Origin of the sequence: Pseudomonas putida, from assembly GCF_028682455.1 — a bacterium.
In the GTDB taxonomy this organism is placed as follows: domain Bacteria; phylum Pseudomonadota; class Gammaproteobacteria; order Pseudomonadales; family Pseudomonadaceae; genus Aquipseudomonas; species Aquipseudomonas putida_AA.
Genome location: NZ_JANHLD010000002.1, coordinates 1,310,247 through 1,364,289, shown reverse-complemented (window position 1 = coordinate 1,364,289; position 54,043 = coordinate 1,310,247). Strand labels below are relative to the sequence as shown.

The 54,043-nt window shown below is 57.4% G+C and carries 63 protein-coding genes and 2 pseudogenes (2 of these 65 only partly in view); 16 read left to right on the top strand and 49 right to left on the bottom strand.

What is annotated here, in order from left to right; all coding sequences use genetic code 11:
• A protein-coding gene (locus tag NPS58_RS16830; RefSeq protein WP_274116481.1) for a site-specific integrase crosses the window boundary here: on the bottom strand, nt 1-880 show its 5' portion. Its footprint begins 566 nt before the window's first position; 880 of the gene's 1,446 nt are visible here — the first part of the coding sequence; the start codon lies at nt 878-880; the stop codon falls past the left edge of the window.
• A 598-nt stretch (nt 881-1,478) separates the two neighbouring features.
• On the bottom strand, nt 1,479-2,162 hold the full coding sequence (locus NPS58_RS16825) for a TetR/AcrR family transcriptional regulator (protein WP_274116480.1): 684 nt from the start codon (nt 2,160-2,162) through the stop codon (nt 1,479-1,481).
• Between the two features lie 536 nt (nt 2,163-2,698).
• Here NPS58_RS16825 and NPS58_RS16820 point away from each other — a divergent pair.
• The 3 genes from NPS58_RS16820 (at nt 2,699) to NPS58_RS16810 (ending at nt 6,295) form a co-directional block, all read left to right on the top strand.
• Nucleotides 2,699-3,739: an ABC-three component system protein gene (locus NPS58_RS16820; RefSeq protein WP_274116479.1), complete on the top strand. Its 1,041-nt coding sequence runs from the start codon at nt 2,699-2,701 to the stop codon at nt 3,737-3,739.
• Between the two features lie 61 nt (nt 3,740-3,800).
• Nucleotides 3,801-4,313 (top strand): three component ABC system middle component, encoded by a 513-nt coding sequence (locus NPS58_RS16815; protein WP_274116478.1) that lies wholly within the window; start codon nt 3,801-3,803, stop codon nt 4,311-4,313.
• A complete protein-coding gene (locus NPS58_RS16810) occupies nt 4,313-6,295 on the top strand; it encodes a DUF3732 domain-containing protein (RefSeq protein WP_274116477.1) in 1,983 nt (660 codons plus the stop codon). The genes NPS58_RS16815 and NPS58_RS16810 overlap by 1 nt, the downstream gene beginning before the upstream one ends.
• Nucleotides 6,296-6,673: 378 nt before the next feature.
• Here NPS58_RS16810 and NPS58_RS16805 read toward each other — a convergent pair whose 3' ends face one another.
• The 4 genes from NPS58_RS16805 to NPS58_RS16790 form a co-directional block, all read right to left on the bottom strand.
• Nucleotides 6,674-7,624 carry a hypothetical protein gene (locus NPS58_RS16805; RefSeq protein ID WP_274116476.1) on the bottom strand — a complete coding sequence of 317 codons (951 nt, stop codon included), beginning with the start codon at nt 7,622-7,624 and terminating at the stop codon, nt 6,674-6,676.
• A 354-nt stretch (nt 7,625-7,978) separates the two neighbouring features.
• Nucleotides 7,979-8,839, bottom strand: a complete 861-nt coding sequence (locus tag NPS58_RS16800) for a hypothetical protein (RefSeq protein WP_274116475.1) — start codon at nt 8,837-8,839, stop codon at nt 7,979-7,981.
• Between the two features lie 47 nt (nt 8,840-8,886).
• The gene (locus tag NPS58_RS16795) at nt 8,887-9,525 is read right to left on the bottom strand and encodes a hypothetical protein (protein ID WP_274116474.1); all 639 of its coding nucleotides are present in this window, start codon (nt 9,523-9,525) and stop codon (nt 8,887-8,889) included.
• A 475-nt stretch (nt 9,526-10,000) separates the two neighbouring features.
• Nucleotides 10,001-10,330: a hypothetical protein gene (locus NPS58_RS16790; RefSeq protein ID WP_274116473.1), complete on the bottom strand. Its 330-nt coding sequence runs from the start codon at nt 10,328-10,330 to the stop codon at nt 10,001-10,003.
• Between the two features lie 501 nt (nt 10,331-10,831).
• Here NPS58_RS16790 and NPS58_RS16785 point away from each other — a divergent pair.
• From NPS58_RS16785 to NPS58_RS16775, 3 genes are all read left to right on the top strand, one after another.
• A complete protein-coding gene (locus tag NPS58_RS16785) occupies nt 10,832-11,095 on the top strand; it encodes a pentapeptide repeat-containing protein (RefSeq protein ID WP_274116472.1) in 264 nt (87 codons plus the stop codon).
• A gap of 435 nt (nt 11,096-11,530) precedes the next feature.
• Nucleotides 11,531-12,106, top strand: coding sequence for a hypothetical protein (locus NPS58_RS16780; RefSeq protein WP_274116471.1), 576 nt, complete (start codon nt 11,531-11,533; stop codon nt 12,104-12,106).
• A 100-nt stretch (nt 12,107-12,206) separates the two neighbouring features.
• On the top strand, nt 12,207-12,869 hold the full coding sequence (locus NPS58_RS16775) for a hypothetical protein (protein WP_274116470.1): 663 nt from the start codon (nt 12,207-12,209) through the stop codon (nt 12,867-12,869).
• Nucleotides 12,870-13,554: 685 nt separating this feature from the next.
• On the opposite strand, the gene NPS58_RS16770 is transcribed toward NPS58_RS16775, so the two are convergent.
• From NPS58_RS16770 to NPS58_RS16730, 9 genes are all read right to left on the bottom strand, one after another.
• Nucleotides 13,555-14,724, bottom strand: a complete 1,170-nt coding sequence (locus NPS58_RS16770) for a site-specific integrase (RefSeq protein ID WP_274116469.1) — start codon at nt 14,722-14,724, stop codon at nt 13,555-13,557.
• Nucleotides 14,725-14,844: 120 nt separating this feature from the next.
• The gene (locus NPS58_RS16765; protein WP_274116468.1) at nt 14,845-15,084 is read right to left on the bottom strand and encodes a hypothetical protein; all 240 of its coding nucleotides are present in this window, start codon (nt 15,082-15,084) and stop codon (nt 14,845-14,847) included.
• 63 nt (nt 15,085-15,147) lie between these two features.
• Nucleotides 15,148-15,534, bottom strand: coding sequence for a hypothetical protein (locus NPS58_RS16760; RefSeq protein WP_274116467.1), 387 nt, complete (start codon nt 15,532-15,534; stop codon nt 15,148-15,150).
• A 49-nt stretch (nt 15,535-15,583) separates the two neighbouring features.
• Complete coding sequence (locus tag NPS58_RS16755; RefSeq protein ID WP_274116554.1) at nt 15,584-18,313, bottom strand: toprim domain-containing protein; 2,730 nt, start codon at nt 18,311-18,313, stop codon at nt 15,584-15,586.
• Nucleotides 18,314-18,324: 11 nt separating this feature from the next.
• Nucleotides 18,325-18,567, bottom strand: coding sequence for a hypothetical protein (locus NPS58_RS16750; RefSeq protein WP_274116466.1), 243 nt, complete (start codon nt 18,565-18,567; stop codon nt 18,325-18,327).
• Between the two features lie 72 nt (nt 18,568-18,639).
• On the bottom strand, nt 18,640-19,014 hold the full coding sequence (locus NPS58_RS16745) for a hypothetical protein (RefSeq protein WP_274116465.1): 375 nt from the start codon (nt 19,012-19,014) through the stop codon (nt 18,640-18,642).
• A complete protein-coding gene (locus tag NPS58_RS16740) occupies nt 19,011-19,313 on the bottom strand; it encodes an ogr/Delta-like zinc finger family protein (protein WP_197895516.1) in 303 nt (100 codons plus the stop codon). The genes NPS58_RS16745 and NPS58_RS16740 overlap by 4 nt, the downstream gene beginning before the upstream one ends.
• Nucleotides 19,310-19,792 (bottom strand): YmfL family putative regulatory protein, encoded by a 483-nt coding sequence (locus NPS58_RS16735; protein WP_274116464.1) that lies wholly within the window; start codon nt 19,790-19,792, stop codon nt 19,310-19,312. The genes NPS58_RS16740 and NPS58_RS16735 overlap by 4 nt, the downstream gene beginning before the upstream one ends.
• 29 nt (nt 19,793-19,821) lie before the next feature.
• Nucleotides 19,822-20,034, bottom strand: coding sequence for a DNA-binding protein (locus tag NPS58_RS16730; RefSeq protein WP_274116463.1), 213 nt, complete (start codon nt 20,032-20,034; stop codon nt 19,822-19,824).
• Between the two features lie 84 nt (nt 20,035-20,118).
• On the opposite strand from NPS58_RS16730, the gene NPS58_RS16725 reads away from it, so the two are divergent.
• Together NPS58_RS16725 and NPS58_RS16720 are read left to right on the top strand one after the other, a co-directional pair.
• Nucleotides 20,119-20,442 (top strand): helix-turn-helix domain-containing protein, encoded by a 324-nt coding sequence (locus NPS58_RS16725; protein ID WP_274116462.1) that lies wholly within the window; start codon nt 20,119-20,121, stop codon nt 20,440-20,442.
• Between the two features lie 80 nt (nt 20,443-20,522).
• Nucleotides 20,523-20,987 carry a hypothetical protein gene (locus NPS58_RS16720; protein ID WP_274116461.1) on the top strand — a complete coding sequence of 155 codons (465 nt, stop codon included), beginning with the start codon at nt 20,523-20,525 and terminating at the stop codon, nt 20,985-20,987.
• A gap of 280 nt (nt 20,988-21,267) precedes the next feature.
• Here NPS58_RS16720 and NPS58_RS16715 read toward each other — a convergent pair whose 3' ends face one another.
• From NPS58_RS16715 to NPS58_RS16685, 7 genes are read right to left on the bottom strand one after another with little or no spacing between them, the layout of a single operon-like run.
• On the bottom strand, nt 21,268-22,533 hold the full coding sequence (locus NPS58_RS16715; RefSeq protein ID WP_274116460.1) for a phage late control D family protein: 1,266 nt from the start codon (nt 22,531-22,533) through the stop codon (nt 21,268-21,270).
• Nucleotides 22,530-22,970: a phage tail protein gene (locus NPS58_RS16710; protein WP_274116459.1), complete on the bottom strand. Its 441-nt coding sequence runs from the start codon at nt 22,968-22,970 to the stop codon at nt 22,530-22,532. Before NPS58_RS16710 ends, NPS58_RS16715 begins: the two co-directional genes overlap by 4 nt.
• A 7-nt stretch (nt 22,971-22,977) precedes the next feature.
• Nucleotides 22,978-26,016, bottom strand: a complete 3,039-nt coding sequence (locus tag NPS58_RS16705; protein WP_274116458.1) for a phage tail tape measure protein — start codon at nt 26,014-26,016, stop codon at nt 22,978-22,980.
• The gene (locus NPS58_RS16700; protein ID WP_274116457.1) at nt 26,006-26,125 is read right to left on the bottom strand and encodes a GpE family phage tail protein; all 120 of its coding nucleotides are present in this window, start codon (nt 26,123-26,125) and stop codon (nt 26,006-26,008) included. Before NPS58_RS16700 ends, NPS58_RS16705 begins: the two co-directional genes overlap by 11 nt.
• 8 nt (nt 26,126-26,133) lie before the next feature.
• Complete coding sequence (locus NPS58_RS16695; protein ID WP_274116456.1) at nt 26,134-26,469, bottom strand: phage tail assembly protein; 336 nt, start codon at nt 26,467-26,469, stop codon at nt 26,134-26,136.
• Nucleotides 26,470-26,489: 20 nt separating this feature from the next.
• Complete coding sequence (locus NPS58_RS16690) at nt 26,490-27,005, bottom strand: phage major tail tube protein (protein ID WP_274116455.1); 516 nt, start codon at nt 27,003-27,005, stop codon at nt 26,490-26,492.
• A 14-nt stretch (nt 27,006-27,019) separates the two neighbouring features.
• A complete protein-coding gene (locus NPS58_RS16685) occupies nt 27,020-28,192 on the bottom strand; it encodes a phage tail sheath protein (protein WP_274116454.1) in 1,173 nt (390 codons plus the stop codon).
• A 157-nt stretch (nt 28,193-28,349) separates the two neighbouring features.
• Here NPS58_RS16685 and NPS58_RS16680 point away from each other — a divergent pair, with 157 nt between their 5' ends.
• A complete protein-coding gene (locus tag NPS58_RS16680) occupies nt 28,350-29,141 on the top strand; it encodes a DUF6602 domain-containing protein (RefSeq protein WP_274116453.1) in 792 nt (263 codons plus the stop codon).
• 55 nt (nt 29,142-29,196) lie between these two features.
• On the opposite strand, the gene NPS58_RS16675 is transcribed toward NPS58_RS16680, so the two are convergent.
• From NPS58_RS16675 to NPS58_RS16585, 19 genes are all read right to left on the bottom strand, one after another.
• A complete protein-coding gene (locus NPS58_RS16675) occupies nt 29,197-29,667 on the bottom strand; it encodes a hypothetical protein (RefSeq protein ID WP_274116452.1) in 471 nt (156 codons plus the stop codon).
• 12 nt (nt 29,668-29,679) lie between these two features.
• Entirely contained in the window at nt 29,680-30,438 is a 759-nt protein-coding gene (locus NPS58_RS16670; protein WP_274116451.1) for a hypothetical protein, read from the bottom strand.
• A 6-nt stretch (nt 30,439-30,444) separates the two neighbouring features.
• Nucleotides 30,445-31,131: a phage tail protein gene (locus NPS58_RS16665; RefSeq protein ID WP_274116450.1), complete on the bottom strand. Its 687-nt coding sequence runs from the start codon at nt 31,129-31,131 to the stop codon at nt 30,445-30,447.
• The gene (locus tag NPS58_RS16660; RefSeq protein ID WP_274116449.1) at nt 31,128-31,850 is read right to left on the bottom strand and encodes a phage tail protein I; all 723 of its coding nucleotides are present in this window, start codon (nt 31,848-31,850) and stop codon (nt 31,128-31,130) included. Before NPS58_RS16660 ends, NPS58_RS16665 begins: the two co-directional genes overlap by 4 nt.
• The gene (locus NPS58_RS16655) at nt 31,847-32,860 is read right to left on the bottom strand and encodes a baseplate assembly protein (protein WP_425313075.1); all 1,014 of its coding nucleotides are present in this window, start codon (nt 32,858-32,860) and stop codon (nt 31,847-31,849) included. The genes NPS58_RS16660 and NPS58_RS16655 overlap by 4 nt, the downstream gene beginning before the upstream one ends.
• Complete coding sequence (locus NPS58_RS16650; protein ID WP_274116448.1) at nt 32,857-33,201, bottom strand: GPW/gp25 family protein; 345 nt, start codon at nt 33,199-33,201, stop codon at nt 32,857-32,859. Before NPS58_RS16650 ends, NPS58_RS16655 begins: the two co-directional genes overlap by 4 nt.
• Entirely contained in the window at nt 33,198-33,773 is a 576-nt protein-coding gene (locus NPS58_RS16645) for a phage baseplate assembly protein V (protein WP_274116447.1), read from the bottom strand. Before NPS58_RS16645 ends, NPS58_RS16650 begins: the two co-directional genes overlap by 4 nt.
• A gap of 60 nt (nt 33,774-33,833) precedes the next feature.
• The gene (locus NPS58_RS16640; RefSeq protein ID WP_274116446.1) at nt 33,834-34,289 is read right to left on the bottom strand and encodes a phage virion morphogenesis protein; all 456 of its coding nucleotides are present in this window, start codon (nt 34,287-34,289) and stop codon (nt 33,834-33,836) included.
• Complete coding sequence (locus NPS58_RS16635; RefSeq protein WP_274116445.1) at nt 34,282-34,815, bottom strand: phage tail protein; 534 nt, start codon at nt 34,813-34,815, stop codon at nt 34,282-34,284. The genes NPS58_RS16640 and NPS58_RS16635 overlap by 8 nt, the downstream gene beginning before the upstream one ends.
• On the bottom strand, nt 34,799-35,065 hold the full coding sequence (lysC, locus tag NPS58_RS16630) for an Rz1-like lysis system protein LysC (protein ID WP_337994264.1): 267 nt from the start codon (nt 35,063-35,065) through the stop codon (nt 34,799-34,801). The genes NPS58_RS16635 and lysC overlap by 17 nt, the downstream gene beginning before the upstream one ends.
• Nucleotides 35,066-35,359: 294 nt before the next feature.
• The gene (locus NPS58_RS16625) at nt 35,360-35,572 is read right to left on the bottom strand and encodes a hypothetical protein (protein WP_274116444.1); all 213 of its coding nucleotides are present in this window, start codon (nt 35,570-35,572) and stop codon (nt 35,360-35,362) included.
• Nucleotides 35,569-36,408 (bottom strand): N-acetylmuramidase family protein, encoded by an 840-nt coding sequence (locus NPS58_RS16620; protein WP_274116443.1) that lies wholly within the window; start codon nt 36,406-36,408, stop codon nt 35,569-35,571. Before NPS58_RS16620 ends, NPS58_RS16625 begins: the two co-directional genes overlap by 4 nt.
• On the bottom strand, nt 36,405-36,719 hold the full coding sequence (locus NPS58_RS16615; protein ID WP_054888430.1) for a phage holin, lambda family: 315 nt from the start codon (nt 36,717-36,719) through the stop codon (nt 36,405-36,407). The genes NPS58_RS16620 and NPS58_RS16615 overlap by 4 nt, the downstream gene beginning before the upstream one ends.
• Before the next feature lie 36 nt (nt 36,720-36,755).
• Complete coding sequence (locus tag NPS58_RS16610; RefSeq protein WP_054888431.1) at nt 36,756-36,968, bottom strand: tail protein X; 213 nt, start codon at nt 36,966-36,968, stop codon at nt 36,756-36,758.
• Nucleotides 36,968-37,177 (bottom strand): DUF7415 domain-containing protein, encoded by a 210-nt coding sequence (locus tag NPS58_RS16605; RefSeq protein WP_274116442.1) that lies wholly within the window; start codon nt 37,175-37,177, stop codon nt 36,968-36,970. The genes NPS58_RS16610 and NPS58_RS16605 overlap by 1 nt, the downstream gene beginning before the upstream one ends.
• Nucleotides 37,177-37,653, bottom strand: coding sequence for a head completion/stabilization protein (locus tag NPS58_RS16600; protein WP_274116441.1), 477 nt, complete (start codon nt 37,651-37,653; stop codon nt 37,177-37,179). The genes NPS58_RS16605 and NPS58_RS16600 overlap by 1 nt, the downstream gene beginning before the upstream one ends.
• A gap of 97 nt (nt 37,654-37,750) precedes the next feature.
• Nucleotides 37,751-38,452 (bottom strand): phage terminase small subunit, encoded by a 702-nt coding sequence (gpM, locus tag NPS58_RS16595; protein ID WP_274116440.1) that lies wholly within the window; start codon nt 38,450-38,452, stop codon nt 37,751-37,753.
• Between the two features lie 3 nt (nt 38,453-38,455).
• Nucleotides 38,456-39,526 carry a phage major capsid protein, P2 family gene (locus tag NPS58_RS16590; protein ID WP_274116439.1) on the bottom strand — a complete coding sequence of 357 codons (1,071 nt, stop codon included), beginning with the start codon at nt 39,524-39,526 and terminating at the stop codon, nt 38,456-38,458.
• Nucleotides 39,527-39,559: 33 nt separating this feature from the next.
• Entirely contained in the window at nt 39,560-40,408 is an 849-nt protein-coding gene (locus NPS58_RS16585; RefSeq protein WP_274116438.1) for a GPO family capsid scaffolding protein, read from the bottom strand.
• 151 nt (nt 40,409-40,559) lie between these two features.
• Here NPS58_RS16585 and NPS58_RS16580 point away from each other — a divergent pair, with 151 nt between their 5' ends.
• Nucleotides 40,560-42,311 (top strand): terminase ATPase subunit family protein, encoded by a 1,752-nt coding sequence (locus NPS58_RS16580; protein ID WP_274116437.1) that lies wholly within the window; start codon nt 40,560-40,562, stop codon nt 42,309-42,311.
• Nucleotides 42,311-43,354: a phage portal protein gene (locus tag NPS58_RS16575; RefSeq protein ID WP_274116436.1), complete on the top strand. Its 1,044-nt coding sequence runs from the start codon at nt 42,311-42,313 to the stop codon at nt 43,352-43,354. The genes NPS58_RS16580 and NPS58_RS16575 overlap by 1 nt, the downstream gene beginning before the upstream one ends.
• A 76-nt stretch (nt 43,355-43,430) precedes the next feature.
• Here NPS58_RS16575 and NPS58_RS16570 read toward each other — a convergent pair whose 3' ends face one another.
• The 5 genes and pseudogenes from NPS58_RS16570 to NPS58_RS16550 form a co-directional block, all read right to left on the bottom strand.
• Nucleotides 43,431-43,781 (bottom strand): hypothetical protein, encoded by a 351-nt coding sequence (locus tag NPS58_RS16570; RefSeq protein WP_274116435.1) that lies wholly within the window; start codon nt 43,779-43,781, stop codon nt 43,431-43,433.
• Between the two features lie 191 nt (nt 43,782-43,972).
• The gene (locus tag NPS58_RS16565) at nt 43,973-44,230 is read right to left on the bottom strand and encodes a hypothetical protein (protein WP_274116434.1); all 258 of its coding nucleotides are present in this window, start codon (nt 44,228-44,230) and stop codon (nt 43,973-43,975) included.
• Between the two features lie 221 nt (nt 44,231-44,451).
• Entirely contained in the window at nt 44,452-45,252 is an 801-nt protein-coding gene (locus NPS58_RS16560; RefSeq protein ID WP_274116433.1) for a hypothetical protein, read from the bottom strand.
• A 7-nt stretch (nt 45,253-45,259) separates the two neighbouring features.
• Nucleotides 45,260-45,418: a hypothetical protein gene (locus tag NPS58_RS16555; RefSeq protein ID WP_274116432.1), complete on the bottom strand. Its 159-nt coding sequence runs from the start codon at nt 45,416-45,418 to the stop codon at nt 45,260-45,262.
• Nucleotides 45,419-46,311: 893 nt separating this feature from the next.
• Nucleotides 46,312-47,103, bottom strand: a pseudogene (locus NPS58_RS16550) (tyrosine-type recombinase/integrase); the annotation flags it as partial.
• A 502-nt stretch (nt 47,104-47,605) separates the two neighbouring features.
• Between NPS58_RS16550 and NPS58_RS16545 the strand changes: the two are divergent.
• The gene (locus NPS58_RS16545; RefSeq protein WP_274116431.1) at nt 47,606-47,902 is read left to right on the top strand and encodes a hypothetical protein; all 297 of its coding nucleotides are present in this window, start codon (nt 47,606-47,608) and stop codon (nt 47,900-47,902) included.
• Nucleotides 47,903-48,030: 128 nt separating this feature from the next.
• Here NPS58_RS16545 and NPS58_RS29650 read toward each other — a convergent pair.
• Together NPS58_RS29650 and NPS58_RS16540 are read right to left on the bottom strand one after the other, a co-directional pair.
• A pseudogene (locus NPS58_RS29650) lies at nt 48,031-48,243 on the bottom strand (hypothetical protein); the annotation flags it as partial.
• 224 nt (nt 48,244-48,467) lie between these two features.
• The gene (locus tag NPS58_RS16540) at nt 48,468-48,773 is read right to left on the bottom strand and encodes a hypothetical protein (protein WP_274116430.1); all 306 of its coding nucleotides are present in this window, start codon (nt 48,771-48,773) and stop codon (nt 48,468-48,470) included.
• 451 nt (nt 48,774-49,224) lie between these two features.
• Between NPS58_RS16540 and NPS58_RS16535 the strand changes: the two genes are divergently transcribed.
• The 4 genes from NPS58_RS16535 (at nt 49,225) to NPS58_RS16520 (ending at nt 53,553) form a co-directional block, all read left to right on the top strand.
• Nucleotides 49,225-49,431 carry a hypothetical protein gene (locus tag NPS58_RS16535; protein ID WP_274116429.1) on the top strand — a complete coding sequence of 69 codons (207 nt, stop codon included), beginning with the start codon at nt 49,225-49,227 and terminating at the stop codon, nt 49,429-49,431.
• Between the two features lie 131 nt (nt 49,432-49,562).
• Nucleotides 49,563-50,066 (top strand): sigma-70 family RNA polymerase sigma factor, encoded by a 504-nt coding sequence (locus NPS58_RS16530; protein WP_274116428.1) that lies wholly within the window; start codon nt 49,563-49,565, stop codon nt 50,064-50,066.
• A gap of 5 nt (nt 50,067-50,071) precedes the next feature.
• Nucleotides 50,072-51,010, top strand: a complete 939-nt coding sequence (locus NPS58_RS16525) for a FecR domain-containing protein (RefSeq protein ID WP_274116427.1) — start codon at nt 50,072-50,074, stop codon at nt 51,008-51,010.
• Nucleotides 51,011-51,123: 113 nt separating this feature from the next.
• Nucleotides 51,124-53,553, top strand: a complete 2,430-nt coding sequence (locus tag NPS58_RS16520; RefSeq protein ID WP_274116426.1) for a TonB-dependent siderophore receptor — start codon at nt 51,124-51,126, stop codon at nt 53,551-53,553.
• Nucleotides 53,554-53,771: 218 nt separating this feature from the next.
• On the opposite strand, the gene NPS58_RS16515 is transcribed toward NPS58_RS16520, so the two are convergent.
• Nucleotides 53,772-54,043 carry the final stretch of a bifunctional GNAT family N-acetyltransferase/nucleoside diphosphate kinase regulator gene (locus tag NPS58_RS16515; protein ID WP_274116425.1) on the bottom strand. It continues 691 nt past the right edge of the window, so only the last 272 of its 963 coding nucleotides appear in the window; the start codon falls outside the window, past its right edge — the gene reads right to left on this strand; it ends in the stop codon at nt 53,772-53,774.

Genomic DNA, 54,043 nt, shown 5'->3' with positions numbered 1-54,043 from the left:
ATTTGATAAGCACATTTCGTCGGGTGTCGGGGTCAATGATCATTACACGATTAAATGCGGGGTCAATGTCTACCCTCACATCTTCATTGAGCATCGTCAGCGCTTCAGAGATGCGTGCTCCTGTCGCTGCGAGCAAGCTCCAAAGCATTTTGTCCCGAGCGCTAGGGGCCGATTCAATAAGCTCTTTGCACCTATCAATCGGGAAGGTGAGTTCGTCCCCGCCGTACATATCGGTATGGGCTAGCGTTGATGGTTTTGAAATAGCGGATAGACCAACACGTTTTATACGCCGAGCGCCACCTGCTAAACATCCGGCCAGCCAGCTGTTTTTTTTGATTGCAGCCCGAACATTCGTGGGGGTCTCAATTTTGAAGGTCTGGGCTAGGGAGAAGCCTGATAACTGCTTTGACGAGATATACCCCTGTGCTTCCAGTTCCAACATGCCAAGGCGCAATCGTTCACTGGCATCGACAAAGCTGTTGAGCGCAGCGATGGCAACACCTACTGAACTACCGGACAAGTTGCGATTTCCCAAGACTCGTGCTGCTTGCGCGATAATCGGACTTTCGCTAGAAGTACCGAATACTAAATAGCTTTCATAGTTTTCGATTGTCTGGCTGAGAAGTAGAGGCGTTAATTCGCCGTGCAAGTGTGTAACAAGCTGCAGCAGCTCCAAGAAAACTTTGTTGTATCGAGCGTAGGCTTTAACTGTTTTGGATTTTTTCTTTCGGCTGAGTATGTAGCACCAGTTCTCGAAAAAATCATCCATCAGCTTATCGTTTGAGACCAGCGTAAAAATGTTTCTCTCATTCTTTGTGATGGGAATGAGAATGGGCGGGGTGAATGAAGTAGGTTTGCCAAGTGGCGCGATAGAGTTCATCTCAGGATCCGATACTGCTGCGATGAACAAATGGTTACATGTATGGTTAGAAGCATGCAACTGCATGCAACTGCATGCTTTCTTAATCTTTTAAGTTAACTCAAGGGTTGGGTGGATCTGCGTTATATTGTGTTATATAACGATGTTATTGATTTTTTGGTGGTCAGTTTTTTGATATTGGCTTTATTTGTCGGGGTAGGACTCTTGTTGTTGGAGTATCCTAGATTTTCTGTGCTATAAAATTTGGCTCATCGATTTGCCCTTTAGTCATACAGGTTAGAAACGGATTGCCGTTGTCAATCTCATTGAAAAAAAGATATTTTTTTTGAAATTCTTCAGTCAATCGTAATCATTGGGCGAAACGAGAGTGATTAGGAGCAAAAAGGCTCGATGATCAGTAGTGGCGGCGATGCCTTCCCAGCTGTGGTCTTTGGGTTCTCGAGCCGATCTCTGAGGTCGTGAGTCCCATGAGCGAAATGACTTTTTTGTAAGCCTGCCAAGCATGCAGTTGGCGGAGTGAAGTCTATAGGGAGTGAATCGTCGTGGAGCTTTGATGTGCCTGCGGGTGTGGCTATGGCAGGTGTTCCTGCGCGGAGCCTCAGGAAGAGGCGATCCGCTCCAACCATTCTCTCAACAGGTGTGACTCGGCCATGCTCAGTACTGTCACTTCGCTGAGATTGGCTTTCAGTTCTGACGCAAGGTTGGGGGCTTTACGACCTGGATCGGACTTCAGGGTGTCTGGGCCCTGCAATGGGCGCACGGCTCCTTTCTTCAGGAGAGGTTTCACTGCCTGTCTCACGAGCCAGCTTACGTGCGTAGGACGGCTTGTCTGATGCAAACAACTGAATATCATCCCAACGCAAAAGGGGTGGATGAACTCAACGGCCTGTTTTTCGCCGACGTGTAACAAACCCGCTTTGGCTACCTCCCTGATACAGGACTTCAATTCGTCAACCTGAATACCCCACAGACCTGAGACGTTGGCATCGCGTGGCTTGCTGATGTGGAGGTAGAGGCCAGGGTGGGTCAGGCCGAATACGATCAGCCCATCAATTGCATGGTATAGCCCGCTGATCGGGTTTTCTGGTTCATCTGTAGGTACAGGCCTGGTTTGCCAAAGGTAGAGCGCTACTGCGTCAAATAGCTCATCGATTTTCCCCACATGACTGTAGATCTGAGGAGGGAGGATCTTGGCCTGCTCGGCGATGTTTCGGATGGTCGCGGCTTCCATGCCTTCTTCAGCAATCAGCTTAGCTGTTACTTCGATAATCTTTGCAGCCAAGGAGGTACGAGGAATGAAGAAGGACGTCATAGTATGCGAGGCGGGGGAGAGGGCTGTACGGTGTGGTCACCACATTGAAAGGCGGTGATCTTACGTTTAGGAAGGAGGGTGGGCAAATTTAGTTGCCCGCTTGAGTTTGGTCTGCGTAGCCGTCAGATACCAAGCATCAGCCCAAGCGCAAAGGCCCGCATCAACGAAGATGTGCAGGATGACTTACGAGAGTAGGGCGTAAAGATGGACGGCGCTCCGGTTTCAAATGATCTCCGTGCTGCGTTACCATGCTGGCTATTTGCAATCTATGGTCGCATCGCTTTGCTTGACCACCTCGTTTCAAATTCAGAGCGGTGCATTAATTGATAGGGCCGTGAGGTTAACGTCAAGGCAGGGATGAGAGGCAGTCAATGGGCTCGACAACCACTCCGGCAGGCATGCAAAGCCCGCTACTGAAATCCAGCAGGCCAGGCTCGTACCTCGGTTACTCGCTGCAGGCTACGCGGATGTGTCTGCATCTCTGCGAAGCACCTCGTGGGTCATTCGTGGCTCTTGAAGTACTCGATGATGTCGATGTCGTTTACTGCGACGGTACCCGACTGCTTGAGCAATCCAAAAGTGGTCTAGCCACCAACCCCATTGCAAATTTCTCGGTGGATCTGTGGAAGACGTTTTCCAATTGGATTGAGGCTATCGAGGCCGGCGCAGTCGATCCCGCCAAGACGTTGTTTCGGCTTTACGTGCTCCAGGACAAGAAAGGGGAGTACGTCAGCGATCTTCACTATGCTCACACGCCGGTGCAGGTCGCAACGACGGTGCAACGCATTCGGGAAGACTACGAGGCTGAAGGGCATGAGGGATGCAAGCCCTATATAGAAAGGTTCCTTGGGTACGATCAGGAGAAGTTGGCAGCGCTTGTCATGGCCTTCGAGCTCGAAACGGGTAATGACCAGTTGGTTGAGAGGATCAAGGATCATCTTGCCCTAACTGTGCCCAACGAGTTCTTGGAGGAGGCTTGCGACACTGCGGTTGGCTGGGTTAAGAACACCTCAGACGGGTTGATCAGTCAGCGAAAATACCCCGCGATTGCTCGTGATGAATTCAGTGACCGCATGTCGACCTTCAACACCCGGTTTTCCTTTAATCATCTGCTCAAATACACGCTGCCGGCGCCCCCAGCAGATGAGGTCGAAAAAAGCCGCTCCAACGCGCTCACTCTAATTCGCCAGTTGGAGATTATCGAGGCGCAGGAGGAGGGCTTGCAGGCCATGACTGATTTCTTGCAGTCAAAGACCAATAAGGTGAATTGGGGCGCAAAAGGCTTGGTTTATGAGCCTGAGTTCGATGAGTTCAAGCAGAGCCTGCTCACCCAGTGGAAGCTCTTCAACAAAGAGATTCGCCTGCAATCTGTGACGGCCAGTGAGGTCGACAAAGGTCAGCTTCTGCATCTGAAATGCATGGCAGCTAGCGCCAAACTCAACGATGTGGACTCCCCAGGTTTTTTTGTCCGTGGGACATATCACGACTTTTCCAATACCAAGACAATAGGCTGGCATCCCCGCTACCGCGAGCTCCTGGACGAATGAGCGGTGCCGCGTGATCACTACGTCTGACAGGTTTGAAAGCTAAAAACACAGGTTGGCAAGGATGGAAACCGCTGAGCTCGTTAAGCATCAACACCCCGTTGATGAGATCTACCTAGTACAAAACCCAGCGCTTGGAGCAATCCTTATGTGGGAGTTCGTCAAGGGCTATAAGCGTCAGAGTCCAGGTCAACCACCTGCGCTGCCGCTGCTCTTTATCGTCCTGCCTATCCTTTTCAATGAAGGGCTGAGAGCGGCCATCGGTACGACTAATCCGTCATCAGGCCTCAGGCTCTTCATTGGTAAGTTCTCCAAGAAGCAGGAAATGATCCTGACCCTCCAGCGCCGCATGCTAATGCTGCGCCCGACCTCTCTGTCTAGCCTCACGATCGCCATTGATTGCGGCTTGCTTGAGCTCGATCACGTCACGGCTTTGGTCGACTGCACCAGCAAGCGTTACCCCCACAAAACATGCGAGAAGATCAGAGAGCTTGGCAAGCTAGCGGATAAGCTCGGCGGCTGGTGTGGCGCACTCACCCTTCAGGAAGTCCAGGCTGCTCTACGGATAGGTTTTTAATGAAACTTCAGATCAGAAAGCTGATTTTGTGGCCCAAAAATGGTCGGCGTTACCGTGATGTCACGTTCACGCCCGGCGCTGTTAACGTGATCAGCGGCTCGTCCAAGGCAGGCAAGTCAGCCGTCATCCCCATCATCGATTACTGCCTCGCTTCCGAAAAATGTGCAATTCCCGTCGGCACCATCCGCAACACGTGTGCGTGGTTTGGGCTGCTCGTCGACACCGACGAGGGTCTCAAGCTGCTTGCCAGGCCTGAACCGGGAAAGCAGAAGTCGACAGATGACATGTTCCTTCTTGAAGGCGATGAGCTCAGCATCCCCACTCAAATTCCCGGTAAGAACACGAACCGCGACAGTGTAAAGAACATGCTCAACAGGCTGTCGGGCCTGCCTAACATGGGCTTTGATGAGGACATTCGCTACGGCTTCAAAAGCCGTCCCAGCTTTCGGGATCTCATGGCCTTTACATTCCAGCCGCAGAACATCGTGGCCAATCCGGACGTCCTCTTCTACAAGGCCGATACAACGGGGCATCGCGAAAAGCTCAAAGACATTTTCCCCTTTATCCTCGGGGCGGTGACCTCCCAGACCTTGATCACCTCATGGGAGGTTAAGGATCTCGAACGTCAGAAAAAGCAGATTCAGTCAGAGCTCAATACATTGGCAGATGCTTCTGCTCGCCTGCGTTCAGAGGCACGCAGCCGATACTATCAAGCCCGCGAGTATGGGCTGGTACCGGTAGATTCGGTGCTGTCAGATGATTGGCCTGTCGCCGTCCAGCAGCTCAGTGCGATTCTACAAAAGAGCTCCCGTGACGCATCGCCCAACTACGACGCAATCAAGGCATCCATCATCAAGATCGGAGAGCTCAAAAAGCGAGAAGAGGTCATCGCCGGAAACCTCTATGCGGGTCGTCAGAATTTAAAAGAGCTGACGCGCATCCAAGGCGATGCTGATGAGTACCTCAACGCGTTAGAGACGATGAAAGAGCGTCTATCGCTTTCGAGTTGGCTGCGTGGCCTGATCAAAGATGGCCAGGATGCCAATCCCAACGTGCTGAGACCCGTTCAGCTCGTGGCTTCGCAGCAACTTGATGCCCTGTGCACAGCGTTGACCGGCATCGAGGTACAGGCTCAAGAAACCCCCATGATTTCCGCTTCAGTAGAGCATGAGCTCGTTCGCTTGCGAAACGCTGTCCGTGTAGACGCCGAGGAGCTAGATGCGATCAGGGCCGAGATCAAGGCGCTCGAAGCGCTAGACGTTGAAGCGAAAGGGCAAGCCCTGCGTCAGTCGGACATTGATCGGTATCTGGGTAGGCTCCAGGAGGCCGTGCACAACTACCAAAAGGCCCAGCAGGACGATAGCCTAGCTAAGCGTCTGGCCGATGTAGAAGAGAAACTGGCCAAGCTTGCCCCCACAGTCTCTACCGATCAGATTCGTGAGCGTACGCGCAAAATCCTGAATGCGCTGAGTGACCAATGCGCCAAGATCACCCCGAACCTAGACGCCGAATGGAAAAATGCGCGGATCGGATTGTCTATCACCGACCTCACCATCAAGGTACGCCATGACGGTCGAGATGATTACCTTTGGGAGATCGGAAGTGGCGCCAACTGGCTGGCGTATCACGTGGCCATGCTTCTCGCCCTGCAGAAGCTGTTCATGTCCAGGAAAGCGGTCGAGCACCCGGTGCCTCATTTCCTTATCTTCGATCAGCCAAGCCAGGTCTACTTCCCAGTGAAGCGGGCAGCGAAAGACGATGAGGAGCATGAGCTCAACGATGAAGACCGTATTGCGGTGCGCAAGGTCTTCCTGGCCTTGGCGGCTGCGGTGAGTGCTTCGGAGGGACGTCTGCAGATCATCGTTCTTGACCATGCTGATGAGGGTGTCTGGGGGAAAATTCCAGGTGTTGTACTCACCGAGGAGTGGCGAGACAAAAAGCTCGTGCCGCCGTGGTTTGGAGGTAGTGAAGAGCAGGGCTGATGGAGTAGGGGTATACCGCAGGCCTTAATCTCCTATTGGTATTCCCCAGCTTTGCCTTGCGGCATGAGACGTCGGGGTTCGCTGCATGTCGTTCTCAACTCGCCGAGGACAGTATCGCTCATGCGAGACAGGGATTTCTGTGAGGGCGCAGGGAAGGTAGGCGCATGGGGTAAATATGGATCGCTCTCGCACTAGAAGTTGCGCTACTCCATCTATTGTTTCCGAGCGCACAGTGGCCGTAGGGTGGGGAAAAGCGAGGCACCTGTCTCGCGGAGAGACTGAGGCGCTCAGTTTGGCGAGTCACTCCGGACAAAAGCAGCCTTCTGTTGTCAGGCATCCTGTGGCTGCATCGAAAGGCTTGCGCACGTGTCCGGCGTTTCAAGATGGTTTGGTGTCAATCTTCGTAATCTGCGCTTTCAGCACCAAGGTCAAGCTCAATCTGCGTTTCGTTAGGGTCTTGAAATAGCCGTCTTTCATCGGCGCCGGCTCCGTTGCATTTGTTGTTGCTTTCCACACCCCGAGTATCACTACATCGTCATCCTGTTGAAGACCCTTGAACCATTCGGATTTGGGTGACCAAATACTGACCTCCAGCCCAATACCGTTGCTCGGCTCCTGGGGGGCGCCGCGATATTTGTTCATCTGCAGGTTCAGCACGTTCTTGCTAGGGTCATTCTTCAGCGCTGTACGGACGCTTCTGATCCGGCCTTCCAAGGCAATCGGGTGCTGTATAGTGTTATGGGAGATGACTCGAAATGCCTCCATGTGTCGGGGAGGGTCGAAGTAAAACTCGTCCCAAGCGACCTTGATGTTGCCTTCGAATACCAGTTCTAAATGCTGCTCGATATCGCTGTTGCTCTCACACAGAGCACGAAGCATCAGTGCTTTGTTGGCTGAGTTGATGTATGCGGGGAGCTGCCCAGGACTGCTCGTGTAGGTACGCCCGCTCTTCGCTTTCTCGCCGTCTGGCTCCGGGTTTCTCGGTGGCGCGCCGCCTTCAAGCGCCTCCTTGATCATGACCAGCCGCATCCGGTATTTGTCATGCTGGATGCTTTCGATCAGCCCATCCGATTCCTTGGCGAGCTTTTTGATTTCCTCGTCGACCCCAAACTTGCAATGAGCCTCATGCACACCCTTGGGCAGCAACCGGAAATAGCCAGGCACAAGCACGGGCTTGTCGTACATTTCGCGGGTATGTGGATTGTTGAACGTAACGGCAGTGCTACATTTGCAGCACCGAAGAGGCTCTGCTCCCATGCCGCGCTGATAGTCTTCGGCATCCCACTCGCGACCATTTTGGTCGATAGCGAGGTTCATCTTGATACCCATTCATTTTCCTTTTGTGTTGACTCCGGGTGAGCCAGCTATTGGTGGTTCTACCAACGTACCCGGCAGCGTGCAACTCAATGCATGGCAGATTGGTATCAAACGCGTCAAAACCTGTCTACTTTGAGAGTTTGAGGCATGCTGGTCATGCACTTGAAGGGGGCGGACGTGAATGAGCGCGGTTTATCCAATGTCAGTGATTTCATCAGGAGGAGGGTGAAACAGGCCTTCCTATGCGCGCTTCAGCAGAGCGAGTTGGGTAGGCCGCGTTCTCAAGTGGTTGCTCAGGCTGGTGGAAGAACCACTCAGCCCTGCTGAGCAAGAGTATTGCCAACGGGTAAAGGCCCTCCGGATATTTTACGGTTCCAGATCGTGCGCTTGCTGTGAGGCTTTAGCGTGTTGAATCTCCTCAAGAATAGAATCAACAATCATCAATCCAGCCTCTGGCTCTGCTGCAAAGCTATCGACAACCACAGTTACAAAGTGCTTGGAGTCGGTGAGTGACTCCTTTGCTCTTGCAACTTCATGATTATTGATTGTTACTTTAAGGAAGAGGTCGTTTCCGGAGCCGATGTACGCCATGTGAACGGCTTTCTTTTCATACCTGACGGTAACCTCATGGAAGTTTTCAGCTCTGATAGTTTTGCTGATCGTCCAAGTGTCTCGATCTGGCGAGGCAGCTAATTCAGACGAAGTTATCGTGAATGACGGTTTGGCAGCTCTAACTTTCCAGACTCTTTTCAGGTCGCGATGTACACGGCTTAATGCTGTATAAAAAGCTTGATGATTGAATGTCCTAGTGGACATTTCATCATCAAAACCGAGCCAGTTGGGGGAGGCCATGATTCGGATGTTCGGAGTGAGTATGACATCTGCCACGGAGTCTCTTTGACTTTCTAGTTCCCGGTCTAATAAGTCCTTGGTGCGCAGGTGGTCTAGGTCATCCAGAAAAATCTCGAGTTCTGGGGTAATGTCGACAGTCTCCAGGTACATCATCTCGCCAGGCCTCGACCACGCCAAGGATTGTGATGGCGCGTCGGGGCGTGAGAGTAAATCTAGTAATTCAGCATTTTCCATAGGATTTTCCAGAAGATCAGCCGCGATTTCCAGAAGTCCCACGCGGCCAGACTCTGACCTTGGATCCAAAATCCTGCCGTCGTAATCCGCCACAGCTTTCGCTAACTTGGCGAGTGAGATTTGCGGTTTGAATTTGTTCATAAATTCACCATAGCATCTGCGCTTGCTCAGCTGCAAAACAATTTGGTTTAGCGCCTTGGGTTATAAAAGGCTGCATAAGCTTGAGCTTCATGTGCTAAAAAGTGATAGTACCTTTCGGGTTTCGACCGTCGGAAAAACGGTGTCACAGGAGGGTGACCTTTCGGCAGATTTTGCATACCGCAGCGTCGGTAGAACTTATCCAGCTTGGCGCCCCCAGCGTCATCCGCTTTCAACACGAGGCTTCCATCCTCTCCCTCATCCAAAGCTGCTTGAATGCTGCAATCAACTAACGCTCTCGCGACCATCTGTACAGTTGGGATTTTGAAAATCTGGCGATAGACCTCATCAGGTGCGTCAGACAGATACCACGTTATGGCCCTGTGCCTGATCTGGCGATAAATGTTCGAATGCAGCTTAGGCACGGTGGTCAGCATCCCAATGGGAAACTCCTCCGACCCGTCCAGTGATCTGAGAACGATACACATCGCCAAACCTTCCCCATGAGTCTTCCTGCCGCCGGCGTAGGCCGTATTGTGCAGAGCCAGGAGAAGGAAATTTTTGTGCCAATTCCACCCCTTGTCCGCTCTCACGAGCTCCTCAGGAATGCCAGCTGCCCAGTGTTGATAGTGTGCATCGATCAGCGGCTGCACATTGTCGTGCCATTTCGTAACCAGCTCCTGGGTCATAGGTACGACAGCTACTGGCACGACATTGACCTGAGTTGCTGACGCCCGGCTCAGTAATGTCTTGATAGGGTTGTGGAGTAAGGACATTGGCATGCTCGCCCAGTGAAAATACCGTAGTCTCTAATGTTAGTTTGACTACGTCAAAGAAATAGATGTCAAAGTGCCATGGTCAGGCTTTTTCAACTCGGTTGGGTTGAATCGTTTGGTTCATGCTTTTCCAAGGGGCGTTCCGCCTTAGCCTGGCGCCCTTGCGTGGGTGCTGGCGAGGCAGGGGAAACAGAATATTCGACAAGTATGACGACTCACCGCATCGCAGCTCAGAAGCGGGTGCACGTATTGACGCCGTACGAGGGTAAATCCGAATTCATCCCAGCGAGCTTTGCGTCGGTGCTGCGTTCGGACGGCACGATCGGGGGAGCGCCTGATACAAAAGGCGTTCTGGCTCAGACGATACCAGTAGCTTCGGTCATAGCTATTAAGGCTGGGGGTGGGTTGGCTCAGGCTCATCGTCACGTGGTAAAACCCTACCTTGTCGGAAATAGTTATCCCGCTCTGCGAGATGAAAGTTATCGTCCATCTTGGGTTCGAAGCCTGGATTGATGACCTTCTCTTGGATCACCTCGCGGTGAGCCCTCAGTCGAGCAAGAAATTCAGTCGTTTCTTGGCTGTCCGGCTGCTCTAAGAGGTTGAAAGCATAGGCTTCCAACTTTTTCTTGTCCGCCTCGGAGTCAAGATTGAATCTCGACCCAAAAGCTGCAGCCACTCGGATAAACCGTTGAATAAACTCGCTATTTATATCAAGCATTTCATACGCGCCAGCACGTAAGCTATATTAGTTGCCGTAGCATGCGCATTTAGTCTAGCGCAACGCATCGGAGTGCCGTCAGTACCCGATAATGGCCGCTTATTTCCCTTGCGTAACCTGGCTAATTATCCGATCTACTACACACTCCGGTATTTTGAGTAACCGCTCGTGCTATTAAGGTAGCGCTCTATATGAATATTATTTGCGTAGTGGGTCACCGCAGCGGCTGAGTATCTTTGCATTTGCCTTGCTCGGTATGAAGTATTCTTCAGGATATTTTCGTCTGGAAAAGGTGATCCTGCCGTTACTGTACTTGAGCTGGCGCAACCGGCACTCTGCGTAAAATTTCCTGAGGTGCTTGCCACCTTCAGTGGCCGCTCGGAGAAGCATCTCCTCCTATGCTCAAAGCGTAGGCCGGGGATGTCTATCGTACCGGGGGTAGTCCATGGCGTCATCTGGGATGTCTGAGGAACTGTATGCAGTTCTTATCAAGGAGCTGACTTGCGCCATTGCAAATTTATCACTTACTACGTCGATCCAACCATTCTTCCGGGCGTCAACATCTACGGGGCCAATTTTTCTGAGGCCGATCTGGAAGGTGCTGACATGAGGCTCCCGTATCTGCGACGTGCTGATTTCTCCAGGGCGAATTTGGCCGGAGCTAATCTTCACAACACCAACACCTTCGAATGCCGATTTACTGGCGCGAAAGGGTCTTTCGTGACCGCAAACATCGATGCCAAGAGCTGGCAGATGCCAAGCTAGCGCTGTTTTACACGAAAAGCTGCAGGGGGCGCATTTGACTAAAAAGGGATAAACCCGACCCTTTTCAGTGCGCGCGAAGCAACAAGAAAGTCAGCGCTGCTTGGCGATTGTGAAGCACGATGAGTTCCTTGTTACGTACCTAGTACAGGTATGACACGGTTACGCTGCACATGTTGCTATGCCCGGGCGCAGTGTCTAGGGCTTCTTTGCCCAATCTTCACAGGGCCCTGAAGGATGGCCGATTGCGAGGCGGTCGCTGGAGCCATGATCAGATTGGCTATCTGGCGTTAGGTATTGTCCGGGCATGTGAAGTGAGCATGCCGGCTCCGTCCAGCCGCAAGGCGAGAGTGCGGTTCTGCTATGGCTTTGATGGTGCGGTGCCATTATACTGCGCGGTTACAAATCTTAGCACGGAACGCCGTTAGGGAATCGCGAATGGGAGTGGATGCAAACCTCTGCCTCTACAGCAAGCACAAGCAGTACCATGAGTATTCCCAGGCGGCGTTCGCCATGCTAACGGCTTACTGCGAAAAGATGCCTGTCCCCCTGAAGGTGACCGTTCGCGGCATCGGGGGCGCGGAATACCACATCGTGGACACGCAGTGGCGCAAGCATCCTGAATGCCGAGTCGCCTGGGACTGGCGCAGTTTTCTTGAACGCCATCGCAAAAAGCCCAAAAAAATCGAGGCAGCCTTCTACTCGCAAGGTGTGCTGTGCGGTCTCATGTACGCCCGTGTTTCGAGGGGTACGGTCAGCGTCAATGTCCGTTACATCGAAGGGAACCCGTGGCCCGACAGCCCGCTCAAAGGGGTATTCCTTACGGTGGCGCTCATGCAGGCAGAGTTCTTTGCGGTCGTAATCCAAGCCAAGCAAGTCGCTGTATCGCGCCCAGCTGCCGAGCTGATTATGCGGTACAAGGAAATGCGCTTCGAGCTGACGGAAACAGATAAAAGGCTCGCGGCACGAGGCGCAAAGCCGCGTTATCATCAGTTGATTCGGAATGTTGCCTAGCTATGCAGTTGAATGACAAGGATATTTTTCCCGTTTTGACGCGTAGCGGAGCATCAGATATGATTATTTATAGTAAATTGAATTCAGGTCAGGTTCAGTTATGAAAAAGACCACAAGTACAGCGTTAGTAGTTGGTAGCTCTCATGATCTCTTGGGGCTTGGATCAAGCTGCATAGGTGAATACTCGACTACTGCTACTGGAAGTACTTATAAGTATCTGGTCAAAAGCATAACTGAGATGCGGATTTCCATTTCTGAATCATGCCTTGCCAGCGTCAATGAATATAATATTTCGTCTGCGCGAAGTTTGCCTGAGCGGTTAGACGAGGATGAGTGGCGTTCGAGTAGAGATGTGCTGTTTTGGGGGCAGCCTCCACTTACAGCAAATTACTTGTTGGTTTATTTTAAGTGTGCAGGCGAATGGGACTTGGGGCACTGTCAAGATTTGGCCCGCAATAGAGACTGCGAGTTGTACTCGTGTGAAGGTGATTTAGCAATAACCCATTCGGCCTATTCAGATCTGCAGCGCTGGAACGAAAGTGTTCCTCAGTGTCTCTCTTCGGAAAAGAAATCGCGTAAGAACAAGAGTGGCAAGCTTCAGAAAAAGCCGAAGCGCGATATTGCCGACGCAATAGCAGATTTGGAGCTGCACATTCAGAAGAACCAGGATGTTTTCGAGTCGTGGTTTTCTCTAGCGAGGCAAGTAGTCATAGACGACGGCGGTGCTTTGGCAGGCAATAAAAGAAAGCGGCATATGTCCTGACGCGTGTGCGTCGCTCATAAAACCTCTTTGGGCTGTTTGAAATCAAGCCTTGGGATTAGTTCTCAGGGCTTGATGCATTTGGGCTGGCTCAACCCTTGCCCCTTTATTCGCAGGCTTTACCGGCTTTTGTCATGCTTAACCTTTGGTAGCAAATCAGACGTGAGCCGGCCATCTAGGTTGATGAGCGAACATAGCGGTAGGCGACGCTGAAAAGAAAGTGCAAATGACGGATGACCAAAAGGAACTGATTTGAAGGGTTGCAGGGCATTGTCATTGAGCTCTGATCGGTCGAAGTCCAGTTCAGGGCCGTGGCCAAGGAGATGTAGAGCAATCGGGCGTCCACTCTGTGTCGGTAAAGCTGCTGATCCGAACCGTAACCCAATGATTTTCCTAGAATTAGTAAGTGTGCAGTCAGATGCATGCTTCGTGGGCGGAAAGCGGTGCATCGGGAAGCACCGAAATCATTGGGGATTGGGGTTTGTGAGGGTGTTTGATTTCAAGGGTGGATGGGGTGTTTTGGGGAGGGTACCTTGGATAAGGGTTCGAATCTCTACGCTTCCGCCATACAAGTGCTTGATTTCATTGGTGTTCGCCACCGCTTGACCCTCAAATGGGAGCGTTTTGGGAACACTTTGGGAATGACAGGCAGAAGAAAGGGGCCCTTGCGGCCCCTTTTTTTGTCCGTTCAGGTCAGCCTGAGCGCCTGATTCAACAACCCCACCACATCCGGGCCGTCCTCGCTAATCCACTTCGCGTAGTGCTTGAAGATCATCGCTGTCGACGTGTGCCCCATCTGATCTGCGATCCACTCCGGCGTGGCAATGCCGCTGCTCAGCATCTGGCTGGCGAACGTGTGCCGGCAGGTGTTCGGCCCGCGCTGGCGGACACCGGCTTTCTCCAGATGCGTAATCCACCAACCATGCCGCAGAACATCGGAAGAGCGGTACGGCTCACCGGTGGCGCTGTTGTGGAAGACAAAGCGCACGCGCTGCTCTCGCACCGTCCGGTTGTCGCGATCGACGACCTCGATCAGTTCCGACGGCAGGTTCTGGGTGAATCTGGCTTGCGCCTGCAGGGCGCGAAGGGCTGGCGCGAGCAGTTTGACCTTGCGCGTCGAGCGCCGGGTCTTGGTCACTTTGTACTGGCCGGCAACCCGGGCGCGGCGAATCTCCACGGTGCCGGCCACCAAGTCGACGTCCTCCCAGGCAAGCGCCATCGCCTCGCTGACGCGCGGGCCGGTCCAAATCATGAATTCCGTCAGGTTGATTTCCTGTTCTCGTTCAGTGTGCTGTCCAAGGATTGCCGCGATTTCTTCACGGGTGAACGGATCAGGGTCATCGGCGTCTGGCAGTGAAATGGTGATTCCGTCGGTGGGGTCGAAGGCGTAGCGGTTCCGCGTGCGGTACAGCTGGAAGATCTGGCGCAGGTGACTGACGATTTCGCGCACAGTCTTGTTGTGCAGCTTGGGCATCAGCACGGTTTGCACCCAGTGCTGGATATCCAGGTGATCAATCCGATCTGCCTGCTGGTCTCCCCAGCGCGGGCGAATATGCTTCTCTGTGCGGCTTCGGTACATGGCGAAGCCGCTGGCGGCCATCTGGTTGCCCTTGATTTCTAGCCAAAGGTCGATGTAGTGACTGAGGGTGTTGGTCTTGACGCGCGGGGACTCGGGAAAGTGTCGGGCATAGTTGAATGTGCCGGTCTCAATCTCGTAATTGATGATTCCGATCAGGCGCTCGGCGTTAGCAAGGTTTGCGGGCGAGGCGTCACCGGGAATGGTTTCCCGGCACAGCTCGCCTTGGTAACGGAAATACACGCGGACGTGGTTGCCGCGTACTTCGACTCCAGCTGCCATTATTTTCCACTCGAAAACGAAGATACGGCCCAGTTTATGGGCCGTGTAGGGGGCAAGACCTGTTTCTGGGCCTAGAAGTTCGGGGCGTCAGTTCTTGGCGTGAGGTGGTACGGTTTCCTCTTAGCGAGCATAACGACGCACCTGCTGTGCTTTCTTGGCCTGGACGTTGGCCATGTAGGCTTCCCATTCCGCAGATTTGCGCTGCTGGCGGATCTGACTGCATCGCTGGTGCTTCCTGGTCGAGCGGGCGGTATTGCAGATGTCGCAGTGGTTGGGCAAGTCCAGCGCATGGCTAGCCAGCCGTGGGCGTTTTCCTGTGGTAGCCTTCTCGGCGCTGGCTTCGGGGGTTTCTACTTGCATATCGTTTCTCCTTGGGGTTAGTCGGCGCGGGGGAGTTGCAGCTCCCCAGCGCCTCCTTTCTGCTTACTTGAGCCGGGTTTGCTTGCCGTTCGTGATCACGTAGAGGTCCACGTCGCGCATCCGGTAAACCCCTCCAGGTCCGCCGGCCACGACGTAGTCACCATGCGTGGGCTGTCCAACGCTGACCGGGAACAACTGGTCGGTCTGGTGGGCGTACTCGCTGGACTCCTTGATTCGCGCATAGAGCTGCTGCCCCTTCGCGATGCAACCGGCTGGTCCGTGAGCCGCCTCAAAGCCGAGCCACGCTGCGCGTGTTTCAACGTTGCTGAATGCGCCGTCCGTTCCGGTCTTGAGGTCGTAGCCGCGGTCTTCTGCCCAGGTTTGGAAGGCCAGCGCCATGTTCAGCCGGTCCAGCTCGTCCACCACGGGCGCTGATTTCACGGTTTGCATATCGTTTCTCCTTGGGGTTGATTCCGGTGTTGCAGCACTGGGTTTCGGGTTATCCGGCCTTGGCGGCCTTGAATGTCCAGCACTTCACCGTGGTCGGCCGCAGGTTCGCGGCCGTGGTGCGGCTGTTGAATGCAGCCCGCACGGCGCTGTCGACGGCGTGGTTGTTGCTGACAAAGGGGCGAGACTTGCTGTTGCGCAGCAGGTTGCGCAGCGTGGTGGCATCGGCCAGCTTCTGTTTGTGCTCGGCTGCGCGCTCGCAGAATTCGTTGAGGTGGACCGCGATCAGCTCGGCATTCTTGCTGTGGTCCACAATCGGGTCTTCGCTGAGCGACTGCAGGTAATCGAACACTTCCCAGAACTCGGCGACCTCTTTCGGGTCGGCGTTCACCGCGTGCTGCCGACCCACGGCCATGGCACGCAGTTCGCGCTGGGTGGCTTCGTACTGGCGGTCGCTCATGGGCACCACCACGCGCAGGGCGTCGACCAGCGCCATCATCTGGGCGTGGTTCTTGATAATCCGCTCGATGCGGATCTCTCGTTGCTCGCGCAGGGCCTGTTCGTGCAGCTTCACCTGGGTGCGGAAGGTCTCCATGACTTTCTGTTCCGCCTTGGCAGCCATCAGCAGGAAGTGGCTCACTTCGCTGGCCTGCAGGTGGTTAAGGTTGTCGGCGGCCGAGCGGCTCTCGCTGGTCACCTCCGGGCGCACGAAGTGCAGCTTCACGATCCGGGTGAGAATGGCTTCCGATGCGACCACCGGGGCGTTCTGGCTGAACACCAGCGTGGCGCGGAAGGGCGGGGCATTGGTGTCGTTGCCTCCGTTCTTGACCCCGGTTAGACCAAGGCCGCGACCGTTGAACAGCGGCTTGAACTGGTCGAAGTCGAAGGACTTGGCGGCGCCAGTCTCTGCATCGCTGCGGTCGGCCTCCAGCATCACCACCGGCATGCCCGATGTCTGGCTCAGCCAGCGGCGCAGGCCTGCCTTGGTCATCTTGATCGGGTCATCGCCTTCCTCGTCCTGCCGGCCCAGCAGTTTCCACAGGAACATCAACAGCGTGGACTTGCCGGCGCCGGCCTCGCCTGTCACTTCCAAGAACGGGAAGGACTGGAACTCGGCGCGGATCTGTTCGGCAAACAGCGAGCCAAACCAGAAGGCGAGGGCGATGGTTCCTTGGGTGTTGAAGCAGGTCCACAGCCAGTTGAACCAGTTCGGGCGATAGGTTGTGGCGTCTTGGCTGATCTCCAGGCGGATCGACTTCTGCAGCGTCTTCAGGCGCAGCCCTTTGAACTCGAAGTAGTCCTCAGCATTGACCCTCTCCAGCACGCCACCACGCACGGCCAGGTCGCCAAACACGTAGCAACCGTGCTCCTTGCTATAGCCGACATAGTCTATGGTCTTAACGGTTTTCAGGCCGAACAGCTGATGTTGCATGATTCGATCAAGCTGGGAGCCGGTACCGGTGAACACGGCGCCAGCCGCCATGCCCAGTAGGCGCTTCTTGAACTCGCTCGCTGCTGCAACCTGGCCACCGGTGAAGGTGTTCAGCACGCTCGGCTCGTCGTGTGGGAAGTCGACGCGGAAGTAGTACCAAGACTCGTCCGTGACTTCGTTCCGCTGGAAGTACAGTGCCTGTGGGAAACAGTTGGCGATCTCGATCACCGCACCGCACTGACGCAGTGCCTTGTCGCGGCGCTGGCGGTCCGTGAGTACGAGGTCCTCCTGCCGCTCGGACTCATCCAGCTGCTGCTGTGCCTTGTTGAACTTCTCCACATCCATCTTGAACCAGTACAGGCGGTTCTCGAACGAGAAGTGAAATTCCTGGCGCTCGCGCCAGTCGTACATCAGCACGCCCTTTTCTGCCGCGCTGTCGGCCAGCAGCAGGCTGCCGTGATAGCGGGCTTCGCGCAGGTCCTTGTCGATCTGTTCTTGGCGCTTGTCTTCGTCGATGAAGTGCCAGCGCTGGTGCAAATCGTTCCAGTCGACTTTGCGCCCCTGCTGCGGGATTTGCGCTGCCTGGCAGGTGTAGCCGAGGTCACGCGCCATCGCGGCGTGCTTACGGGTGTAGCGGTGTGCCCCAGGCTCGTTATCCAGCGCCCATACCAGGCGGGGCAGCCTTTGACCGGCCTCGTTGCGCTGCTTGGCCAGTTGCTTGAGTGATTCGAACGGGAAGGCACCCGAGCTCATTGCGGAGACGGCGTCGACCTGGTTGTGCACCAGTGCGGTGGCATCGAAGATGCCTTCGACGATCCAGAGTTCGTCAACTGTGGTCAGATCAACACAGGGCGGGCACCACCAGTAACCGCGCGGCGACTGGCCAGGCGCAAAGCGCGCCTTCTTCTTGCCGAAGCGGTGAGGCTGATCAATCAGGCGCTCCCAGTACTCGCCGTGCTCCAGCTTGAAACGCACGGTGGCGCTGCCGATCCCGAGGTTTCGGTCCCAGTAGTTGTCCTGGCTGTACCAGCCCTTGACGATGCCCAAGTCGAAGCCACGAGCGTATTGCATATAGGCATCGGCCGATGCCCGCGGTGCTTCCTGGGAAGTTGGGTAGCGTTTGCTGTAGTCGTCGAAAAGGTCGTCGAACAGTTCTTTGACATGCCACTGATCCCCGCACTTACCACGACCGCACTTGATGAACCATGGCTCATCTTGGCGGGAGTACAGCTCCAGCTTGCCGCAAGTTGGGCATTTGCCCTTGCGCATGTAATTGGTGTTCGCGATCGGCTTGAGGCCGTAGTTATCCTGCAGGCGGCGCAGGACTTCGGCGCGCAGGCTGTGCTCCATCGGCTTCCGGCTCACTGCGCACGCTCCCCGGAGTTTTCGAGTTGCTTTCTCAGCTCGCGGCAGGTGCGGCCAATCCCGACCAGGTGAGGTACATCGCGGAGTACTTTGGGCCCACGCTCGCCGCTGGGCACATGGCGATAGCGGTCGGAGTGCCAGACCTCGGCCATGGTGGTGCTGTATTGGGAGTTCAGCCACTGCAAATACCGCTCTGCCTGCTGCTCTTCCAGCTCCAGCTGGATGATGATTCTGGTCATGTTTGCCACCGAATAAATGCAGTTTCCCCTTACCCACGCAGTACGGGGCATTGGGAAGGGGTTGGTTCTGGGTTACTTCGAGGTGTCGCGGTGTTGCAGCATGCGGCGCGGTAGGTAGCGCGCTGGTACTGGGTATCGGTGCTGGGTGACGGTATCCAGCAGCACCAGCCGCGGGCGGTAGATCCCGCTGGTAGCGCACACCCCTACAAGTTTCAGGCGCTTGGTGGTCTTGCTCTCGAACTCTGCGACAGCCAGCTCAGCGATGCGCTGCACCAGGTGATCGGGCACTTCCAGCGAAATGGTCAGGAAGGCACGGCAGTTGTCGAGTACCTGGTGGTCGCCGGCCAGGTGCAAGCCTTCGCGTCGGAACAAGAAGGCCAAGGTGGCTTGCTGCATGGCGGCGCGGTAATCGGTTTCTGGGTTGGTGGTCAGGGCGATTGCGTTCATGCGGTGGCTTGCTCCATGTCCAGTTGGTCCAGCAGGTCGGGTTGATCATCAACAGCCGCGGACTTCATGGCCTGGCGCCGAAGGGCTACAGGCGCCACGGGCAGGCGAACAGAAGGGTTCGGCATCCCGCTTGGGCTCATTTCGTGGGTCATTTCGAACTGGGCGCGCACGGACCAGCCGCAGGCCTCGTTCACGCATTGCAGGTAGGCAATCCGCAGGAAAATGTGGGTGCCTTCGCTGGTGCGGATACGCATCTTTCCGTTGCAGTGGGGGCAAACGAGTTTGTAGGCGCTGCTCACTGTTGCCCCCTTACATTGGCGGGGCTGTACAGCTGGATAGTGGCTGCCACCTCGGCAGTGCGCGCCGCCATGTAGCAGGTGAGCGCCTGGATGATTCTCATGGCCTCGGACGGATCGATTTCGCCGTCCTCGATCGCGGCATGGATCAACTGGTCGATTAGTCCCAACTTCGCATCGCTCTTCAACGAACGCTGGTACAGCTCGACATTGTCCAAGTCCTCGGTCTTGGACAGCGGCACGAACATGCCGCCGTACAGGCGCGCAATGAACTCGGGCAGGTGGGTGGTGTTGATGTCCTGCTCTAGCAGCTGGATCTGGTCATAGCTCAGGGGGCGGCTGCCGGCGTTCTCGTAGACGCGGTTGTCGAACTGTTTCAGGCCGAGGCCAAGGCGCGTTGCCGCGCACTCGCGGCCGCCTGGGTAAGCGCATACAACGACGCTCACGACCTGGCGCAGGGTTTCTAGAACGGGGGATTTCATGTTCTGGTTTCTTCCTTGGGCCAGGGTGGCTAGTTTTCTGTTTCGCCGGCTTTCATGCCGAGCAACACGGCGGCGCGGTGCGACTCCCCACGCAGGCATTTCTTCTGCCCGTTGAGGACGGCATACACAGTGGAGGGGGTGAGACCATGTTTGATGGCCCATTCCTTGGCTGAGATGCCTTGTCGCGAAATCAGAGCGCGCGCCTCTTGGCACGCTTGCTCGGTGGGGTAGCTGTTGGGCATAGTCTCGATTCGTGTGATTTCGTGTGATGCTGTGGCGATTATTTCCCTCAAATGAGGGAAAGTCAATTGCCTATGGAGACATTTGTGGGAATAGGCGATCGCCTGAAGGAAGAGCGAGAGCGTCTGGGTCTCAACCAGACCGACTTCGCTGCGCTCGCTGGAGCGTCAAAAAATACCCAGTACAACTACGAGAAGGGCGAACGTAGCCCCGACGCAAATTACCTCTCTGCAGCAGCGGCGCAGGGGGTGGACGTGCTGTACGTGGTGACGGGTGAGCGCAAGGCTCAGGCGCCCGGGAGCCTCTCTGCGGATGAGGCTCAACTGGTCGAGCGCTACCGCCTGATGACCCCAGAGGCTCAAGGCACTATCAATTCCGTCAGCGAGGCGCTGGCGACCTTCAACAAGTAATTGAGCAGGATCGGCGGGCGCCGGCCCTAGCCTCTCAGACGTTCGCAGTCCGGCGGCTGCGACGGTATGGAATCCAAGGAATGAATGGTTTCGGACGTGCTGTAGTGCGCGGCGCTGGTGCGCTGCTGATCGCGCTGTCGATAGGGAATGCGTGTGCAAGTGAGTTCAGCGATAAAGCCGAGCGGGCTTTTTCGTCGATCGATTCGCTAAGCGAAGCGGGGTCAACAGGGAAGGTTTCGCTCAAGGTCCCGACCCGAATGCCCGACTACTACGAATCCGGCGATAAAGCGAACAAGGTCTTCGCTATCGACTCGGTTCGGGTCTTCCGCGATGTGCCAAAGCTTGAGCGGCTCGTGGTCACCATTCCGAGGCAAGACAAGGTGCAGACCTTGGACGTGACAAGGGCTCAAGTCGAGCAGTACTACGGCATCAGCCTAACCGAGCTAGCCGCCAACCCCTCTAGCTGGCGCGAGAGCTTCATTCAGCCCCACGACAACAAGCCGTCGCGTGCTGACTTCGTCAATAAGTTTGTTACAGAAAAATAATGCCACTTTGATATCAAGTGGGCTGGTGGCACGCGGCATCATGCAGAAAATAGGTGACTCCCGAGCGTTTAGTACGGTGCCATGGTGGTGCCGAGCGCTTGAAATGGAGTTTCTATGCTGGATCGCAAGTGCCCAAGTTTGAAGGACCTTATTCGTGTGGTGTGGCTGTTCTGTCGTAGGAATGACGCCCAGCGCCGGCAAATCACGATGATTCTTGAAGCCTTCGAAGCGCAGGACCACTCATAGAGCATTGCAGCCCCGGTCATAGAACCGGGGTTTTTCATTGTGCCATGGCTTGCTGCAGTTTCTTCCACTCCCGATCTGCCGCCTTCTGCGCGGCTTCCTTGCTGTCGTACACCCGCTTGATGCGCTTCGGTTTTGTCGAATCGCCTGCAACGACAGCGGTTTCCTTGCCTGTTGCCTTGTCCCTGTAGAACGCCACTACGCCGGTATAGGCGCCGTCCTTCGCTTCTTCATAAAGCGCATCAACCGTATTCTCGGGCAGTTTGCTTTCCAGCTCCAAGCTGGTGGTAAAACCGCCATCGGCGGTGAGGCTGTGCTGCACATTACCTCCATACCAGACAATCGCGTCTATCTCGCCTTTGATCCCCTGCAAGCTGTAGGTCAGTTCTGGAATGAGATCTGCCCGGCCTTTCGCCAAGTTGTAGCTCAACGTCGCGCTGCCGCGCTGCAGGCGGTTCAGCTCCGATCGTGCAGCCCGCATAGCGGAATCTCGGTCACTGTAGGTGTGCCGCAGGTCCTTGACCTTGTCGCCTCCGCCGGCAATGGCTTCCTGTTTCTTGGTGCTGCCGATGTCGTAGTAATAGGCCTTTACCGCGTCATAGCTGTCGCGGTCGGCCTGCAGGAAACGGTGGCCGTCACCGTCAGCCCTGGTCAGGGTGATATGTGGTAACGCGGTGCCGCCAGGCGTCTTTCCGCCACCAGCTGGCATACAGATCAGGCAGCCTGCCTTCACGGTAATGACAGCATCATGCAGCTCGGCCAGGCGGGTGAGCATGTTTGCATCCGATTCGTTGGCCTGGTCCAGGTGCTGAATGGCTCGCTCAGCTAAGGCCGATGCAATTTTGGTCGTGAGTTCGTTGGCGCCGGCAATGTCTGTCAGCACTTTGCCCAGCGTGGCCGCGCTCCAGCTGCGCTCGCGCTTGTTCTTGAGCGAACCGCGCAGATCTGCCGACCGGGCGCGGATGCTGAGCACGTCGGGAGCTCCACTGTGCTCCGTCTCGTCGACGGTGTATGAGCCTTTATTAACCAGGCCAGTGTCACTCCAGCCGAGCCAAAGTTTGATGATGGCACCGCGTGGCGGAATCTCCAGCATGCCGTCGTGATCACTGAGGGTGATGCTCAGCTGATCCGCCTCCAACCCTCGGTTGTCGGTGAGCTGTATGGACATCAGCCTCGGATTGACGACCTTGGCGATGTCCGTGCCGTTAACCGTGAGGCGAAAGACCGGAACTGAGTTGGCTCCATCCCGGCGCAGGCCATCGCTGGTGTCCCTGATATAGGCGACAAGGTTGTCCTGGTTCACACGAGCGCCCTCAAGATGTTGGATGTGGCTGATACCGTGGTTCCCATCAGGTCGACACGTCCTTCATCCACCCGTTTCAGGGAAAGGCTGAACTCGATGCGCCGCGCGGTTCCGTCCTGAAAGAAAAGGGTGCGTGTTTCGCTGATGCTCGTAATGACATACAGGCCGTACACCCGCCCGGTACCTTCCACCAATGCCCAGGATTTACCGGTATTCGCCATGCCGCGAATCTCGTCCAGGCTCACCAGTGAGCCGGCCAGCTCGGGCAGCAGTGTCCCCGGCAAGGTGATCTCATCCTCGCCGCGGCCGAGGAACTGGCTACCGGGGTGGGCGCCGATGCGAGCATTCGTGGCATGCCGCCACTCTGTTTGGCGCTGCAGCTGCTGGTGGGCCAGCGTGTGCAGGCTGAATACGAACATGCCCAAGGCGAGCATCATGAGGCTTTTACTCCAGGTCGGTCAGGCGGCTGCGCTGGCGGGCGAGTTTCTCCCTATCGCGCCGATCTAGTTCAGCACTCACAGCCCGCGCAATGGCTTGTGGATCCATGCCGGGGCTGGTCGGGATGCTGATGTGGTAGACATCGTGGCTGTCGTAGCTGGTGGGGGCAGCGGCGGCAATTGGTGGCCGGCTATCCACGGTCAGGGCGACCGGCGCCTCTGGTACCAGCTGGTTGGTTGCTGGCTTGGCCAGCGGCCGCTGCGGGAGCGGAAGTGTATTGGCCGCGTTTGCCTGTGGAGCCAACTGCAGGCTGATACCCGCGATCGCACCGATCAGCGACTTACCCAATGCAGCCAGCTGCAGAACAAGCGGAGCATTGCCCTCTGCGCTTGGATCAAGGGGGGCTGGCGGTACGGCAGCTGGCCGGGGTGACTCTGGAATGACCGGTAGAGCAGCAAGCGGCCGAGCGGCGTCCGGCACTGCTGGGGGAACAGCGCGTGGCCGGGTGGCTTCGGGCACGACCGGCTGGGCAAAGCGCGGCCGGACAGCTTCAGGGATGACCGGCAAGGCAGCGCGCTGCTGGGAAACATTTGGGGTGGCCTGCAAAGCAACGGGCGGCCTTGGCTCCGCTGAGGCCTCGGCTTCCAGCACAGGTGCAGCAGCCTTCAAACTGAAGGAACCTGCCTGGGTGAGGTCTTGGCCCATCTTCGCTACAGCGGTTAATGGCTGCTTGGCACCGTCGGTGAGTCCTTGAGCAAGGCCTTCAGTCGTATAGCCGCCCAGCTCCGCGAACACACGCGAGGGACTGTGAATGCCCAGTTTTTCCTTGAACCAACCGATGGTCGACTCGCCGAGGCTGCTGATGGTGTCCTTGACCGCACCGAGACCGGCAGTCAGCCCATTGACAAGGCCGTTGACGAGCATCCCGCCGAACTCGGTAAAGCGTGAGGGCAGATCAACGCCCAGATAGCTCAACACCCCTGCGAAGGCCTGGTAGATCAGGCCAATGGGGCTGAAATTGGCCAGCACGGTGAGTATGCCGCTTATGCCGCCGCTGAAGCCCGCCTTGATCTCCGCCCAGGCGCCGGCAAAGTAGGCCTTCACCTGGTCCCAGTTCTGGTACAGCAGGTAGGCCGCACCGGCCAGGGCGGCGACGGTTGCGGCGATCGCCAGGGCAACCGGATTTGCTGCCAAGCCCCAAAGGGCAATGGAAACGCCGCGAATCGCAGTGAGCAGGCCGCCGGACAGGATGCCGATAAGTCGGCCTACAACGGGCAGCACTGCGCCCCCTTTTACCGCAAACATGGCCATGCCATACCTGGCCAGCGCAAATGGCCCCAGAAGGCTCGCCATCGCTACGGTGAGTGCGCCCATGCCGGCAACCAGGACGGCTACCGCCGCGGCCCCTTTGGCAATGCTCGCAGCCAGCTGGGGATTGGCCTCCATCCAAGCCCGCGCAGTGCCGAGCACTTCAGTTACCGTCTGCACCAGGTCGCGAAGCGCGCCGTTCTGGCCGTCCATGAGCGAGCCAATCAGCGCGCTCCAGGTGCCGGTGAGCTTATCCAGGTCACCGCTCAGGTTGTCTCGGAAGGTCTTGCCCATCTTGTCGGCAGCGCCGGCAATGTCGCCGAGGGCACTTGTACCGCCGGCCAGGGCCTTGAGGAATGCTGGGATCTGGTCGACGGCGAGATCTTCGACCGGCGTGCCGAACAGGGCGATAGCCGCATTTGCTCGCTCGGCTGGGTCTTTGATGCGCAGCAGCGCGTTGGCGGTCTTGGTGAGTGCTTGGCGTGCGTCGGTACCGCCCTTGGCTATCGCAGAGGACATCTTGGTCGCGTTCAATCCGATCGAGGCGTACGCCTCTTTGCTGGTCTTGGACATATCCGAACCACGGATTGAGAACTCCTTGATAGCGTCGCCGGTCTTGTCCAGGGCGAACTTGCCCTGTTTGGCCATGTCCACCAGCAGGCTCATAGCTTCGGACCCGCTGAAGCCCATGCCGCGGAAGTGCGTGGAGTACTCGTGCAGGATTTCGGGGATCTCGCCACGCATCTGCGTCGAGACTTTCTGCAGGCCGGCCGCCACCAGGTCGAATGCCTGGTCGCTGCTGCTGGCCAGTCCGTTTTTCATCAGGATGCCGACCATCTGGATGCTTTCGGCAACGTCCAGGTCCATGATTTTGGAGAGGTCCAGAGCCTTTCGAGCTGCGGTGTCCAGTTCCTTGTCGCCCAGGTTGCCCAGGGCGCCAAGCGTACTCTTCGCGGCCGATACGGCCTCGCCGATCTCATTGATGTCGGTGGCCTGCCCATCCGCGCGGATGTTGCGGATGATCTGGCTGTACTGCTGGCCTCGTGCTGCTGCCTCGCCCGACTGCGCGGCAATTCGAGAGCCCTGGTGGCCAACTTCGAGCTGGGGAGCCACGATTGCCGCACCTGCCACGGCCATACCGGCGCCCGCTGCGATCCCTGCAGCGCCGACCCCGGCAACCTTGCCGGCACGGTCCTGTGCCTTGTCTAAGCGTTCCTTGGCCTGCGCTGCCTTACGCTGGGTGGCCGCTAGTTGCTTGAGCCTGGCTTCCTGCTGCTCGATGGTGTGGTTGGTCTGCGCCATTTCCTGGCGCAGTGCTGCGTTGTGCTGGTTGAGCTTGCGTGTGTCGATCCCCGCTTCGCCCAGGCGGCGCTGCAACCCGCGCAGAGCTTCCTGCTCGTCCCTTTGCTTCTGCTTAAGCTCGTTGGTGGCGCGGATGGCGGCTTGAAACTCTGCCGTCATTTTCTTGGTCGGGGCGTCCACAGCGGACATTTCCCGGCCCATCTGCTTCACCTTCGCGCGTGCAGCGTCGAGTGCCTGCGCCGTCTGGCGAGCCTGGGCGTTTTGCTCCCGCCAAGCGCCCACATCCTTTTGTTGGGCGTTCAACTCCTTTAGGCGGTCACGGGTTGCTTTGAGCGCGCGGGCGGTTTCCTGCCCGCCCTTGTTGATCTGGCGCAGCGGGGCAGTGGCTTTGTCCACGGTGTCCAGCAACAACCTCAGCCGTAGATCATTCGCCATTGCTACCGCTCCTTGCGCGCGCTCGCTCGCGCCAATCCATCAGATCTCGGACGCTCAGCAGATCCATGTCAGCCGGCGCCCAGTGGAAAACCACGGCTAGGTCGGCCATGGCGTCTTCTACGCAACCAGGGATGCGTCCGTCTTCGTCTGCTTCTGCAGCAAAAAACCGGTGACCTTACCGCCCAGGGCGACCAGGTCGGCCGGGTCCAGCTGGGCCACTTCCTGGGCATTCAACTGGCAGATGCGAGGCAGCAGCTTGATGAGGCTGCCGACATCCCAGTTGAGCAGCTCGGCCAGGTGCAGGCCGCGCATCTCGCCAGCGTTCGGCTTACGCAGGGTGACGTGCTCGATGACGGTGTTGCCGCGCTTTACGGGGGTGTCGAGCTGTACGGTGTTTTCGTCCAGGTCGATTTGCTTGGCTTCGACTTCGACGTTTGGTGGGATGTTGTCCATGGGTGCTCCGGGGTACTGGGTTAGATGCCGAGGGCGCGACGCTGCTCGGCGAGCATGTCGACGCCGTTGATGACTTCGATGAAGTTGAGGACATCGATCTCGATGATCACTTCGCCGTTGACGGTGAGCTTGTAGTAGGTGAGGGCGGTGGTAACCGAGTGCTCGGTGTCTTCGCCTGCAGTTGCTTCGCCCATGTCGATGGTTTCGTGGCGGCCGCGGACCACTATTTCGACACTGATGTACTCGGCCGTGTCGTCCTGCTGATAGCTGCCGGTGAAGCGCAGCATCACGCCATCAGCCCTCACGGCGCCGAATTGGCGGAGGACGATCAGATCCAGGCCGCCGAGCTTCCACTCCATCTGCAGGCCATCGTCGGAGAGCCCCAGATCGGCTTTGGCGGAGCCGTTCATGCCGCCGCCACGGTACGTCTCCATCTTCCGGGCAAGAGTTGGCGGGGTGACGGACTTGCATACGCCGAGGTAGCTGTTGCCGTCGTTGAAAAGATTCAGGTTCTTGAGCTTGCGAGGCAGTGCCATAGCAGGGTTCTCCGTCAGCCGTTGATGCTGCTGGCGAAGTTCGCCAGGTAGCGGTCAGTGATGCGCTGGCGCAGCGTGAGGTCTTCCAGCGGCGGCACAGGCGTGTAGTCGTAGTCGATGTAGAGCTTGCCGGCCTTGAGCGTGGTAGCGGTGTTTGCCTCCTCGTCGTACCAGGCGCTGCCGCCGATCAGATAGCCCCCGGCGACCATTTCCCGGAACTTGGCGTTAATGCCCTCCAGGATGTCGCGCACTAGGGAGCTGTGCATGGGTTTGTCCATCGCCCACAGATGCGCCTCGGCGATGGTGTCGGCCAGCACCTGGGCGGTGCGCGTGTAGTTCTCGAAGGCGAACAGAGGATCGTCGGTGCAGGTACGGCTGCCCCAGAAGCGGAAGCCGCTCTCGTTGATGAGGGTGGTTACCTCGTTGCTGTTCAGGTAGTTCGCATCGGTGGATGGGCTCTGCAGGTCCCAGAAGACATCGGCAGACAGGCCGGTGACGCCTTCAACCGGGATGTTGGACAGGGTTTTGTGCCAGCCAATCTCTTGGTCCAGCTTGGCGCGCAGGCCCAGGGCACGGGCCACGGCTGGGGCTACAACGGTGGCGTTGTCCGTAGTGCTCCAGGCATTGAAGTCGGGCCAGATGACCATGACTTCACGGGCGCCGAAGTTCTCCCGGTAGGCGGTGGCTTCTTCCTTGGTGCTGCAGCCGTTGGCGCTGACGTACGCGAACGCGCGCAGCTGCTGCGCCAGGGCTACTAGCGCGGTGGCTACCGGCTGGGTGTCGAGGCCTGGCGCGCCAAGGATGCGAGGTTTCACCTGCAACTGGGACTGCGCCGCCAGCATGGCTTTCATGCCGGTGTATTTGCCCTGGGCATTGGTGGTGCCGATGACGTTGCTGTTGGTTTCGGCCTCGCTGGTGCCTTCGGCTATGCGAACTACGATGGTGAGCGCTTTGGTCTGGTCAGCGATCGCCTGGAGGCTCGCGGCCAGAGTGCCCTTGGTACCGGCCTTGCCGACAGCGCTTTGGACGTTGGTGATGAGAACTGGGGTGTTCAGCGGGAAAACGGTGGCGTCGGCGTCTTCTGCGGTGCAGACCATGCCGACTACAGCGGTGGAAACGGTGCGAATTGGGCGGGTGCCCTCGTTGATTTCGAGGACCCGTACTCCGTGATGATATTCGTCAGCCATGATGGCGGCTCCTACGCGGGATCGCGGTTCAGTGAGCCGTTAAGGTGACTCACGCGCGGGTGTGTAGCGATGAGCGAGTCCTGTAGCTTGAGGGCCTACAATTCCTTGGCCCACTGCTACGATGCGGGTCGTTTATCCACGAACGGGACGAATCAATATGCTCAAAGCTCTTATGGACGACAACGAAGCCACGCTGTTGGCGCAATATAGAATTCCCGCCAATGCGGGACATATGCTACACCGAGGTAATCCACGTGAAGATTTCATACAAATTTTTTTAGAGTCACATCTAAGCTCCAATGTGGCTATTGGAACTGGCGAGATAATAGACGCTTATTCAAAGCCAAGGGGGCAAAGGAATCAGTACGATATTGTTATTTATAGGAAGAATTTCCCCAAGCTTGTATTTGGCGGCCGAACACACGGATTTCTGGCGGAGTCAGTAGTTGCTACGATCGAGGTTAAGTCGATTCTGGATCAGGCGGCTATGGATCAAGCAGTTGAAGCTGCGTACAAAGCGAAGCAGTTGGAGCGGAATTTCATCCAATTATACCGTATCGGGTGGACTCCTTTGATGATCGCGAATTACGTAGTTTCTTATACAGGTCCGGCAAAAATGGAAACTGTATATGGTTGGATGGAAAAATCTTACAAGAAGTATGGAATTCCGTTCCCTGTTTTTAACGGTGAAAACCGAAATGTTCCAGGAACAGCGCTTGATGGTATTTTTGTGCTGGGCAAAGGATTTATACGGCTTGAGAATACGCCGGGTGGGCTGAGAATCCCACCGGACTGCATGAACGCTGCGCATTCTATATGCGACGTTGAGTCTGGATCATTGCTTGCACTGTTTGTCTCGCTTCAGGAACAGTGCAGTCATTTGGATGGAGTTATTCCGCATATAACGCCATATCTTGCGAATGTGCCAATGCAAGCGAAATTTATTTAGTTTTAGATGCCCTCTCAGTGCAGTGAGGGCATCATTCTTCAAAGCGACGTTGCCGTTAAGCTTCGGAAAAGTTAACTGCGTCAGTGACAGATAGTTTGATTTTGGATATGGCTTTGTCTGCTTCTATTTCTGCTTGTTCATGAGAGTCTGCCCTAGCTACTGCATGCTTACCCTTTAAGCGAGCGTCGCGAATGGAATAGAGCGCTGCGCTCCACGCATCAGCCTTCGCGATGATGCTATCGGTCGCTGCTTGGGGTTCAAGACCGGCAGCCTCAGCCCACGACTTAACAGACGGCGGCATTTCGCCGGAATAGCTGACAGCTGCGAAATTCTTTGCCTCAGAAGCAGCACATTCGTACTCCAACGCACGCAGGGGATCACCGAGTACGACAACACGCGCAGCATCCGCAGCCTCGTCAATTTGCTGCGCGGCCACCACCAGCGCCGCCGCCAAGGGCAGTTTCGAGTACGCGTAGCCGATATAGCTCATGCCGTTCAGGTCGACATTCAGATTCAGGGTTTTCATCAGGGCGGGTCCTTAAATGGCGCTGAGGTTGGTCAGAACGTAGTTCAGAGTTTTCGGGTCGGTCCCGGCCGGCGTGCCAACGTTCGACAGGTAGTGGCCCAGCATCGCGGTTGGAATGGTCCCGCCCGACACACTCAAGATGGCCGAGGACGCAGAAAGGCCGATCAATGCGCCGTAGAAATCAGACGCCATGGTGATTACGGGTGCCTGCAGTACCAGCGAGACATACGGCGGCAAGTTACTGCCCGAGTTGGTGCGAACAAACGAGTTGGAGCGGGTGACGTTGGGCGCGGGAACCTGCCCAGCTGGTGACGGGAGAACAATTTCACTGCCGCGGATTTCGACCGTATAGCCAACCGAGGACGCACTAAATCCGCCCAAGACCGTAGCAGTCACGCCCTGACCATCTACGGTTTGGTAGTACTTGGGGTACAGCTTGCGCGTGGCGCCGTTGCCGTTGAGCACCAGGTAGCCAACTGTCAGTGCAGTTGTGTCGTTGAAGTTGTAGTCAGAAAGCAAATTGACGAAGCAAATGCCGTTGGCTGGGGTACTGGCCATTGCCTTGCCGACAGTCTTGAACGGCGCGGCAGCAGAGCCGTCGTTCGTATCCAGACCGCTCACCTGGTCGACATACCATGTTCTGTTCATGGCCGGAACCGCTGCAATTGCAGCGGCCACAGATGCGTCGATCCCGGCCTTGCGGGTTTTGAAGTAGTCGATCAGCGAAGTAGCTTGCGTGACCAGGTTGCCAACATCAGATTCGAGACTCATAGGGCTTTAGGCTCCGTAGATATTTTGTACAACTAGGGTTTGCAGGGCGATCACCGCCGCCGCGTTGGATACAGCTACGCCTAGCAAGGCGTCGCGGTCTGTGTCTTGGCGCTTCTCGACAGCGGCCACGCGTAACAGCAAGTTGCTCAGCACTTCACCGGCAATGCGCTGCTTTTCGATTTGCAGGTCCACCTGGTCTTGCTGTTGCAGGTTGCGCAGTTGCTCCGCGATTAACGACGCTGCCTGGGCCGCCAGCGGTGCTGCGAGGCTCAGGCTTAGCCCGGCTTCATTGCTGATGATGGTCACGCTGTTGGCTGGCAACGCGGCGAGGGATAGGTCATAGGCAAGCAGCAGATCGGTACTGGCCGACTTGTAAGCCAAGGCCTCTGTTGGGTGAGACCACACGGCCAGGAGGGTGCCGTCGCTCAGTAGGAAGCCGATTTCCCGAACCCAGAAGGCCCGCTCTCCGTCAGCCACCGCAGTGAGGTGGAGTTGAGTGCTACTGAGGCGCTCACCGCCGGCAATCGGATATTTGGCAGTTTGTGCTACCAGGCTTTTTTGCTCAGCGTTGGGGGTGTATGCAGAAGTTCCCAGCGCAATGTGAGTGATCTGTGCGGCGATACCTGTGTTGTCGGCTCGCAGGATCGCGGCTAGGCCGGCCTTGGTTATTACTGGTTGTAGGGCAACGCTCATAGAACGGCCTCCATGGTGGCTCGCACGATTACTCGGGTTCTGGACGCACTTGCGACCTGGACTCCCGACTCGGCATTGATGGAAACGCCCTGCGCTTCTGCGAAAACTCGCGAAACGCTGAGCGACCTAGTTGCGCTGGCCACCTGCAGAACCTGGTTTGCAGGGTCGACAGGCACGGCCTGAGCGTCTACGTAACGGCGCTGTAGTGTTCTGCCGCGGGTGGAGTTGCCCAGCCTGATTCCGCCATCGAACTGAGCACCAAGGCGAAACTCGTAATGGCTGCGCTCGTTCTTGGTGGCGTCGACCAAGGCGCGGAGACGGGCGCCGAGCAGGGGTGAAATGATCGATCCTTCACCCTCACGGTTCTGGTTAGCCCAAGCGGTCAACTGAAACGTGTACGGCACGCCGTCCGGGATCTGGTGCCAATCCTTGAACTCGGCATTGACCTTCACTGCGGACAGCACTCGGCGAATGGCGCCCACGGTGCCCTTGGTCTTGTGCACGGGAATGGCTTCGCGGATTAGAGCGCGCTGCTGCTCGTCGGTCTCGGCGGCTTCCCATCCTTCAACCTTCATGGCCCAGGCAAGCCAGGGCAGGAAATCGGGTGGGCAGCGGGTTGAGTCGGCAATCCCGCGGATTACGTCAGGATCGATCCCGAAGTCGCAGGCAGCCGCGAGGATCCGCTCCAGGCGGGTCGAATTGATCGGTAGCAGGCTCAAGCGAACACCTCAGTGCTCAGCTTGATAGCCGTGCAGTTGGGGTAGTGCCTCTTGTCGGTCGTGAGGTCGCCAGTGGGCTTGGCCAAGCGGACGCGTTTTACGCCCGCAGTGTGCAGAGCGGCGTACACGCCCGAGATAGACAGCTCACCCTCCAGCTGCCTGGCGTCAGCAATGGCCGCGTCGAGCTTTGCCTTTGCTGTGGCCAGTACGACAGTCGGGTCCGGCCCGGACTCAAGTTCGAGCACGGCCTCAATGGTGTAGTCGGTCGCCTGGCCCAGCTGGCTTCTCGGCCGATCGGTGACCGGGCGCACATCCTCAGCAGAGAGAGCCTTCTGCACCAGGTTCACCAGCTCCGCGCCGGGAGTCTGGCTGTTGACGGCCGGCAGAACCGCGAGCGAGACATCTCCAGGTAGCGGATCGGTGAGCCCGGCGGGGTAATCGCATACCAGGACAATGGCACCGGCCGGTAACTGGGCTTTCAGGGCAGCGCTCACGGCAACAGCCGAGAAGGTCGGGGAGTCGACCGATACACCAGCAATGCTGGCGGAGGCGCTCAGCCCATGGAATTCATATGCTCCGCGGCTACCAGCGACGGACAAGCCTTCCAGCGACAACCGCGTGCGATAGCGCAACGCTTCGTCATCCTCCATCACCGCCGGCACGGGTGGGATGGTGTCAGGCTGGGCTGGGGTGACGGTTAGGCGCTTCACGCCGTAATCAGCTGCCCGGTTGTCCAGATCAGCCACGGTTGCGTAGGCGAGCAGACTGGCCTTGGCCGCGTCGTTTACGCGCTGGCGCAGCACCAGTTCACGGTAAGCGCTTTCCTCCAGGATCTTGGTCATCGGGTCGGACTCAAGCGCCAGGCGTGCAGCAATGGCTGCCTGTTCCTCGGTCGGGTAGTAGCTGAGCAGGGTTGCCTTGCGCTCTTCGAGAATGGCCTCGAAGTCGAGCATTTCGACGATGTCCGGAGCGGGCAGCAAGCTCAAGTCGATCATGCGAGTGGCGGTCATAGCGCGGCTCCCAGCTGAACCTGTGAGCGAATGCTCAGAGGGGCATTTGTGTCGTTGTGCTTCGCTTCGATTTCCAGGGTCGCGGCACCCGACAAGGAGTCGACATCGAGGCGGACCATTGCCAGCGTGATGCGAGGCTCCCATTGCATGATTGCTGCAGCAGATGCGGCGTACAGGCGCAGGCGATTGGCCGGGTTCAATGGCTGATCAATCAGATCAGGGATCAAGCTGCCGTAGTCACGGCGCATAACCCGGCTGCCGATGCGCGTGCTGAGGATGTCGACCAGGGACTGGGCGATGTGGTCTTCATCGGCGATGGTTTCTCCCGTATGGCGGTTCATTTCACTGGCTTCCCAGTTTTGGCCGGGCCGGACATCACACCGTCGTGCAGGTGATTGACCAAACTGACGCCATCGGCGATGACATCCTCAGTGACGGTTACCTTGCCGGTAACGTGCTGGTTGCCGGTCTGGGTGTAGTTTCCTTGGTGGGTGATGTCGCCGACGATGCGGATGCCGCCGTCGCTGATCAGTTCGGTGGTACCACCAGCTGGAAGCACGGCGCGCAAGAAATGGGCGACGCTGTCGTACTCCACGACCGCCCCATCCGCATAGGTCCGGCGGTGAAGACCGGCGCGGTCGCCGTTGGCGGGGATCTGGTCGCTGAATAGGCCGGTGATCGCCACGCCATTGGTCAACTGGCCGCTGGGAGACAGCAGAATGACCTGCTCGCCTTGGGTAGGTGGGTCCCACTCCTGGTCGGCGCCGGCACGCAGCGCGAGCCAGGGCAGCCAGGTCGTCAGCAGTTCGCCAGTGCTCACGCGAACACGGGGCGGCACATGCTGCACCTCGGCAATCGTGCCAAGGCGGACCAGATTTTCGAGTAGGCGGTTGATTTCGGCGGTGCTGTTCATGGCGCGATGGTCGCGCCGCGCACGCGTGAACGCAGCAGGCGACCCTTGTAGCGCCCGGTTTTACAGGCTGAGGTGGGCGAGAGTGGCGAATTTCAGCGCGTCCAGGTCGGTACCGCTAACCCCGAGCAGCTGGCGTTGCTCGTACTGGGCTACAGGTCCGCGGGGGGCGATCCGGTCACGCAAACCATACTGATGGACACGGGCGATGCGCCCGACACGGCCAGCAAAGCCGACACTTACGCCGCGCGCGTCGCCGCTGGCCTTCAGGAAGCTGGACTTGCGCAGCTTCAGAAACATCCGGGCCTTACCTCTCACGCGGCCTTGCTTCTCGCGCAGCTTGTGGGGACGCCTGGGGGCGAACGGGGTCCCGCCAGGGTTGCGCTGGTTGGCGATCCGCTGTTGCTGGTTGCGGCGCAGCTGCTGAGCCAAGGACTTGGCCAATTTCGCTCGGCCTGCGGGCTCCAGCTGCTGCAGCAGAGGTCCGGCAAAGTCTTCGAGGTCGCGCAGGTCAGCCATGAGTCGGGCGCCGTGGGTGAGTTGCGGCCAGGGCCATGGTGTCCGGTGGTGCAGGCGGCTGCCATTGGGCAACCAGTTCATCACCGGCGTACACGGTTATCGGGCCGTGCTCTACGAAAGGCTCGTAGGGCTGGTCCGGTGCGTGGGCTACCTGGAACTTGCCGTCATCCTGTCGCTTGACGACAACCCGCTCAGTCAGGGCCAGGGTGATGCTCATATCGACCTTGGAGTTGTCCAGGATGTCGGCCTCGAACTTGATGCCGTCGGCGGATTTTTCCAGATTGACCATCAGCTCGGCCTGGTGAGTCCTGATCCAGCCGAGAAGGGGCAGCATCACACTATCGGGGTGGCCGGCGAAGTCGGTCAGGATGATCTGCAGTGTGTAAGCGTACTCAAACGAGAGGCTCGCAGCCGCGGTGCAACGCACTTTTCCGGCATCAACGAACATGAGCAGCCGGTCGGGGTTGGGCTTCAGTCCTGGAACGGCAGCGAGCAGGTGCTCGCGAAGGCTATTGGGCTTGTCCATGGTTCACCTGGTGCTGATAAACGAGGTCGACTTGGGCTGCGCACTCGGCCCAGGCCAGCTCAGTTCGTTCTTGGTCAGTCAGTAGCTGGCCGTTGCTGGTCGGGCTTGTCGCCTGCAAGGTGCAAGGCACCACTACCGGACAACCACTCACGGTAAGCGTCGGCGCCGATGATGGCCGGTCTTTCGCGCAGCCGGCGAGCAGCATCAGGCAGAGGGCGATCAGCCCACTCCTGCAGTTCCTTGATTTCATGCTTGAGGTCCTCGATCTGGCGCTCGCGCTGTGCCATGCCTGTGCGCAGCTCGCCCTGGAGCATGAGCAGCTTGGCCTGGCCGTCACGAATGGTCGTCAGGGTGGCTATCAGTTCGTTGGTGTTGGCGAGGTTGCGCTCTGCCATGCCCTGGGCGGTTGCGAGCTGCTCCTCCAGGCGCTTGGCCTTCGCATCACTGGCATCGAGATATTGGTTGACTCCCCAAATCGCCAGGGTGAGGACCAGGGGTATCACAATGGCGCCGGCGAGCAGGAATGGGGCAGGGCGCAGGTCAATCATTTCCGGTACCAGCCGAGCGCGTTCATGTCGGACTCGTTTAGTTGCTGCAGGTCGCCAATGACGACTACGCAGGGCGACGCCTTCATCTGCTGCAACGCCTTGCGCAGATCTTCGATCTGGTCCTGGTCGAAGTAGTCCGGGAGGACCAGGACATCGTTCGGCTGGATCCGGTGCACAGCGAGGCTGTCCAACAGCTCTTTATTGCTCATGCTGCCCCCTGAGCGAGTGCGCGGTCCTGGTGGCGCTCGAAGGAACGCTCAAGCTTCACGTCGTACAGGTTTCGCTGGTAGTTGGGACCGTTGTAGAGCTTGGCAACGGTGGCCCACTTCAAGGCCTTCAGCGCCTTGTGCAGCGCCGGATCGGTCTCTATGAACCGAACGAAGGCCTCCAGGTGCTCGGCTTCGTTGCGATTCATGGCCGACACGAAGTCGCGGACGCTGGTATAGCCGAGCCGTTCCCAGTGGTAGCCCATGACTTGGAAACCGCCCCAGCTGGCTGACTCCAGAGCCGCTATGTCGTTCAGCTGTAGGGCCTGAGCGAGGCGCTGATGCTCAGCGCTCCCGCCGATGTAACCGCCAGCTTTCGGGTTGACCAGGTTGGGCACCTGCTTGGCCAGCTGCTCGGCGCGCTGGTGCAGCTGCTCCTGGTCATCACCGGGTGAGCGAACCAATTGCAAGCGGTCAAACATGACGTGACGCTCGAAGAGGATCACCGGCTTGCCGTTATCCAGGAAGCCGCGGCCATTCGATTCGACCTCATTCAGGGCATACACAGCCGCGATTGGCACGCCGAGACGGGCAGAGGCCTGGACCAGATCGGAATGTCTGAGGAGCTTACTGGTGTCCAGGCCTTGCAAGCTGGTCATGGTCTTCGGACCGGCGGCGCCGTCGGAAACGAGCCCGACTTTCTCCTGGTAGGCCCGGACGGCAGCCTCGGTGGCATCGCCAAAGGCACCGTCAGTTTCCAGCTTGGCGCCCTTGGTATTGAGCAGGCGTTGCAGCTCGCGAACCGCTTGGGAGCGGTCGCCATGTCGAAGAGTGGTCATGCTGTTCCCTCTTTGCGGGTGAAGAACTTCTTCGCGGTTGCACGGGTGAACTCGACGCCCAGTAGGCCAATGACGCCCCCGAAGAACGGGGCTGCGCTGATTGGGATGCCGATCAGCGACAAGCCGTGGCTGGCCGATAGCGCCAATGCGCCACAGAGCGGGGCTTCGACGGCCATGCGGCGGATCCCGCCCCCGCCGTAGATCACCCGCAGGGCGGCAATAACGATGGCCAGGCCGCCGGCATACAGGGCGGGCCAGTTGTGTTCCAGCCAGGCTGCGAGCCAGGTCCAGGTTTCGGGGCGGTCAGGCATGTGTGTCCTTCCATGGTTGGTGGTTGAGGCGCGCAGTCAGTCCCACAGCTGCACCATCTGGCGGTCAGGGGCTGCCGTTTGCTGTTCGGGCATGTTGATGAGGAGGCCGATCGGGAGCACCGGCCCGTGGCCGGCCAGGCCGGGGTTGGCTTCGAGTACGGCCTCGACCACGCCAGCGGTGCGGCCGTAGTGACGCCAACAGACGGCGTCGACGGTTTCGTTTTGCCGTGTACGCAGTTGATCGGCCATTAGTCGCTGCTCTCAGGTGAGCCCAGGGCGTCCACGTCCTCTGGGTAAACCCATGGGCCGTTGTCGCTGACTATCGCACCAGGTGACGCTCCTGTTTCTGGGTTGCGGCAAACAGCCAGGCCCAGCGGATGCATGATTTCCCGGTTGATGCGGGCCAGCAGCCCGCGCTGGGAGATCTCGTTCCAGCCGATGGTTTCCAGTTTGTTCATCACAGCAACTCCACAGTAGTGCGTGAGCTGCCCAGGAAGTCACGGACGGCCCAGCGCTGGTCGCGGCGGTAGTCATCGATCGTCGGCGCCGACTCGTCGGCTTTCTTGCCTCCGCTGGCTGCTGTGTCATAGCCGCGGTACCGCTCGCAGACTTCGGCGCCAGCAGCGCATTCGACGGCACGCACGTAGAGGTGCACACGCTCAACGTTGGTGAGGCGGTCGTCATCTGGAACACCGGCCAGGGCGGTGAAACCCTCGGCTTGCCGGGCTACTCGCCACTTGGCCAGATCCCGATTGATGCTGATGATCGCCGCGACAACGGCAGTTTCGAGGCGGGCAGGGGTGACGCTGGAGTCGATGCGCAGGGTTTCCCGCAGCTTGTCCAGGTCAATAGACGGCCAGAAGGGGTGGCTGTTGATGTGGGTTCCCGGTACCGATTCGCTCGTCACCTGGCCGCCGGCAATGAATCCGCTCATGGTCGCGCTCTGAATAGGTCGGCGGTGGTCGGGACTTCACAGCTGAGCCAATGGCCGCTGATCCGCCCCGAGCCGCCGGGTTGCGTGGGACGCTCGGTTAGCTGGCGGGGCCAGCGAGTTTCTTGAGGAGACGCTCAGCGCTCTCCAGTTCTTTCTTGCCGCCGCAATGGGCGTCCTGCTCGATCGCACGCTTGAGCAGGTCGATGCCGCGTTGCAGTTGTCCTGGTTGGCCGGGGTTCCTTGGATCCAGGCCCTGCAGCGTTGCCCGGGCCAGTGCCAGTTTGAGCTTGGCGCTGACCTCATCTGGCATGTCCTGATCTTTCGTGAGCTCAGCGGTTCGCAACAGGGTCTCGATTGGGAACGGCTTGTCCGCTTTCTGGGCCTTGAGGGCGTTTTCAGCGATCTCTTCGGCGATCAGGCAGCCGCTGGTGCGATCAAAGCGGTTGGCCATCTTCAGGCCATGCTCCAGGACATAGGCCGCTACATCGAGGCCCGCTTCCCAGTCGCCGGCGTCGAAGCGCCACAGCATGATGGTGGTAACCACATCATCTTGAGCACCGCGGCCCGACGCTAACACGCCGTCGATATAGGGCTTGTACTCGCCAATCAGCTGCGCCTTCAGCAGACACTTGCTCTGAATCGATTGGATCTGCCGCAGTCGCAGCTGATCCTGCTGCAGCTTGGCGAGCATCAACTCGTATTGATTGAGCCCTTCCATCAGGGCAGCCGGCGCTGCGCTGGCCGCTTCCTTGGCGGCTCGCTTACGCAGCTGGTTTTGTTGCGAGAGGGTCAGTCCCATGGGTTACGCCTCGGTCGGGGCCGGGTAGGTCAGGGCTTCGATGTTCTCCACCAGGGCAACAGCGCCGAAGTCTTCGATGACGTAGGCGTCGTTGCTGGACTGGTAGTCGGCGATTCGATCGAACTCGGGCTCGTCCTTGAGGTGACGGCGGCGTGCGCCTTCCTGCCAGTAAATGGACAGGTTTTTCAGGAAGGTGACCAGCACGGTACCGGCGGGGAGGAATGGAGCATCGACGACCGGCAAGCCGCCGAGACGGGCGCGGCTGACGATTTCCTGTGCCGCGTTTTCTTCCTGGTTGGAGGCAGAGCCTTTCTCAACGGCCTTGAGGAGCTTGTCGTGCATCAGGTCGCGACTGACCAAGACAACCAGGTCAGGGCGAGAGCGATGCCACGGGTCGAGCATCTGGATCGCGTCAAACACCACACCGTCGAGGGTCTGATAGTCGCCGCTGATCTCGGTATCGACGCCAGCCACCTTGACGACCTTGGTTGCACCCACGCGGATCTTGCCTTCGACCGCGCCTTCGTCCAGGACGCGATCGGTCGCGCCTTCACGGATCTTCTGCAGCCAGCCCTTGTTTACGTCCTGCAGCAGCGGGTTGGCAGCGCGGTCGGTCGCAACAGCAACGGAAGTGCCGTTGAAGCCGATCATGATGCGGTCAAGCGCCTGGCGCTCGACGATGGCATTGGTCAGCAGTACCTGGAACTCAGGGAACTTGGCCCAGGCATCGAGCAATGCGTAAGGGAACGAAGTGTCGAAGTTGGTTTGTACGCAGTTGTAGCTGTCCTTGGACATTTCGGCGACGTTGGCCGGATTGCGGCGGTTACCCGCCCCGGTGTTGGTGCGGCTGGCCACAGGACCATTTACGCCTGCGAGCAGAGCTTCGCCTTGCTGCTCGTCTACGCCGATCACGTTGATCGCTTTCAGGAAGGCCGACGATTCCTGGGTGGCCTTTTCCAGGGCCTGCTGCACGGTGGGGGCAACGTTAAATTTTTCGGTGGCACTGGCCACTCCGTTGACCAGCGCAATCTGCGCGGCCAGGGCGGTAAAGACGATACGAGTTGCGTTACGCATTGTGTGTTCTCCGGGTATTCAGGCTGTGTGAGATCAGAACTGGGTCAGCACTTTGCCGTCGCCACCGGTGGCCGGTGGACGGTGCTTTTGGTTGTGGTCTTCGGTATCGCCGAGGCGTTTGACCAGGTCGTTAAAGTCGGCGGTCAGCTTGGTGACCTTCTCGACCAGGTCAGTGCGAGCGGCCACCTCCTCGGTGAACGCTTCGCCCTGTTCCTTGGCGTGCGTGGCCAGAGCCTCGATGGCCTCAGTCAGCTCGGAGAACTGGGCGTCATCCTTGACAGCTTTTTCCTTGCTCTTGCCGAGGGCTTCCATCACCCGTGAGAACAGGCCGGCGACCTTGCTCTCGCTGTCGGTGATTTCCTCGAATTCAAGCGCTATTTCGATGGCCTCGGAGAACAGGTTGTCCGGGTCATTTTTTCGCGCTTTGAGTGGGTTGGCGTCGGGATGCTGGGCGCTGAAGGTAAGCATCTCAGTGCCCAGGCTTGCCGGGGTGTCAGTTACGGCGATGCCGTCCAGGTAGGCGCGGCCGGTGTCTGCGAACTTCGGGCGGATCTCGATGCTGGTGAAGATTTTCTGACGGGCCTTGTTCAGGGCGATCAGGTCGGCGGTAGGCTCGATCTGGGCGAACAGGGCCAGCTTCTTCTTGCCGGCGATCTCGACTTCCTCGGTTTTCAGTGCCACGACGTCGCCGTAGGCCTTGAACGGGCCGTCTGGCAGCACGCTGCGGAAGTGTTCGAGCCAGACGCGAGCGCCGTAGGTGTTGGGGTTGTAGGTTTCGGCAGCGTCCACCAGCCACTGGCGCTCGATGGTGCGGCCGTCAGTGGTTGCGCCTTCAACGGCGACGCGGAAGAACTTGCTGCGGAATTTCTTGCTTGCTGCCATGCGGGCTGTCCTCAGTGCGGTGGCGTTGTGCCTTGCGATGAGGGCATGGTCCGCAGCGGGCTGCTATACGGCAACGCGCTGCACTTGTAGGCCTGCGGGCTACAGGGGGCGCCTGTGGGTGAATACGCGCGCGAGCGGCAGCATCGGCGCCATGAACACTACCACCCAACCCACGACCGATCCGCGCCGCCAAGCCAAGTTCATGTACTGGACTGGGTGGCGCATCACCGATATCGCCGATTATCTCGACGAGAAGGAGAAGACCGTCCACAGCTGGAAGGCCCGAGATGAATGGGATCGGGCCGACAACGTCGAGCGTATTGGCGGCGCCCTGGAAGCGCGGCTGGTGCAGCTGATCCTGAAAGACGGCAAGACCAGCGGCGACTTCAAAGAAATCGACCTTCTGCATCGGCAGCTGGAGCGGCAGGCACGCATTCAGCGGTATCAGGGGGGCGGTACCGAAACCGACTTAAACCCGAACATCGCCAAGCGCAACGAAGGGCCGAAGAAGCAGGCCAAGCGCAACGAACTGGATGAGGAGCAGATCGAGAAACTGGTCGACGCCTTCCGCGACAGCTGTTTCGACTACCAGCTCGACTGGTACCGTGCTGGCAATCAGCGCACCCGGATGATCCTCAAAAGCCGGCAGATCGGCGCAACGTTCTATTTCGCGCGGGAAGCGCTGATCGACGCCATCACCACAGGTCGTAACCAGATTTTCCTGTCGGCCAGCAAGGCCCAGGCGCACCAGTTCAAAACGTACATGCAAGCCTTCCTCAATGAGGTGCTGGGCATCAAGCTGACCGGCGACCCCATCGTGCTCTGGAACAACGCCGAGCTGCATTTCCTGGGTACGAACTTCCGCACCGCCCAGGGTCGGTCCGGCAATTTCTACTTCGACGAGTTCTTCTGGGTGCACGGCTTCGCCGAGATCAACAAAGTGGCCTCGGGCATGGCGCTGCACAAGAAGTGGCGTAAAACATATTTTTCGACGCCAAGCAGCATGGCGCATCCGGCCTACACCTGGTGGACCGGCGAACGGATCAACAAGGGTAAACCTACCGCGCAGCACATCCAGCTGGATGTGACCCACGAGGCCCTGCAGCAGGGGCGGCTGTGCGAGGACAAGATCTGGCGGCAGATCGTCACGATCATGGACGCCGAAGCCAGGGGCTGCGACCTGTTCGACCTGGATGAGCTGCGACTTGAGTACGATGCCGCAGCGTTTCAGAACCTGCTCATGTGCCAGTTCGTGGATGACGGCGCGAGTATTTTCCCGCTCAGCATGCTGCAGCCCTGCATGGTGGAAAGTTGGGACTGGCCCGGATACAGCCCGTTCGCTGCTAGGCCATACGGAGAGCGACCGGTATGGGTTGGGTACGACCCGGCGGAAACCGGAGACTCCGCCGGCCTGGTGGTGCTCGCGCCTCCGTTGGTGCCGGGCGGGAAGTTCTTCCTGTTGGAGAAGCACCAGTTCCGCGGGATGGACTTCAACTCGCAGGCCGAGACGATCCGCCAGATCACCAGGCGCTACAACGTGGCCTACATCGGTATCGACACAACGGGTATGGGCAGCGCCGTGGCCCAGCTGGTGCGCCAGTTCTTCCCAGCGCTTCGCACCTTCGCCTACAACCCAGAGGTCAAAACCCGTTTGGTGATGAAGGCGTGGGACGTCATCAGCAAGGGCCGGCTGGAGTTCGATGCCGGCGCGACAGATGTGGCGCAGTCCCTCATGGCTATCCGCAAAACCATCACACCTGGTGGCCGCCAATTCACTTACACCGCAGGCCGTAACGAAGCCACTGGCCACGCCGACTTGGCCTGGGCACTGTTCCACGCGCTGCACAACGAGCCGCTCGAAGGGCAGACCGCTACCAACACACGCATCATGGAGATCTTCTGATGAGCAACATCGATCTGTCCGGCGCCGCGCCGGCGCCGGCTGGTGAGCTGCTCGCCAGCCCCAATGCCCGAGCCGAAGCCTTCACCTTTGGCGATCCGGTACCGGTCCTGGACGGGCGCGAGATCCTGGATTACCTGGAGTGCTACCTCAACGGTAGATGGTATGAGCCACCTGTCTCGCTGGAAGGCCTGGCCCGCTCGTCGAAAGCCAGCGTTTATCTGCAGTCTGGGCTGATCTTCAAGCGCAACGCCCTGGCCCGGACCTTCATTCCCCACAAGCTGCTGAGCCGGCAGGCTTTCGAGCAGATCATCATGGACCTGGGGTGGTCGGGCAATCTGTACCTGGAGAAGCGCGACAACATGCTCGGCCGGGCGATTGGGCTTCTACCTTGCCTGGCGAAGTACATGCGCCGAGGTGCGGATCTGGAAACCTACTACCAGGTGCGCGGCTGGCGTGATGAGCACGAGTTCAGGGCTGGCAGCATCTGCCATCTACGGGTGGCCGACATCAACCAGGAGGTGTACGGCCTGCCGGAATGGTTGCCAGCGCTGCAGGCCGCGCTGCTCAACGAGGCGGCAACGCTTTTCCGCCGCAAGTACTACCAGAACGGTAGCCACGCGGGTTTCATCTTGTACATGACCGACGCTGCCCAGAATGAAGACTTTGTCGACGACCTGCGCACGGCGATGAAGAGCAGCAAGGGGCCGGGCAATTTCCGCAACCTGTTCATGTACGCGCCCAACGGCAAGAAAGACGGCATCCAGCTCATCCCGATCAGTGAGGTGGCGGCGAAGGACGACTTCGGCGCGATCAAGAACATCAGCCGCGACGATCAACTGGCCATGCTGCGGATCCCGCCGCAGTTGATGGGCGTTGTACCTCAGAACTCTGGCGGCTTTGGTTCGGTGCGTGAGGCGACCCAGGTGTGGGCGGTGAACGAGCTGGAACCCGAGCAGGCCAGGCTGCTGCAGATCAACGAATGGCTAGGGGAAGAGGTAATCCGGTTCAACCCATATGAGTTGCCAGCGAACAGTGCAAGCTGAGCAACACCCGAAACAGAAAAGCCGCGCATTGAGGCGGCTTTTTCGGTCTGGTTGTGAATGAATTCGAGGCGAACGGTCAGAGACCGATGGGTTTCTTGCCAAGTGATCGCCACCTCCACCGCTGAAATCTTCCGGGGTCAGCGTAAACCTTTCCACCAGCTATACGCACATAGCAACCGCAACGGCCGCGGATTTTTTGCTCGTACGCGAGCCTAGTCGTCATGTCCAGATCGAGCTGAAGAACCAGCTCAGATCGTGCGTCGATCTGCTTCGGCAAATCATCATTAAAACCCAGATCCTCAGCCCACTTGGTAAGGCTGCCATCCGCTTCAACCAGACCGATGGTGGTGATCTCGATCGCATGCGGACTGAGGTTTCTGATCACGATCGTGCTGTCCCGTGGATCATCACCTAGCCGCACCTTCACGACTGTCCGTCCTCTCCAGAGCGCCCAGATTGAGAGTACGAGTCCGGCATATGCCGGAATTCGGACACCTCAGTCAGCGTCCTCGAACAGCTTCGCTAGCCACTCCATTAATTCTCTCCTGAATTCTGGCCGCCTCTTCCTGGGTGATCAGGTTGCCGATTATTCCCCAAGTACCGACACTATGCCGGGGCCTAGTCGTACAAGTCTTCGCCAAATGAAGCATCCACATCGGCATCAGCCTCGGCAATCATTACTTTGTGCTCCAGCTGCCCGAACTCCTTCGCGCTGAGCACGCCCAGGTGGCGAAGAGTTTCAATAGCTCCTCTCGCGTAACCGGCAGCGTGAAATGCCCCGAAACCGCGATCAGTGTTTGAGATAGAAAGTCGCGCATCCTCCAGCACGGACTCAAGCCTCTCTGCGTCTATTCGTTTCCCATGAATATCGGGCATGTTTTTGACTCCTACAATAGTTGCTTAGTCCGCGCGATCAGGGCTGAGATCGGGGGGCATCAATTCAGCCTTACTCCGGTTGCGCTGCTGATCAACAGTATCATTCATGTGGCAGTGAGTGGCTTGGCGAAGAAGTTGTATGCTTCTCACTTTTCGAATTATCTTGCTTTGCAAAAAGTTAAGTTTGGGGTTGGCGGGATCTCCCCCGGCTTGATGTTTGTTTAGTGGTATTCTCGGCCGAATGAAAATTCATCGCGAATTGGCTGGCTGATGCTGGACAAACTACTAGAGTTTAGTAAGGCTCTAATGTTTTTCAGGTTTGCTATAGTTATGGCCTCTATGTGTGCCCAGCCTGCGCATGTGACTACAGAGTTATCTAAGAAAACATACTCAAATCCGTCTATTTCGAGGCGCAGCGGTTTGCCGTGATGTACTCCATTTGCGTGGAGGGAGTTGCGAATGTACGTAAGAGCTGAGAGGCAGTTAAGGAAGTGTTCTGTATTTTCAGTTCCGCATTTCGCTAAAAGTTTTTTTGCGCTCTCATGAAAAATGTTGTTGTTATCTTCATCTAGTGATTTGAGTAGGTTTTTGAATAGGCTGTCAATCTTGAAGTGAATAGATACTATCAGAGTATTTTTGAAATAGGTTTCAATGGTTTCATGGGCATTTTTTGCCGTTTGGTTGCTTTCGACCAGCTTGCAGTATTCTAGCTCCCAGTTCTCTGGGGACTCTTCTTGAAGCTTTATCTTTGAGTTGTTACTTAGGGAGAGTGTATGTGCGCAGGCAAGTAGGTCTAGCTTGATTCCAACAAGTGCGACAAGGCGCGCGTCTTGGCTGTCAAATGGTACTTTGGAGTTGCTGATTACTTCTTCGTATATCTCTTGAGTGTCTTCTGCGAGGCTAAATATTTTATCTGCTAGATGTTTTACACTTAGAGTTTTCATAAAAATTCCATTTCTTGGATGATTTGATTGATCAATCTTTCTTGCTTGTGTTTTGGCGGGATTGGAACATTTGGGCATACCATTCTCACGCCAGTTGCCGCTTCGGCTGCTGAGTATTGAAGCGCAACAACAAGCTTCGAATATCCACGACCTGCAGCCTGGTGGAGAACCAATACTTCCCATCTTCTCCGGTTATCACTCGTACCGGCAGCGCTCCAAACTCAAACAGCACGGGCATTGTCATCAACGCGTTCCTTACGATGTTTCTTCTAGGGTAGAGCTTTACGCTGAGCAGTTTGCCCAGCCGGACTGCGGTCGGCAAGTCGCCCTACACCTGGCGCGCGCAATCGTCCCCCCGCCACGCCTGCGGGCTAAACGTGTCGAAATTTCTGCGCCCCTGCAGCCAGGTCCAAGCCGCCCTGTATCTGGGCTTTGGCAGGGTATGGGCTACATGGGGGGTCTGCGAATCCCTGCAGCGTGGGTGATTTCTGCGGCACCTGCCTGGATGGCATGGTGCAGTTGGGGCATTTCTGAGTTGGCGTCTCAAAAATCGGTAATTTCGGTAATCACCCCTTAGCGAATACGCCTCAGGCCACGGAATCCGTGGCTTGTAGCGATTACCAAAAAAGGTAAGTAGTGGTAAGTCAAAAGGTAATTTTTTTCTAAGTCACTGATTTTATTGGGTTTGACTATTCCCCGGTCCAGCCAGAGGTTTGGGTAATTCGATTACCTACTGATTACTAAAAAATTACCTTTAAATAATTCGCTTAACATGTTGATTTTAAAGGGCTTCGTGGCTGATAAAAAATTCGATTACCAAAATTACCTTTTTTTGAGGGGTCAACATTAAATGGAAAATTCCCTTAGGAGGAGGGGTGGCAGGGTGACGTCCACAAAAGATCTGGGAATACTCTGGGAACACAAATGCGTACTCACCCACTCTCTACCTCACGTAAATCGAGGCCTCCAGCCACGCCCACGCCATTATGTTGAGTTCGAATCTCTACGCTTCCGCCATCTTCAAAGCCCTGATTATTCAGGGCTTTTTGCGTTTCTGGGGTGTAGAAAAGCCCCTTTGGAACCTGCCTAAATACCCAAGTGTTCCATAACTATTATGGATGTGTTCCAAAACTCCTCCTATTTTGAAGGCTTCGCGATGGCGCCTACGCGCCTGTAAACACGCTCTGTGATGTCGCTTTTGGTGTGCCCCAATAGCAGGCTGGCGTCCTCAATATCCTTGATTTCGGATGCTGCCTTCGGGCGGATATCGCGGAACTGGAACTGCGTGATCCGAGACGCCAGGAGACTGTCGCCTTCCTACAAGGCTGCCGATCTGGCCAGCGCCCGAGCCTCGTCCCAGCGGTTACGCAGCATCGGCGCAGACATGCGCTTGCCTCGCTCGCTGACAATCAGGTAGCTGGAACTGTGCTCCTGGTTCCGTGCGGCCATCTGCTTGATCAGCTTGCCCAGGCTGTTATCTATTCCGTCCACCGAGAGCATGATGCGCAGCTTCTTGTGTGTCTTGTTCTGCTGCACAACCAGATAACCGCCCTCGATATCGTCCCTTCTCATCACCAGTACGTCCGCAGGACGCTGGCCCGTCAGATACGCCAAGTCCATGGCGTCTTTCAGTTCCGGTACTGCTTTCTTGTAGACCGCATCCCATACCGCGTCATTGGCATAGAAGTTCCGAGGCGTCTCCTTGTTTTTGCGAACACCCTGGCAGGGGTTCTCTTTTGCGGTAAGCCCCCACTCCCTGGCCATATTGAATACGTGGGAGAGGGTTGCAATCTCGCGATTTGCCCGTACCTTCGCCGACCAGGCATCGCGGTACTGCGCAATCACTGCTGGTGTAAGCGTATCGATTGGCGCGCTATCGAACACAGGTCGCAACTGTCGCAGCTCCGAGAGATTGTCCTTCTGCGTGCGCGCCCCTTGCTACCACCGCAGAATGGGTAGGGCAGTCCTACGGCCATGTCGGTGTTGCTGGTCGGTTTTCTGTGGGCATGGGGGTACCTCGTCGGGTTGGAGTAATTCCGTGGCGTTGGAGTTGGCTACGCTTAACGTATTGCAGAGAGGTGCGCGTTATGAGCGGGCGTGACAATAAAGAGACACTAATGTCGGGCTGTGCGGGTTGTGGGGAGGCAATGGACTTCGACCCCGATGACCCAAGGCCTGAGTTTGAGTTCCAGTGTGAGCACTGCCAGAAGATCAATATCGTAATCTGGGGAGTAGGTGAGCCGTCCCACTGGTATACGGAAATCAAGCCAGATAACAGTGCCGATGCTTCGGCGCAATAGGTGTGGGTGGTTATGCTTCGGCGCGCGCGCCTGTACTCCATCCGCCGAGGTCGGCGAACAGGTCGATTGCTGTGGGCAGGGGGATACCTCGTTGGTAGCTATACTTCACAATTCAAGGGGAGGTTTTGGCTATGACAGTTTACGCGGTGACTGCAGCTAGATATGACGAAGACAGAAGGCTGGTTGCGCTTCAGGGGCAAGAAACGCACGGTTATGTAGCTAACACTCTGCCGGGATCCGCAGCCCCAAGAAAATTTGATGTGCAGGAGGTGTTGTGCCTAATAGACGGTGGCGACTCGTTCATCCTGACCTTTGGTCCATTCGATAAACGCCTCTCTGGGGGCCAGATTGTTCCTGATGGTCGTGGGTCACTGGTAGAGGAGCAGGGCGAGGCAGGCAAACGGATTTCCGATCTGCCCTCGTTCTGAGAGAGTTAATGGTTGCTAGCTAAACCGCTTTGGGTGGTACTTCGGGCTGAAAGCCCATCCAACCAACCTTCGGTGCCTTGGTCTTCTTGTTGATCACCGGCTGGCCTTTGGCGTCGTTGATCTCACACTTAGCCCTGATTCGCAGATCGCGGTGCCGGGGTGCCTTTTACCACTCGCTCCCGGTATTTTTGCTCGTAGTGATCGGCTCCTGGGTCTTGATAATTCATGCCGAAACGCATGGCGTTGTAGAACAGGATGGCGATCTTTCACGCGGTAGCCATGACTGCCTTGGCTTTGCCGATTCGAGCAGCGAGACGTCGATAGAACGCTCTCAATGCCGTTCTTCTTGAGGTTTGCTGAAGCGCTTTATCCAGGCATAGAGGTTATGAGCCGACACGAAACTAGGGGCGATTCAGATGGGGGTATTGACCAGGACCTAAAGAAAAGAAAGACCTGCGAGCAGGCCTGTGGTGGCCTGCTGCAATAACGTTCAGGAGTAGCGAGAGCAATAGTAATTTTCTGGTTGTTTTTATAGGTTTCAGGTTACTACTCTCTTTAGATCGCTTTATTCTTCAGATGCACTTCGGCAGCTCTCACAGCGCCATCCTTTATAAGGCTCGGATTTCTCAAGAGCTGTAACCAATTCACGACCGCCTATAGTATTCTGGCAGTTGTTATGTTTTTCATTTGGTTTTTTCATGCCCTCGCATTTTTTTTGCAGGAAGGGGCTTACCACTGCCTGTTGCTTTGACGAAAGCGCTCTAAATCCCTTGTCGACAGCTAGCTGAGCGTAGCTTTGTACGCTCGGCTTTTCATCTTGAAATGCGTTCTGCGCGATAAGGGCCGAGAAAATCTCTCGCTCGATAGTCATTTGTTAATCCTTATTCAACCAACAAATTTGCTCATGTAGTTTCTTGTGCTGAGCAATGCGAAAGCATACGTTACCATTGGGTGGGGCTTTAATGAACTGGGTTTCCATCCAGCTATAAAAGGCAAGGTTTCTCATTCTTGGTCGGTAAATATTGGTTTCTTGATGTTTAGAATATTTCAAGAGGCCTTTGTTACAATTTATTTCTTATTCGGTGAGGCGGGGGAATCTCACTTCGCACTTTAGTGGGGTAGTGCGTCGAGCGAAATCTCCCATACTTCGTGATTAATTTAAGAGTGACGATGCTCTTTATGGGTTTCTAACATTTATAAGAAATGCATAGTATTGTTGGTTCTGCTATTTCCTTTCGCGGACCGTCGACCAAATTCGCCCGGTTGGTACTGTGTGCGCGGCGACCTATACTGCCCTGACCCAATCAACAGGGAGCTGAATCATGGATGACCTGGACGAAAAGATGGTCACCGGTGAGCCGTTGATACAGCAGACGATGGATGCAATGCGCCGGTACCACGAAGCTCGTGACTCCTTGACAGCTGCTGAAGAGGTTGAGCGCTTGCGACTTGAGGCTGAATCGCTAATGGAAGCCTTGCAGGAGTATCAGCGCCGGTCACTCGGCGACCCAGCTCAGACTCGCCACTGAATGTGCCACCCGTGAAATACATGCTCTTCGTCCCGGCCGGCTTGACGCCGTGTTGGCGGATTCCCCTTGCACGAACCGCCTTCGCCCTAAATAATGCGATCAATTACCATTTGCATATTTAGTGGCCACCTATGTCCGCACTCGAGCCCTTGGCACTCCACCAGCTTTACTCCGAACACAATGGTTGGCTGAAAGGCTGGCTGCGCAGTCGCTTGGGCAATTCGGCCGATGCTGCGGATTTGGCGCAGGACACGTTCGTGCGGGTCATGACGGCGCGAAATGCCGCCCCGATTCGAGAGCCGCGGGGTTACTTGAGTTCAATTGCGCGCTCTCTGTTGATCGACAAGTCACGGCGACGGGCGATTGAACAGGCGTATCTGTTCGCCTTGGCGCAGAAGCCTGAACCGGTCGAGGTATCACCTGAGGTGCGTTTGTCCATTCTCGAGATGTTAGTGACGGTCGACAGCCTGCTGGATGAGTTGGGCAAGCGCACCCGGGAGATTTTTCTGTCAGTACAGCTGGAGGGGCAGACCTATGTGGCCGTCGCCGAACGTCTCGGGGTCTCGGTCACCACGGTGAAGAATCATCTGGTGCGGGCCATGACCGAGTGCCTGCTGCTGGCTGACAGCCGGTGACTGCGATGCCGGATCGTCGGACTCTCGAGGCTGCTGCGACCTGGTATGTACAGCTCAACGATGGTGGGGTGGACGAGGCCTGCACCCAGGCGTGGCAGCAATGGTTGGAGGCGGACCCTTTGCACGTCGAGGCGTGGGCGCGGGTCGAGGCGTTCCAGCGACAGTGGGCAACAGTGCCCATGCATGCAGCTCGATCGAGCCTGGACGCAGCCCAGGCGCAGCGCCGAGAGGTGTTGAAGATCCTCAGCGTGCTACTGGCGGTCGGAGGGGGTACCTGGATGGTCGGCAAGCCGCTGGAGAACTACGGCCTGCTCGCTCAGCAGAGCACGGGGGCGCGCGAGCGTCGTTCGCTGCGTCTGGAAGATGGATCGCAGGTGGAACTCAACGCCAATACCGCGCTGGATGTGAGTTTCAACGGGCACCTTCGTCTTATCCGTCTATATCGTGGAGAGATTCTCGTGCAAACCGCCAGAGATCCCGGCCAGAGGCCCTTTGTCGTCGAAACCATGGGCGGGCGCATTCACGCGCTCGGGACGCGCTTCAGCGTGCGCCAAATGGCAGACCAGACCCGGGTCGGCGTGCTGCAGTCGGCGGTTGAGATCCGTCCTCGTCGCCATCCTGAGCGGGTGGCGCGCCTGGACGCCGGTCAGCAGGCGGCCTTCGATCATGATCGCGCCGACCCTTCGTACGCCTTGCCGGCGGACTCGACCGCCTGGGTCCAAGGCATGCTGAGTGTCAACGAATGGCAGCTCGGGGACTTCGTCGATGAGCTCGGGCGCTATCGTCCGGGTGTGCTGCGCTGCGCTGGGGCGGTCCGGGACCTGAGTATTTCCGGAGCATTTCGTATCGACGATACAGATGCGGTCCTGGAAAACCTGGCTAGGACGTTGCCGGTGAAGGTGCGGTACCTGACCCGTTACTGGGTCAGTATCGAGGCCGCCTGAACCGTCACTTGCAGAAAATATTCGGGGCGCCTTGCCGATTCAGATTCTCATCCGTCAATGACAAGAGCCGCGATGACAGCGGATTTCTGCCATGACAACGGAAGGATCATCCCATGCCCCAGCTTTGCCTCTCTCCCTCGATTTCATTGCCCCGCGCGGTACGCCTGGCGATGTTCGGTCTGACTATGGCGAGTGTGCCGGGGGTGGTGCTGATACCTGCAGCGGCTCAGGCCCAGAGTCGCATGGCCTATCACATTGCCGCAGGCCCGCTTGGTAGCGCGCTGACCCAGTTCGGCGTGCAGGCGGGTGTGACGATTTCCTTCGATCCGCGGCAGATACATGCGCTGACGACCCCGGGCCTTGACGGCGCCTACGGTGTTGATGAAGGGTTGGCGCTGCTGCTGTCCAATAGTGGCTTGCAGGCTCAGCGCCAGGCCAATGGTGGTTATCTGCTGGTCCAGGGCGGGGCCTCGGACGTGGTAGTACTCGGTACCACCAATGTCGACGGGCAATCCCTGGGCGCTACGACCGAGGGCTCCGGCTCCTACACCACGGGCTCGACCAATACCGCGACCAAGTTCGCCCTGAGCCTGCGGGAAACGCCGCAGTCGGTGACGGTGATCACTCGCAAGAAGATGGACGACCAGAACATCCAGAACCTGGACGATATCGCGCGCACGGCGACCGGTATCACCCTCACCAAGATCGGCGCTGACCGCTCTACCTATTACTCACGCGGTTTCGAGATCAGCGATCTGCAATATGACGGAATTCCGACCAATATCTCGGAAAACTACTCCATGGACGTCATGTCCACCTCGAATATGGCCGTCTATGACCGCGTCGAAGTCGTACGTGGGGCCAACGGTCTGATGCAGGGTACGGGTAACCCGTCGGCGGCGATCAACCTGGTGCGTAAACGACCGACCCAGGACTTTCGCTTGGGTGCGGAACTGGGTGCAGGCTCCTGGGACAACTATCGTAGCCAGGTGGATGTTTCCGGGCCATTGACCGCCACGGGCAATGTTCGCGGCCGTGCAGTGACCTACTACAACAACGCTAACAGCTACAAGGACGGCTCCGAGCGGGACAACCAATTGCTGTATCTGGTCGGCGAGGCGGATCTCACCGACTCCACCGTGCTGACGGTTGGCGCCACTATCCAGAAGGACAACCAGAACGGCTATGACTGGGGCGGCTTGAATACCCGCAGTGACGGCTCCTTCTATCCACTTTCGCGTTCCACCAACCTCAACGGCGAGTGGGCCCACTTGGATCGCGACAACTACACGCTGTTCGGCGATGTCACGCACAATTTCGACAACGAGTGGAAATTGACCCTGGCCATGAATGCGATTTGGTCGAACGCAGACTTCCTCTCCGCGTATCCGAACCGGGTATCGGGCGACAACTATCGCATGACTGTCTCCCAGGCCGATTACGAAGACACCCAGTTCGCGCTGGACCTCTATGCTACTGGCCCCTTCGAGCTGTTCGGGCGCAAGCACCAGTTGATGCTGGGGGCCAACAGTCGCCAGGACGAATTCGACGCTGTAATCAAGAGCGCCACCAACAACCCTACGATCGACATCACCGACTTTGATTACAGTGCTCTGCCCAACCCCATCCTAAGTCCTATTGGCTCTGACTATAACTACAAGCGCAAGGAGCGCGGTCTGTACGGTGCCTCCCGCTTCAGCCTCACTGATGACCTGAGCCTGATCCTCGGCACGCGGGTGAGTTGGTCGGACTACAAGGTGGCCAGCCCCTATACCAATGATCAGTACCGGGAGAATGGCCGGTTGGTGCCATACGCAGGGCTGGTACTGGACCTGGACAAGCACCACAGCTGGTATGCCAGCTACACCGAGATCTACAAGACACAGAGTTACTACGGTATCGGCAATACCTTGCTTGACCCGATCGAAGGCGAGAACTATGAAACTGGCATCAAGGGTGAGTACTTCGATGGCCGCCTGAACACCTCGCTGGCCATTTTCCAGACCAACTTGGAGAACATGCCCGAGGCACTGTCGGTTTCGCCCACCTGTGGCGTTACCGGTACGAGCAAGTGCTATGAAACCGGTGCGAAAGTGCGTAACCGCGGCTTTGAACTGGAGATTTCCGGTGAGCCATTGGAGAACTGGAACGTCAGCGCTGGCTACACCTATAGCGATCCCGAGTATGTGGCGGGCAGCAGCAAGGGCTCGGACTATTATCGAAAGATCCCGCGCCGCCTGCTCAAGGTGTCGACGGACTACCGCTTGTCCGGTGCCCTCGACCAATGGCGTGTGGGTGGTGATGTATATGCCCAGAGCCAAACCGTCGCCGATGTGACTGGCTACGATATCGAACAAGGTGGCTACGCCTTGCTCAACCTGCATGCCCATTATCAAATCAACCAACAGTTCAGCGTGCAGTACAACCTCAACAATGCCCTGGACAAGGTCTACTACCAGTCCTTGCCAACTTCAAACAACTTCGGTGGCTTGTACTTTGGTGACCCACGCAATTTTGCGGTCACGTTACGTTACCAATATTGATGCTAGGGCTCGGCCAGAAAAGGCGGTGAAAATCGGTTCCAAAACTCATAGGGTGCACCGTTGTAGAATGCGGCTTGTAGCGAGGCGACAATCCGAAAGTTTTGGAACCGAAGCGTGCCGCAAAGACCCACTGGGCGGGCATCTTCAGGCACGGAAGCGCGACCCCATCCTTTGGGGATCTTCGCGCCTGATGGACGAACACTGAGCTAAAGGCGCAATTACAGGTGGTAATCGCCCGCGGCCTCCGGCTGGTAAAGCACTTTCCTGATCCCGATCCGGCGGGTCCGGTCAGAAATTCGCCAGTCGATGGCGTCCCCCTCCTGGTAGCCCAGAATGGCGGCGCCGATGTCGGAACACACGGAATACTTCCCGGCGCTGCTGTCCGCGTCTTCAGGGTAGACCAGCGCCACTTCGATCTCTTCGTCGTCCAGCTGCAGCAAGGCCCGCGAGTTCATCGTGACGACATTGCGCGCCACCTGCTGCGGCTTGA

Excerpts from the sequence above, each read along its gene's own strand:
- NPS58_RS16735 (WP_274116464.1), bottom strand. The coding sequence starts at position 19,792 with ATGAAATCCCCCGTTCTAGAAACCCTGCGCCAGGTCGTGAGCGTCGTT.
- NPS58_RS16680 (WP_274116453.1), top strand. The coding sequence starts at position 28,350 with ATGCTCAAAGCTCTTATGGACGACAACGAAGCCACGCTGTTGGCGCAA.
- NPS58_RS16745 (WP_274116465.1), bottom strand. The coding sequence starts at position 19,014 with ATGAACGCAATCGCCCTGACCACCAACCCAGAAACCGATTACCGCGCC.
- NPS58_RS16575 (WP_274116436.1), top strand. The coding sequence starts at position 42,311 with ATGAGCAACATCGATCTGTCCGGCGCCGCGCCGGCGCCGGCTGGTGAG.
- NPS58_RS16780 (WP_274116471.1), top strand. The coding sequence starts at position 11,531 with ATGGGAGTGGATGCAAACCTCTGCCTCTACAGCAAGCACAAGCAGTAC.
- NPS58_RS16520 (WP_274116426.1), top strand. The coding sequence starts at position 51,124 with ATGCCCCAGCTTTGCCTCTCTCCCTCGATTTCATTGCCCCGCGCGGTA.
- NPS58_RS16530 (WP_274116428.1), top strand. The coding sequence starts at position 49,563 with ATGTCCGCACTCGAGCCCTTGGCACTCCACCAGCTTTACTCCGAACAC.
- NPS58_RS16645 (WP_274116447.1), bottom strand. The coding sequence starts at position 33,773 with ATGAACAGCACCGCCGAAATCAACCGCCTACTCGAAAATCTGGTCCGC.
- NPS58_RS16605 (WP_274116442.1), bottom strand. The coding sequence starts at position 37,177 with ATGAACAAACTGGAAACCATCGGCTGGAACGAGATCTCCCAGCGCGGG.
- NPS58_RS16685 (WP_274116454.1), bottom strand. The coding sequence starts at position 28,192 with ATGGCTGACGAATATCATCACGGAGTACGGGTCCTCGAAATCAACGAG.
- NPS58_RS16800 (WP_274116475.1), bottom strand. The coding sequence starts at position 8,839 with ATGAACAAATTCAAACCGCAAATCTCACTCGCCAAGTTAGCGAAAGCT.
- NPS58_RS16610 (WP_054888431.1), bottom strand. The coding sequence starts at position 36,968 with ATGGCCGATCAACTGCGTACACGGCAAAACGAAACCGTCGACGCCGTC.
- NPS58_RS16775 (WP_274116470.1), top strand. The coding sequence starts at position 12,207 with ATGAAAAAGACCACAAGTACAGCGTTAGTAGTTGGTAGCTCTCATGAT.
- gpM (WP_274116440.1), bottom strand. The coding sequence starts at position 38,452 with ATGGGACTGACCCTCTCGCAACAAAACCAGCTGCGTAAGCGAGCCGCC.
- NPS58_RS16590 (WP_274116439.1), bottom strand. The coding sequence starts at position 39,526 with ATGCGTAACGCAACTCGTATCGTCTTTACCGCCCTGGCCGCGCAGATT.
- NPS58_RS16795 (WP_274116474.1), bottom strand. The coding sequence starts at position 9,525 with ATGACCCAGGAGCTGGTTACGAAATGGCACGACAATGTGCAGCCGCTG.
- NPS58_RS16545 (WP_274116431.1), top strand. The coding sequence starts at position 47,606 with ATGACAGTTTACGCGGTGACTGCAGCTAGATATGACGAAGACAGAAGG.
- NPS58_RS16790 (WP_274116473.1), bottom strand. The coding sequence starts at position 10,330 with ATGCTTGATATAAATAGCGAGTTTATTCAACGGTTTATCCGAGTGGCT.
- NPS58_RS16810 (WP_274116477.1), top strand. The coding sequence starts at position 4,313 with ATGAAACTTCAGATCAGAAAGCTGATTTTGTGGCCCAAAAATGGTCGG.
- NPS58_RS16535 (WP_274116429.1), top strand. The coding sequence starts at position 49,225 with ATGGATGACCTGGACGAAAAGATGGTCACCGGTGAGCCGTTGATACAG.
- NPS58_RS16580 (WP_274116437.1), top strand. The coding sequence starts at position 40,560 with ATGAACACTACCACCCAACCCACGACCGATCCGCGCCGCCAAGCCAAG.
- NPS58_RS16675 (WP_274116452.1), bottom strand. The coding sequence starts at position 29,667 with ATGAAAACCCTGAATCTGAATGTCGACCTGAACGGCATGAGCTATATC.
- NPS58_RS16560 (WP_274116433.1), bottom strand. The coding sequence starts at position 45,252 with ATGCCCAAATGTTCCAATCCCGCCAAAACACAAGCAAGAAAGATTGAT.
- NPS58_RS16720 (WP_274116461.1), top strand. The coding sequence starts at position 20,523 with ATGAATGGTTTCGGACGTGCTGTAGTGCGCGGCGCTGGTGCGCTGCTG.
- NPS58_RS16710 (WP_274116459.1), bottom strand. The coding sequence starts at position 22,970 with ATGATGCTCGCCTTGGGCATGTTCGTATTCAGCCTGCACACGCTGGCC.
- NPS58_RS16635 (WP_274116445.1), bottom strand. The coding sequence starts at position 34,815 with ATGGACAAGCCCAATAGCCTTCGCGAGCACCTGCTCGCTGCCGTTCCA.
- NPS58_RS16665 (WP_274116450.1), bottom strand. The coding sequence starts at position 31,131 with ATGAGCGTTGCCCTACAACCAGTAATAACCAAGGCCGGCCTAGCCGCG.
- NPS58_RS16765 (WP_274116468.1), bottom strand. The coding sequence starts at position 15,084 with ATGCAAGTAGAAACCCCCGAAGCCAGCGCCGAGAAGGCTACCACAGGA.
- NPS58_RS16620 (WP_274116443.1), bottom strand. The coding sequence starts at position 36,408 with ATGACCACTCTTCGACATGGCGACCGCTCCCAAGCGGTTCGCGAGCTG.
- NPS58_RS16555 (WP_274116432.1), bottom strand. The coding sequence starts at position 45,418 with ATGACAATGCCCGTGCTGTTTGAGTTTGGAGCGCTGCCGGTACGAGTG.
- NPS58_RS16640 (WP_274116446.1), bottom strand. The coding sequence starts at position 34,289 with ATGGCTGACCTGCGCGACCTCGAAGACTTTGCCGGACCTCTGCTGCAG.
- NPS58_RS16770 (WP_274116469.1), bottom strand. The coding sequence starts at position 14,724 with ATGGCAGCTGGAGTCGAAGTACGCGGCAACCACGTCCGCGTGTATTTC.
- NPS58_RS16600 (WP_274116441.1), bottom strand. The coding sequence starts at position 37,653 with ATGAGCGGATTCATTGCCGGCGGCCAGGTGACGAGCGAATCGGTACCG.
- NPS58_RS16540 (WP_274116430.1), bottom strand. The coding sequence starts at position 48,773 with ATGACTATCGAGCGAGAGATTTTCTCGGCCCTTATCGCGCAGAACGCA.
- NPS58_RS16565 (WP_274116434.1), bottom strand. The coding sequence starts at position 44,230 with ATGCCCGATATTCATGGGAAACGAATAGACGCAGAGAGGCTTGAGTCC.
- NPS58_RS16750 (WP_274116466.1), bottom strand. The coding sequence starts at position 18,567 with ATGACCAGAATCATCATCCAGCTGGAGCTGGAAGAGCAGCAGGCAGAG.
- NPS58_RS16655 (WP_425313075.1), bottom strand. The coding sequence starts at position 32,860 with ATGACCGCCACTCGCATGATCGACTTGAGCTTGCTGCCCGCTCCGGAC.
- NPS58_RS16695 (WP_274116456.1), bottom strand. The coding sequence starts at position 26,469 with ATGGACAACATCCCACCAAACGTCGAAGTCGAAGCCAAGCAAATCGAC.
- NPS58_RS16730 (WP_274116463.1), bottom strand. The coding sequence starts at position 20,034 with ATGCCCAACAGCTACCCCACCGAGCAAGCGTGCCAAGAGGCGCGCGCT.
- NPS58_RS16670 (WP_274116451.1), bottom strand. The coding sequence starts at position 30,438 with ATGAGTCTCGAATCTGATGTTGGCAACCTGGTCACGCAAGCTACTTCG.
- NPS58_RS16760 (WP_274116467.1), bottom strand. The coding sequence starts at position 15,534 with ATGCAAACCGTGAAATCAGCGCCCGTGGTGGACGAGCTGGACCGGCTG.
- NPS58_RS16705 (WP_274116458.1), bottom strand. The coding sequence starts at position 26,016 with ATGGCGAATGATCTACGGCTGAGGTTGTTGCTGGACACCGTGGACAAA.
- NPS58_RS16700 (WP_274116457.1), bottom strand. The coding sequence starts at position 26,125 with ATGGCCGACCTAGCCGTGGTTTTCCACTGGGCGCCGGCTGACATGGAT.
- NPS58_RS16625 (WP_274116444.1), bottom strand. The coding sequence starts at position 35,572 with ATGAGCAATAAAGAGCTGTTGGACAGCCTCGCTGTGCACCGGATCCAG.
- NPS58_RS16755 (WP_274116554.1), bottom strand. The coding sequence starts at position 18,313 with ATGGAGCACAGCCTGCGCGCCGAAGTCCTGCGCCGCCTGCAGGATAAC.
- NPS58_RS16650 (WP_274116448.1), bottom strand. The coding sequence starts at position 33,201 with ATGAACCGCCATACGGGAGAAACCATCGCCGATGAAGACCACATCGCC.
- NPS58_RS16585 (WP_274116438.1), bottom strand. The coding sequence starts at position 40,408 with ATGGCAGCAAGCAAGAAATTCCGCAGCAAGTTCTTCCGCGTCGCCGTT.
- lysC (WP_337994264.1), bottom strand. The coding sequence starts at position 35,065 with ATGAAATCAAGGAACTGCAGGAGTGGGCTGATCGCCCTCTGCCTGATG.
- NPS58_RS16615 (WP_054888430.1), bottom strand. The coding sequence starts at position 36,719 with ATGCCTGACCGCCCCGAAACCTGGACCTGGCTCGCAGCCTGGCTGGAA.
- NPS58_RS16525 (WP_274116427.1), top strand. The coding sequence starts at position 50,072 with ATGCCGGATCGTCGGACTCTCGAGGCTGCTGCGACCTGGTATGTACAG.
- NPS58_RS16690 (WP_274116455.1), bottom strand. The coding sequence starts at position 27,005 with ATGGCACTGCCTCGCAAGCTCAAGAACCTGAATCTTTTCAACGACGGC.
- NPS58_RS16805 (WP_274116476.1), bottom strand. The coding sequence starts at position 7,624 with ATGGGTATCAAGATGAACCTCGCTATCGACCAAAATGGTCGCGAGTGG.
- NPS58_RS16815 (WP_274116478.1), top strand. The coding sequence starts at position 3,801 with ATGGAAACCGCTGAGCTCGTTAAGCATCAACACCCCGTTGATGAGATC.